Consider the following 56,937-nt stretch of genomic DNA (forward strand, 5'->3'; position numbering starts at 1 on the left):
TGATACTGTGCTTCCGACTCAGCGACATGACCCCTCCAAAGCCGGACAAATACTCCTGGACCACTTGGCGTTTGAACGCCTCATCGTACTTCGTCATGAAAAACACCCCAAAGGTTGGATGTATGTCCAACTTTTGGGGTGCAGTTCACCGTGGTGCTCCTTTTTCCATTCATGCGTAACAAGCTGGACTGCGATTTACTCGGGCTGAATATTCGCCGCCTTGATGATGCGACCCCATTTGGCCGATTCCTGTCCCTGGAATTTCGCCAGTTCGGCAGGCGTGCTGGTGAACACCTCGGTGCCGGTGGACTGGTAGAAGTTGGCAGCGGTATCGCTCTTCGCCGCCTTCACCAGCATCTGGTTGAGCTTGTTGACGACAGCCGCTGGCGTGTTGGCCGGCGCATACGCCGCGAACCAGTAGCTCATCTCGTAACCCTTCACGCCCGATTCGTCGATCGTCGGCACATCCGGAGCCAGCGGGGAACGCGACTTGCCCGACACGCCCAGCGCGCGCAGCTTGCCCGTCTTGACCTGCGGCAGGCCGGTGGCGGTGTCCGTGATCATCATCTGGATCTGGTTGCCCAGCAGGTCGGTGATCGCCAGCGGATTGCTCTTGTACGGCACGTGCAGCAGCTGCACGTGGGCCATCTGCTGGAACAGTTCGCCGGCAATACGCGACGACGAGCTGCCGCTGCCGAAGCTCAGCTTGCCCGGGTCCTTCTTGGCCAGCGCGATGAACTCGCCCACCGTCTTCGCCGGCAATTGCGGGTTGACCACCATGATCTGGCCCCCACGACCCAGCGCCGTAACGGGCGTGTAGTCCTTCACCGGGTCGTACGGCAGCTTCTTGAACAGATGCTCGTTGGCCGCATGCGTGGTGTTGGTGGTGATCAGCACCGTATAGCCATCCGGGCTTGCCTTGGCGACGTCACTGGCCGCGATGAACCCATTTGCGCCCGGCTTGTTGTCCACCACCACCGTGACCTTGGTGTCCAGCGTCACCGCCTGGCCGATGGCACGCGCCAGCTGGTCCGTCGCGCTGCCGGCCGCAAACGGCACGACAAAGCGAATCGGCTTGTCTGGATACTCGGCCCACGCGCTGCCGGCGGGCAAGGCAAGGCACGCGAACGTGGCAAGGGCGGCGATGGCGAGCGGCCTGCGGAATCCGTACATCGTTGTCTCCTGGAATCGTTGATCGTTGTGAGAGTGAAATGGCCCGGCAATCAGGGGGTGCCGCCGGCAAGCCGGGTAGGCAGGGGAATCGTCATGCCCAGCAGCAGGAACGCAAGCGCCTTGCCGTGCGTGTCGAGATTGAGTGCATCGTTGACGCCGCCATCCAGCACGCCGTCGATAACGAAATTCATGGCCTGGATCGACGGCACGACATAGCGCGTGACCGCCCGTGGCCGGCGATGGGCGAACAGCGCGCGCACGGCGTCTTCGGTGACGTGCGCGACCAGGTGGTCGAAGTCGCGTGCGTCATAGGCAATCACGCTGATGTTGGAGCGGTCACCCTTGTCGCCGGTGCGGCCATGGGCAAACTGGTATAGCGGCGCGATGTCGGTCATGGCGTCCTCGGGCATTCGGTCAGGCAATCAAGGTGTGGCCGGGCGATACGGCGTCGCGCGGCACGAGGCACGACATCGCATTGAGCCGTGTGCGCAGCGCGGTGCGCACGCCGCCGCCGCCGGCCGGGCCACAGGTATAGAGCGCATTGACTTCGCGTAGCAGCGCCTGGGCCACCGCCTTGTCCTCGTGCGCCAGCGCGGCGCGCAGACGCACGTCCCGGGCATCGGCCTCGCCCGGTTGCGGCGCGGCCAGCATTGCGCCGCCATCGTCGGCGAATACGCTCAACACGCCGATCAGGTCGAAGCGAATCGGCACATCGTGACCGAGCCCCTGCATCCGCTTCAGAAGGATGTCTGCGGCCAGACGAGCCCGCGCGGCGGCGTTGGGGCCGGCGTAGGAAATCTCGCCCTCCGCGAACCATCCGCCCTGGTAGAACAGGTTAGCCTTGAGCTGATCTGGCCGCGCGTGGCCGCGGATGTTGCGCACCGCCACGCGGTCCGGGCCGATCTGCTCCACGGTCACATTGCCGATGTCGGCCACCACGTCGGGCGTCAGGTAGGCCGAGGGATCATGCACCTCATACAGCAACTGCTCTTTCACCGTGCGCAGGTCCACGCAGCCGCCGGTGTTGGCGGCCTTGAAGATTTCGATGCCGCCATCGGCGTCGAGTCGTGCGATCGGGAAACCCACCGCGTGCAGATCCGGTACGTCCTTCATGCCCGGGTCCGCGAAGTAGCCGCCGCTGACCTGGGCGCCGCACTCCAGCAAGTGGCCGGCCATGGTGGCCGCCGCGAGGCGATCCCAGTCGTCCCACGCCCAGTCGAAATGTGCCATAGCGGGACCGACAGCCAGTGCGGGATCGGCCACGCGTCCACAGACCACCACCTGCGCGCCATCGCGGATCGCCTCGGCAATGCCGCGCGCGCCGATATAGGCGTTGGCGCAGACAAAGCGCGCCTCGGGAAAGGATTCGCCGACGATGCCTCGCAGCAGGGCGCGACCCGCGTCATGCGACAGGTCATCGCCCTCCACCACCGCCACGCGCGGCGCGGGCAGACCCAGTTCGGCCGCCAGCGCGGCAATGCGGCGAGCCGCGGCGCGCGGATTGGCCGCACCAAAGTTGCCGATGATGGGAATGCCGTTGGCCAGGCACAGCCCCAGCACCGGCGTCAGCAATTGGTCCAGCAGTGGCTCGTAGCCGTGCTCGGGGTCGCTGCGGCGCGCCAGCTGCGCCAGCGCCAGCGTGCGCTCGGCCAACGTCTCGAAAATCAGCGCCGCAGGCCCGCCAGCGGCGATCAGCGTACGCACCACGGGCAAGGCGGCGTCGATGCGGTCGCCGGAAAATCCGGCGCCAGATCCGATCAGCAAGGGGACGGTCATGGGCGTTCGCATGGGAGAGATAACGGCAATCTCATTCTAGGTCGCCACGCTCCAGTCAAAAAACGGATTATTTGGATTAATCTATCGACAATCTGGATCAATCAAAGCCGCCCCGCAGGACGGCGCCCCCCCATGATCACGAACCTGTCGGTCAAGCACCTGCGCGCCTTCGTGGCGTTGGCCACGCACCGCAATTTCACACGCGCGGCGCGGGCGTGCCATTTGTCCCAGTCGGCCTTCAGCACGGTGGTGCAGACCCTGGAGGAGCAGGCCGGCATCCGCCTGTTCGAACGCACCACGCGGCACGTGGAGCTGAGCGCGGACGGACGCCGCTTCGAGGAAGTGGCGCGGCGGTTGCTCGCGGATTTCGAGGCGGCCTTCGAGGACTTGCGCGACCACGCGGAACGCCGCAAGGGCCGCGTGGCCATCGCCGCGCTGCCCTCGCTGGCCGGAGGCGACCTGCCGCCATTGCTGGCCGACTTCCACCGCCGCTATCCCGGCATCTCGCTGGAGCTCCACGACCAGCTCGCCGATGGCTGCATCGATATGGTCCGTCGCGGGCAAGCGGATTTCGCGCTGGCGCCAGCCCCGGCACAGGACGCCGACCTGCGCGTCGAAGCGCTCGTGCATGACAACTTCCACCTGGTCTGCCCCGCCGACCACCCGCTGGCCAACCGACGCCGCATCGCGCCACAGGCGCTGGCGGGGTTGCCGTTCATCCAGCTATCGCGGACCAGCAGCGTGCGGCAGCACCTGGATGCGGCGCTGCATCCGCTTAGACTGCATGGGGTGATGGAGGTGGAGCACCTGGCCACCGTGGCGGCGCTGGTGGAGGCGGGGTTGGGTGTGTCCGTGGTGCCGGCGCTGGCCTTGTTCCAGTTTCGCCGCGAGGGGCTGGCGATCCGGCCCATGCAAATGCCATCGCTGGTGCGCGACATCTGCCTGGTGCGGCTGCGCGAGCGAAGCGACTCGGCCGCCGCGGTGGCCATGATCGAATGCGTGCGCGCGCACTTCAAGCCCGCAAAGGGCCGCGCGCCGGCGACGGCATCGTCCTGAGCTTGTCGCCCGGCCTAGAAATGGCCCAGATAGCCGCCGTCGACCGCCAGCACCTGGCCCGTGACGTAGGACGCGGCAGGCGAGGCGAGGAACACGACGGCGCCCGCCACCTCATCCGGCTGGCCCCACCGGCCCAGCGAGGTCCGGTTGCGCAGCCACTCGGCCACGGTCTCGTCGGCGACCATCGACTGGTTGGGTTCGGTGGCGAAGTAGCCCGGTGCCACCGCGTTGACGGTGATGCCCTGCCGCCCCAGGTCGGCTGCCATGGCCCGCGTCAGCGCATCGAGGCCGCCCTTGGTCGCGGGATACAGCACGTCATTGGCGCGCGCCACCTGCCCGGCGATCGAGGTCACGTTGACGATGCGTCCATACTGGCCGCGCTGCATCAGCTGCGCGGCGTGCCGGCACAGCGCATAGGGCGCGACGAGGTTGGTTTCGAGCATCGCGCGCAGGTCGCCGGCATCGAGGTGTGCCATCGAATTCCGGTTACGCGCGCCGGCATTGTTGACGAGAATATCGAGCCGGCCGTGACGCGCCGCGATGCCGGCAAACGCCTCGGTTACTGCGTCCTCGTCGGTGATGTCGAGCGGGATCGCCTCGGCACTGCCGCCACGGGCGACAAGTCGCGTAACGGCGTCGGCAACGCGCTGGCCGTTGCGCGCACAGACCAGCACGTGCGCGGCGGCATCGGCCAGCCCTGCGGCGATCGCCAGGCCAAGGCCCTGCCCGCCACCGGTCACCAGCGCGACGCGGCCTGCGAGGGAAAACGGGGAAGGGGACGCTGCGGTAGGAATTGCCATCCGGCAACTATACCGCAGCGCACCAGCGAGAAAGACGCCCGCCGAAGGTGAGGCGGCCCCTTGGGTGGGCCGCTTGCCAGGTTCGATTGCGCCCGGTGAATCAACTCAGCGGATCAGCTTGCCCGTCGACGAGACGATCGACATTTCCACGAATGACGAGCCCGTATGGCGCGTGGCGCTGTAGCTGATCAGGATGCCGCCGAGGTCGTAGTCGCGCAGGCCTTCCAGCGCGGCGATCAGCTTCTCGCGCGTGGGCTCCGGCCCGGCGCGGCGCAAGCCTTCCACCAGCACCTTGGCCGACATGAAGCCTTCCATGCCCGCGTTGCTGGCCTCCACGTTCTGCGCCTTGGCCATGCTGCGATATTCGCTGGCGATGCTCATCTGGCTGGAGTTCATGCCGGGCACCACCTGCGTGATGATCAGGCCACGGCCGTCGTCCGCCAGTTCCTTGATAAAGGAATCCGCCGCGTTGTTGGAGAGCGTGACGAACTGCGCCTGGCTACCCGCCTTCTTCATTTCCTTGATGATCCTGGCCGCCTCGGAGCCGGACCCGATCACCATCACGGCCTGCGGGCTGGACTTGTTGACGTTGGCCACGCCCTGGCTGATGTCGCCCATCGGCCGGTTGAACGCCGCCGCCGCCGCTGGCTGCACGCCGCGTGCCTGCAGCGCGGTGGTGAAGCCTTCGAACACATCCTGCCCGAAACCGTCGTTGGCGTAGAAGATGGCAATCCGGCTCATGCCGGACGTCGCCAGGTGGTTGATCGCACGCGCCACCTCGTCCTGGTACTTCGCGCGGACGTTGAACACGTAGCGATTGACCGGACGGTGCAGCGTGATGGCACCCGTGAGCGGCGCGATCAGCGGCACCTTCTCCGTCGCGATGATCGGCAGGATGCTTTCGTTCTGCGGCGTGCCGCGCACCATGAACAGCGCGAACACCTTGTCTTCGTGGATGAGCTTGCGCACGTTGTCCGGCGTGCGCTTGGCGTCGAAGCCGTCGTCGTAGGTCACCAGTTCGATGCGGCGGCCGCCGACGCCGCCGTTGGCATTGATCGTCTTCAGGTAGACCTGCGCGCCGGCGATCTGCTCCTTGACGGAACCCGCCACCGGACCGGTGACGCCGGCCGACTGGCCGATGCGGATGGTGCTCTTGCTGATGCCCGGGTCAGCGTGTGCCGCCATCGGCGTGACAAACCCCAGCGTGGCGGCAAGCATGCCCCACGCAAATCGTCTTGCGTTCATTGTTGACCCCTCCAGAAGCGCCCGCGTGACTAGTAATTTTTTTCCGCTGCGTGCCGCGCCAGAGCGTCCGGAAGATGCCCGTGCGACGTTTCGGAAGGTACCTCATCGGAGGTATTTGTTCAAACCATGGCGGGGGAGGGGTGTTGCTGCGGCAGCACACCGTGGCCAGAAGGCTCCGGTTATGGCCTGGTGTGGCCGCAGCAAGGCGCGCGATAGCACGTGCGCCGGAGCGCGCCACAAGGGCGCGTCAGGGAAAAGCAGAACAGGCGGGTCAGTCCTGGCCGATCGCGGCCAACTCCAGCCAGCGCTCAGGGGAACGCCGGCACCGCCGGATCCATGCCGGCAAACCTGGCTTCCGGATGGGCCTTCTGCAGCAGGGCTTCGATCTCCTCGCACCGGCCGCGCGGCACATCCACCATCAGCAGCAGCTTGCCCGCCTCGATGTCCTTCTCGAATCCACGTAATCGGCTGTTGGGGGCCGAGCTGCCGATCATGCTCGATGCCCATGCGCCAAATACCGCGCCGAGCACGGCCAGCACGCCGACCAAACCCCACTGCGGCGTGTCGCTGACAATCGGGAACATCGCAACGACCACCCCCGCCACGATCCCGACGCCACCGCCCACCATCAGCCCCATTTCGGCGGCGTGGACGATGTCCGAGGTCTGGAACAGGTTGGCTTCATGCAATCCGGTCATGTCGGAACCGTCGCGTGCCACGAAGTGGATGTGACTGTTCTCGATGCGAGCCAGCAGCAAGTCGTCCATGGTGCGTTGGGCGCTCGCCAGGTCGGGCAACAACCAGAAGATGCGTTTGCGCATGACTTGTCTCCTCTGTCAGGCCGCCCCGGTATGGGTCATCCGTCTGCGGGACGGGTTAGGTTCTTTCTACTCTGTTCGTGGCACGAGTGCAAGGCGGCGGCGCCGGCAACAGGTTTCAAGCAGACCGCGCGTCACCCCGGCCGGCCGCCATCCCATCAGAATGTGATTGGCAGGCGCACATTGACCTGCAGATCGGGCGTGTCCCGGGTGAGCCCGGCACCGACCGAAACGTTAAGCGTGTAGCGCGGGCTGAACCGGTATGAATAGCCGACCAGCAGCGTGCCCTGCGTGACCCGGACCGAGCCCGGCACCGTCTGGCCGTTCTGCTTGATCGGCCAGATGATGCTCTGGTCGTAGCCAATACTGAACGAGGCATGCTCGTTGAGCGAGAGGCCGATGCCCAGGCTGAAGCCAAAGATGTCTCCCGGCGCGATCTTGCCGAGGTTTTCCTTCTCGCCGTTCAACACGGTGCGGCTGACGTTGTCGCGCGCGAAGTTATGCAGGTAGCTGAAGGTGCCGAAGAACACCGCGGGATCGCTCGGCAGCAGCCACGTGACACCCGGCTGGATCGCCTGGAAGCCGGTGCCGGTAGGCAGCCCCAGCGGCAGCCCCGTGCCCGTGGTATTGCCGACGCAGCGCGTCACGCAATCGGTGACCACCTCGAATGGGTCCTTGCCGGTATTCGACTTGTAGCGCAGCCAGCCGATGAAGAACGGCATCCTCTCGTTGCCGTTGTTGAGTTGGTATCGCAGGGTCGCTTCCACGTCCCCCAGGCCGCTGCCGCTGGAGTTGAAGACGTTGTCGGTCGCGGTCCCCGTGAACACCTCGCGGCTGATGGTGGAGCCCGAGGTGTGCACGTAGGGCACCTTGGCTTCGATCTCCATCCGGTCGGTCAGGCCGTAGCGCATCGTGAACGTGCCGACGTACGAGGTCGTCTTGACCTCGCGCACATCGATCAGCCCGATCAGCACGGCCGGGATGACGGTGAAGCCCACCAGGGCGACGCGGTTGCTGGACGAGTAGCCGTATTGAAATCCCGGCTCGATCACGACCTTGCCTTTCGCGGTCAGCACACCGGGCTGATCGGTGATCGGCGCGATCTCGGGGGGGCGCGTCTCGGCCTGAGGTGGCTTGCCGACTGGCTCCTGCTCGCCGGCCTGCGCCACCGCGGGTTCAACCATTTGCGGGGGCGCGGAGCCCGGCTCGGGCGCGCCCTGCTGGGCGTTCTGCGGGGCGTCCGCGGAATTGGGAGCGTTGGGAGCGTCGGAGGTGCCAGCCGCCACGGCCGGCGCGGATTCTCCGGGTGCGGGTCCGGTGCCTGGCGGGCGCTGGCCGCCGCGCTTTCTGGCCAGCGCCTCGGCGCCGACCACGCTGCGCAGCTCGCGGATCGTGGCTTCCTGCTCGGCCATCGCCCGCTTCATCGATTCAAGTGCCGCGGCCTGCGCGGCGAGTTCTTTCTTCAGTGCATCCAGCCGCGCCGCCGTGGGGCCTTCATCGGGCAGCGACTGGGCCTGCGTCAGCCCACTCAACAACACTAGCGTCGAGCAACCGGCAGCGTGCCGGAATCCATGCAGCGACGTGTTCTTCATGGCGTCTTCCTCCCCCCGGGACGGCGGACTGGTATTGCAGGAGCCCGCAACCTGCTCTACTGCCATGGCACCCTGGCACTACCTCCTTCCGGCCGCATTCAGCAGCGTATTGCTCAATGCGGAAGTCGCCACGGCCGAGCGATACGACTGCAAGGTGTTGACCCCTGCGTCCAGCTTCATCAGGCTTTGAATCGTCTGGCCGTTAAGCGAGTTTTGTATAACTGTCGGTGCCGCATTCACCTGTGCACCCGCGGCGAACGCATTGTTCAGCCCGCTCTGCACCACAAGGGCGCCATTGCCGTTGCCCAGCGCGGGACTATTCGCCAACTGGCCGGCAGCGCCCGCAGCCCCATTGACATTCAACGGGGCCAGCACTGACGACAGCTGGCTTGCCTGCGCCGGTGTGATCTTGCCGATGTCGGGGATCATAACCCTGGTCGCCACGACCAGGTCACCGTTGATATACACGGCGCGTTCGATACCGAACGAAGCCTGCAATCCGCCCACATCGAAACCGCCGCGCAACTCGTCCAGCCGGTCCTCGACGACGGGCTTCCATGCGGCCATACGGCCGACACGACCGCCAGGGGCTGCCGGAGGGATGTCAGCGGCCGCACTTGCGGCAGGCCGTACGACCTCGCTTGCCGGTTGCACGGCGACGACGGCATCCACCGGCATGGCTGTGCTGGCCGTCCCGGTCGACCGGGTCAGCGAGGGATCGAAGCCGCCGCGCATGACAGCAAGACGCTCATGCGCGACCGGCGCCGCACTGGCGACAATGACATTGGGGTCCGGCAGCGTGACGGCACTCACCTGATCGAGGCGGATGGCCGTGGGCACCGCCTCCGTGGCATCGGAACGCAAATCCGCCGGCGCCGGCGCACCGGTCTCCGCTCCGACATCGCCCGCCTGCCGCACGTATGCATCGGTAGCGGGGGTTTCTTTGCCAGCCGGCGCGTTGGACGCTTCGGCCGCTTCGGCCGCTTCGACCGCTTCGGCAGGCACGGTGGCATCGGCATTGGCGGACGGCATCGCCTGCCCGGTCACGCGGGCACGCACTGCCGAGACAACCACGGGGCAGGCGTTCTCGTCGAAGCCACCCCGCAATGCAGCAAGGTCTTCCTGGTCGACCGGCTTCCACCCGGCCATTGTCTCCGTTCCCTCGATCAGGGGGGCCAGGCGTTCATCCGGACCGGCACGAGCGGCTGGCGGCAGCGTCAGACCCGAGACGCCGGCAGCCTCCTCCGTTGACAACTCGCTGCCCCAGGCCGAACCCGCCGCGCAGACCAGTCCAGCGCCCACGAGCATTGCCGTGGCAGCGGACCGGTTTGCAACGCGCGAGGTCCGCGGGGGCCTCAAGGATGTCTTGCGCATTGTTATTCCTTAGAAATCAGGAACGCCATGCGGTGGCATGACGGTGAAAAACAAGCTGTCCCGATTGACTCCCATCCAGTAAGGCCCACTGGGCGATACGCGCCAGTCGGCATATTGATTGAAACGTGCCAGCTCCTCCCGGTTGTGAATCACGAAGAGCAACTGGCTGTCCCAGATGCGTTCGAAGTGCTCGCGCGTCAGGGCGCGTGTGCCCATGGCGGGATCGCCCACCAGCACGCGATTGCCTTGCACCCCCTTGACCACCACGAAGTGGTGATAGCCGTTTTCCACCACCAGCACGATGGCCGGCACCTTTGCCTCTTCCAGCTTGGACAGCGGCAGTTCGTAGCCGTCGGCCAGGAAGCCGCGTGACTCGAGGAACCGCTTCATGTCGAGCAGCGAAAATCCCTCGCGCTGGATCTTGGACTGGTCGCCGTTCACATACATATCCTGGAACACGACCTGCTCACTAACCGGGTAGCCGTACTGATACGTCAGCAGGGTTGCCACGGCGGCGGAGCCGCAACTGAAGTCGTATTGCTGCCGAATCGTGGTCTTGAAGCGCGCCTCCTTGAGGCTCGTTACCTTGACGCTGTAGAGGTGGCCCGTGTTGTCGGGCACTACGGCGCTATCGGCACACGCGATGCGCGCGCCGGCGGATAACAGGATCAACGCCAGCAAGGCCGTCAGCGGTCGCAATCTCATGGCGCGAACTGGACGTTGACGATGGTCCCGGTCTGTATCAGCACGTTGGAGCCCGTGTTCTGAATCACGGTCGGGATGCCGATCGCATTGGAGAACGACGAGGCGGTAATAACGTTGTCTCCGGTCGGGGAATTGATTGCCCGATTGTCGGCAACCGTCCCGTGCAGACGCATGTCGTTTACCACCACTTCAGCGCCCCCTCGGAGCGAATCCAGCTTGTTTTCGCCAACCGGCTTGCCAAGCGAGGCAAAAGCGCCGCCTGCATGGCTGCGTGCCACAGGTTCCTCCTGGGCTGGTTGCGGTGTGGATACAGCCGCGGCGGCCATGACTGGTGGCCCGGAGGGCTGTTGGGGTTCTGCGCGGGCATGCAGGCCCGGCCAGAACAGGATAGCCGTCGACAGGATGCCGACAGTAGTGCGGACCGATCCCATGGTGAGATCTCCTTCAGCGGACGGCGACTGACATGGCTTGCGTTCGGGTAGCCCGCGGTGCGACGTGTCCACCACTGGCCTGGCGCAGCCGCGGATACCCGTACGTGTTGTCTTCTTTGCTACCCGTGTAAGCCCGGCGCGCGGGCGGGCCATCCCACCCGCGCCACGCGCCGGCCTTCCAGGGCCTAGCGGCCGACGCTCAGGTTAGCCTGAACGGTGACAGCCTGTTGCGCCAGCGAGGCCATGCCGGAGTTCTGCACGACGTTCAGGATGCCGGCTGCGCTGACTGCGGTGCCAGACATCGTGTTCGACATGTTGAAGGTACCGGCGTTGAGGTTGTTCTGGCCGCCCGCACCACCCGCACCGCCAACCGCACCGTTGCCTACGCCACCGTTGCCTACGCCACCGGCACCGCCGGTTGCGCCAACCGCACCGTTGCCGGCCGTTGCGCTACCGTTGGTAGCCTGGGTCGACGAGCCGCCGTTGGAGGCGCTGCCGCCAGCACCGCCTGCACCTGCATTGCTGGTTTGCGTGCCGCCAGCACCGCCAGTGGACGTCGAGGCGCCGCCTGTGGCCGCACCGGCCGTGGACGTGCCTGCGCCGCCTGCGCCGCCGGTACCCGAGCCCGCGCCGCCGGTCGCCGACGCCGCGCCGGCACCGCCTGCTGCGCCAGCACCGCCCGTGCCGCTGCCGGCACCGCCCGTACCGCTGCCGGCACCGCCCGTACCTGCACCGCCGGCGCCCGTGGTTGCGGAGCCATTGGCACTATTGCCATCGCCTGCGCTACCCTTGGCGTGTGTGCTGCCACCCACGCCTACGCTCGCGCCCAGCGCGCCGCCGCCGCGGCCCTTGGCCCAGCCACCGTCGCCACCGGAGCCGCCCTTGGCACCAGCCAGCGCGTCGCCACCACTGCCCTTGGCCCACCCGCCGTCGCCGCCTGCACCCAGGCTGGCAGTCAGAGCACCGCCGCCGCGCGACTTGGCGTTGCCGCCATCGCCGCCCCAGCCCACGGCCTTGCCGCCCTTGCCGCCATCACCAGCGTAGGAGCCACCATTGGAGGCTGCGCCGGCGGTCGCGCTGCCATTGGTAGCACTGCCGCCATTTCCGCCATTGCCGCCATTGCCGCCGTTTCCGCCGTAGCCATCGCCACCATAGCCGGCGCCGCCCTTGCCGCCCCTACCACCATTGGCATCGCCCAAGTTCTTCACGGTGTTGCCGATGTCGTGGATACGGATATTGGTCACGCTGCCTTCCAGCTTGCTGATGGCAATTGCCTTGCTGGAGTTGAAGGAGTTCTGGAAAACTTTCGAATAGCTGGAAACCTCGTTCGCCGTTGGGCCGGAGTTCCCTGTTTGGGTGGAATTTGATGTCGCTGTCAGGCTGTTAGCGCCAGTAGTGGACTTTTGATTACAGGACTTGTCACTATCGCCGCAGGGATTCGCCAGTGCGACCCCGCTGAAGCCCAAGGCCAGGACTGCAGCTGTCGCAAGAAGGGTCTTATTCATAAAAAGCTCCCAGGTGGATTTCACAGCGTCTTCGTCTGGGAGCCGGCGATCGGGAGATCGGATAGCGCTCAGGCGACGGTCCGGCGGCTCCGCCAAACCAGTCGCTTCTTCCGCATAATCGGTGCCAGCCGCGCCTCTCCGGGCGACAAGCCGTTGAAATACAAGGGCTGCCCAGCCATCACACGGGAACTTTTCCGCGGGTTTTCTGCGCGTCACGCCGCGGCAGCCTGTGAACCGCAGTAGACATGTCACAGGGCTGTGACACGGGTTCCGGCCTGCTGTCGTGCTCCCCGCTTCACGCCACCAAAATCTGTCGCGTTTTCAAGACGTTAGCATTCGTCACGGAGCAGGCCGGAGGCGCCACACCCGTAACGGCGGTGAAACAGCGATCCTGCCATGCCACATCCACCACGCATTCATCGGCGACGCTGCTTGTCAGGTCAGTCTCTGCGGCGCCATGTTGCGGGTGCAATGACGAAGGCGGGCGCAAGTGCATCCTTGGCGCCGCGAACGCGCGGCGCGGTATGAATCGCGCCGAATTCGTCCCCTTTCTTGCGGACAAAAAAGCGCTCGATGCGGTCTCGCAACAAAATGTTCCGGGCCGGGGTGCACCATGCGCCCCCAACGCGTTTCATGCTAGGCTCTATGTCTGATCTACAGTACATTAGTCCCGTCAAGGACTTGTCAGCGCATTCGCAAGGGAAGCCATGAGTGAAGCCGTCGTTCCCCTGTATCACCAGATTTACGTGGTCCTCCGCCAGCAGATCGTGGAAGGCCGATTTGGCCAGGGCCCGCTGCCGGGCGAGATCGATCTCGCCAAGCAATTCCATGCCTCCCGCGTGACGATGCGTCGCGTGTTTGACCGCCTGGTACAGGAAGGACTGGTGCGCCGCCATCGCGGCCTGGGCACCTTCGTCAATCCCCATCCGGTCAAGCCAGCCGTGTCGGAAGAACGTGCAGCCAGCCTGCTCGGCAACATCATCGACATGGGCGAGAAGACCGCGGTCAAGGTCATCTCGATCGACGAGGTCCACGCCACGCCCGACGTCGCCGAAGCCCTCAATCTGCAGGTGGGCGATCCCGTGATCAAGATTGTCCGCGTGCGCCACTATCGCAACCGTCCGCTGTCGCACATCACTGCGTACCTGCCCGCGGACCTGGGCCGCCCGCTGTCCCGCAAGGACCTGGAGGAAAAGCCCATGCTCCGTCTGCTGGAAGCCGCAGGCGTGGAACTGGGCCGCGCGACGCAGGTGCTGACCGCGCGCCTGGCCGATGTTGTCGTGGCTCCGCTGCTCGACGTGCCGGTTGGCGGTGCCCTGCTGGCGGTGCGCCGCGTGGTGCTGGACAAGGCCGGCCGCCCGGTGCAGTTCCTGATGGGTCAGTATCGGCCGGACCGCTACGAGTACCGCATGGAACTGTCCCCGATGGGCGGCGACAGCGCCAACGTGTGGGTGGAAAACGAAACGCGCACGGGCCTGCGCGACTAGGGTCGGACTGCCCCTCCCGGTCGATCCGGGCGATACTGCGCACTCCTGATCACACTTGTCGAGGAGCCCACGTCATGCCAGTTGTTCGCCCGGGTGCGCACCTGCACGCCCGCAAGCCTGCCCGCGTCCGCGCGCTGATGTCCTGCCTGACCCGAGTGACCGGCGCCGTGGTCCTGTCCCTGGTGTCCCTGCTGTCCACACCCTCCGGCGCCCACGCCGCGGTGGCGGGCGGCAAGCCGATCCGCATCCTGATCGGCGCGCCCGCCGGCGGGACCACCGACACGCTGGCACGTACCATCGCGCAGGAAATGTCGCAGGCGCTGGATCAACCGGTGTTGGTCGAGAACCGTCCCGGGGCCGGTGGCAACATCGCCGCGGACTTGGTCGCCAAGAGCCCCGCCGATGGCACCACGCTGCTGATGAGTTTCACCAGCCATACGATCAACGCCACGCTCTACAAGAAGCTGCCGTTCGATCCCATCCAGGATTTCACGCCGATCACGCTGGTGGCCACCGTGCCCAGCGTACTGGTGGCCACGCCCAAACTGCCCGCGAACAACATCCCGGAACTGATCCGGCTGGCCAAGTCCGAACCCGGCAAGCTGAACTTCGGCATCGGATCGGTCGGATCGTCGGTCCATCTGGCCGGCGACATGTTCAAGATGATGACGGGCACCTACATCGTCAACATCCCCTACAAGGGCACCACGCCGGCCATCACGGACCTGTTGGCGGGCCAGGTCGACCTGATGTTCGCCAGCACCATCAACGTGGCGCCGCACGTAAAGGCCGGCAAACTCAAGGTGCTGGGCGTGACCAGCCCCACGCCGCTGCCGCAGTTCCCGGGCGCACTGCCGATTGGGGCCACGGTGAAGGGCTTCGAGTCGAGCGCATGGTTCGGCCTGTTCGGCCCGGCCAACCTGCCACCGGAGATCACCCAGGCGCTGTTCCAGGCTGCGCGCCACGGGCTGGAATCGCCCGCCGTGCGCAAGCGGCTGGAAAACGATGGGGCGCAGCCCAGCGCGATGCCGCCTGAAGCGTTTGCCACATTCGTGAAGCAGGACGTCAAGCGCTGGGCGACGGTAGTCAGGTATTCAGGAGCCCAGCCCGAATGACCCTGTCCAGCGGCAACGCCGTCGACCCTGTCCAGCTGCCCGCGACGCTCGCCCAGAAACTCGTGGCACGCGCGGCCGGCGTGGCGCACGTCACGCCGGGCACGGTGGTGATGTGCAAGGTCGATCTGGCGATGTCGCACGATTCCAGCGGCCCGCGGCGCGTGGCGCCGCTGCTGCGCGAGCTCGGCGCGAAGGTCTGGGATCCCTCGCGTTTCGTGGTGGTGACGGACCACTTCGTGCCGGCTGCGGACCCCGATGCCGAGGCGATCGTCCGCTTCACGCGTGACTGGGTGCGCGATGCCGGCATCTCCCATTTCATCGACGGCGAGGGCATCTGCCACGTCGTGCTGCCCGAGCGCGGCCACGTGCTGCCCGGCCGCTTCATCGTGGGCGGCGACAGCCACAGTCCAACCGGCGGTGCATTCGGCGCCTATATGTTCGGCATCGGCGCCACCGAGATGGCGGGCGTGCTGGCCACCGGCGAGATCTGGCTGCGCGTGCCGCAAACCATCCGGCTGGACTGGCAGGGCACGCTGGCCGACGGGGTATGCGCCAAGGACATGATGCTGTTCCTGTGCGCCACGCTGGGACTGGCCGGGGGCCGCTACGAAGCCATCGAATACACGGGCGCCGCAGTCACCGCGCTGCCGATGCAGGAGCGCATGACGCTCACCAACATGAGTGCGGAACTGGGTGCGCAGACGGGGCTCATCGCGCCGGACGCCACCACCATGGCGTGGCTGGCCGATGCCGGCGTGGATGCCGCCACGCTGGCCGCCATCGATCCGCGCCAATGGCGCAGCGATGCCGATGCGCAGGTGCTGGAGACTCACCGCTTCGACGCCGGCACGCTGGCGCCGCAGGTGGCGGCCCCGCACTCGCCCGCCAACAGCGCGCCGGTGGATGCCGCGGCCGGGCAGGCGGTGGACATCGCCTACCTGGGCGCTTGCACAGGCGCCAAGCTGGAAGACCTGCGCATGGCCGCGCGCATGCTGCGCGGGCGCAAGGTGGCCGCTGGCGTGTCGCTGCGTGTGGCGCCCGCCTCCTTGCGCGACCAGCAACAAGCCGCGCGCGAGGGCACGCTCGAAGTGCTCGTCGCCGCTGGCGCCGAACTGCTGCCCAATGCCTGCAACGCGTGCGCGGGCTACGGCGCCTCGCGCTTTCCCGCCGGCAGCCGCGCCATTGCTTCCACTGCGCGCAACTTTGCCGGCCGCATGGGCGATGCTGGCAGCGCGGTGTGGCTGGCGTCTCCGCTAACGGTGGCGGCCAGTGCCGTGACCGGACGGATCACCGATCCCCGCACGCTGTTGGCATGACCCCTGCCCCCGATTTCCGCAATATGCCGGCCGGACGCATCTGGCGATTTGGCGACAACGTCGATACCGATGCGATGGCGCCGGGCGTCTATATGAAAGCCGCGATCGACGTACTGGCGCGCCATTGCCTGGAGAACCTGCGACCCGAGTTTCCGACCACCGTCCGCCCGGGCGACATCGTCGTCGGCGGCAGCAACTTCGGCATGGGATCATCGCGCGAGCAGGCCGCGCAGGCGCTGCGCCACCTTGGCGTGGCGGCGGTGATCGCGCCATCGTTCGCGGGCCTGTTCTATCGCAACGCGATCAACCTCGGACTTCCGGTACTGGTTTGCGCGCACACGGATGCGCTGGCCGACGGCGCGCGCGCCGTGTTCGACCTAGAGGCCGCGCAGCTACGGTTGCAGGACGGATCGCGCGTGGCGTGCGAGCCCGTGCCCGACTTCCTGCGTGCATTGCTGCGGGCTGGCGGGCTGATCCCGCACCTCAGGATGCGAATGGCCCGGCCCTGAGCGGATCGCCGGAGCGCGGCCACGCGGCGGCAGCCGACATCGGCGGACACGCGGCATCGCGCAGCAGAGACATCGCCTCGTCGTCGCTGGTCTGTGTGAAATCGAGATAGAAAGCGCCCACCGCACCGAAGCTGGCCGGTATGTTCAGGCACACGATCTGGTCCGCCACGGCGCGCAGCGTATCCAGGCCCTCCGCCGAACCTACCGGCACGGCGGCCACCACCCGCGCGGCACCCGCCATGCGCGCGGCGTCCAGCGCGGCGCGCATGGTCGCCCCGGTGGCCACGCCGTCATCCACCACGATCACCTGCCGGCCTGCCATGGCCGTCACCGGACGACCCTGACGATAGCGTTGCTGCCGCCTGCAGATCTCGTTGAGTTGCCGGCCGCGCTCCGCATCGAAGGCGCCGGACTCCACGGCGCGGCGCGTCCAGGAATCGTCATTGGCCACGGTATGTGGTCCGCGGCCGTCCGCATCGCCCTCCACCACCGCACCCAACGCCAGTTCCGGATAGCCCGGCGCGCCGATCTTGCGCACCAGCAGCACATCGAGCGTGCCATCGAGCGCGCGCGTCACTTCATAGGCGACGGGTACGCCACCGCGCGGCAGGGCCAGCACCAGCGGCGGGTCACCGTCGTGCGATCGCGCAAATCCGAGTTCGACCAGACGGCGGCCGAGAAACTGGCCGGCCTCGCGGCGGTCGGCAAAACAAGGCGGCAGGCTCATGGTGCGCTCCCGCAGACGAATGCAGGGAAGGGACGGGACCGTCGGGGCCACTGGCGTGGCGCGGGTCCACAGCCACTATAGTCCTGTCGCGGCGGGGTGGCGGTGCTTTGTCGGCAACGTCGCGCGTCGCCCACATGGCCCTGAGGAATATGGGGTCATTGTTGCGTATTCGACCCTATGAGGGCGATAGGCCACGGCGATTGATGGCCAATCTGAAACAGTGTTTTCTGGCTTGCCCCGCTGTTTGGATCGGCTTGCTTGAGTAGGATGACTGCGTGGCGGAGATCCCCGCCCACCGACCCTTCCGGAGCCCAAGAGGCCCCGCCATCGACTGAGTGAGTGTTACCGTGAATCCGCAACATATCTCCCGCACCAACGACGAGGCCGCCGACCACGAACTGGACCTCGATATTCCCTTCGGCTCGCTCGACGCCGCCGCCATGGCAGAACTGCCGTACACCTTCAGCCAATCCGGCACCTGCACGCGCTACTACAACGAGTTTTTCGGCTGACTTTTCGACTGCCCCGGGCGGGCGCCGCCATCCGTCTCAGCGGCGCGCATGGCGCACCGCCGGGCGGGTACGGCAAACCATGAAGTATTGCGAACTCAGCCACCACGGCAGCTGAGGCAGCGGGCTGTTGCAGGCGAATTCGACTGCAAAGCGAGTACACACATGGGCGCGCAGCTTGCGGAAATCGAAACCCTTGTGTGTTTGCCTGGGGTTGTCGGGCCGTGTCACCGGCAGCCCGAGCAGCGCCCGTAGCGCCTCGACCGGCGTATGGTCCATGCGCAGCGAACGGTTGCTGACCATGCCGTCCAGCAGCTTGGGCACGATCGCCATGCCGTACATGACGGGTACCGATATCACCAGCGAGCCACCGGGCCGCAAGATGCGGGCGCTATCGTTCAGGAACGCGGCGATCTCGTTCGGGTACAGGTGTTCGCAGACCTCGAAGGCCGTCAGCACGTCGACGGAGGCATTGGCCAGCTCCGACATGCTGGAGACGTGGCGGATCTCTGGATAGTCGGGCGCCTTGCCCGGATCCAGCCCAGCCAATGTCAGGTCCGGGCGCGCCTCGCCCAGCCAGTGCAGGAATAGTCCCGGGCCCGCGCCAACATCCACGACGGTGCCGCCCTGGGGGCAGCGTGCAGCCACCATGTCCAAACCCAGCGCAATGCGGCTGCGATGCGCAAACCGCGCCAGCGGACTGGACGCATCGGGGCATTGCCTGGCGTCGTCGATAGACATGGCGCCGCGTCTCCGGGAGGTGGCGGTGACGCGCATTGTCGCGAGCCGGGAGCCCGGCATCTGTGCGATTTTCCACATTGCGGCACGGCGCGGCCGATGAGGCCACCGTGTGCGGAAATTTCCAAGGCGGCCGGCCGCATGCCGGCCACCTCGGCGCCCTTCAGTACGTCTTGTAGGGCAAAAACTTGCCGGACATTTCGATGCGCACGCGGTCCCCGTTGGGATCGGGTTCGCGCTGCAGGTCCATGCGGAAGTCGATGGCGCTCATGATACCGTCGCCGAACTCTTCGTGGATCAATGCCTTGAACGTGGTGCCATATACGCTGATCAGCTCGTAGAAGCGGTAGATCAGCGGGTCAGTGGGCACTTGCGTCGGCAGGGACCCCTTGTATGGCACGGTGCGCAGCCAGGGCTCGGCCTCCGCGGGCAGGTCGAAGATCTCCATCACGGCGCGCGCGCCGGCTTCGTCAAACACCATCTGGCCGAGGCACGCGGCCGTCGTCCATTCCTTGCTCTTGCCGACCCGCTCTGCCACCTGGGCCCACGAGATGCCTCGCCTCACCTTGGCTTCGATAATGAGGTCGGTCACGTCACTGCGGTTCATGGTCTCTCCGTTCGTCGTTGAATGATCCGGAGAGGACGGCACAGCGGCTCACGGCGACTGCGTGCGTTCCAGGCGAGCCACGGCGTCACCGCCGCCATCGTCGAACCGGGCGCGCGCAAACTGCGGCACCGTCAGCGGACTAAGGCCTTCCAGCGCCTGCAGGACCAGCACGATAAGCATGACCGGCATGACGTCCTCCCTCGGGAATACGGCGAACGGTTTGGCGCAAGCTTCGTGCCATCGGCCAGGCGGTGCTCCGGGCCTGTCCGTGGCACTTCGTGCCGCATCGTGGGGCGTGACGGAAGCGGCTGACCATGATCCGGGCGCGCCCGACGCACCGGCTCGGGGAACGGGGAGCGCTTGCGCGAACATCCATAGCGTACCCGTTTCTGCGAGAACGCTGGCGGCCGGTTTTGCGATGACACGACGCCGGGCCTCCCACCCGGCCACTCGCCGCCCACCCTTCCCGGCCACCATCGCGGGCCACCATCGTTACCCCCTGCCACCACAGTCCGGATATCGGCTTGCAATGGCCCGGACAGCGCCCCTGCCCTGGCAAATCTTTGCGCAAGTCATTTCCGATGTAACGCCACATTACCCGCGACACCGCGCCGGAGGGGCCTGCGCGCGGCGACGTCACTTTCCGTCCAGCCCTTGCTGCACAAGGCCTGGCGGGATCTCTGCGCGGTCAGAAAAATGACCTGCCGCCCGGCGCGAGCGTGAGAGACGGCCTTACAAGTGCAACAACGCGAGCCAGGGCCGCGTCGCTACATTCAAGCCGTGTTCAACGCGAACCGAAACGGAGTCCCACATGAAACGCGCCCTCACCCTGGTCATCCTGCTGGCCACCACCACCGCCCTGCTTTCCGCTTGCATCGTGGTGCCGCCGCGCGGTCCGCACTACCAGCGCTACCACGACCGCTACTAAGCCGAACGCGCGCGCCATCGACAAACAGACATTTCCGATCCAGCCGGATGACAAGGAGAAAACCCATGAAACGCCAACTGATGCTCGCCGCCGCCATTCTTGCCGCCGGCAGTGCCTTCGGCCTGATCTCGCCGGCCGCCCAGGCCCACGGCTACTACGACAACCCGCCGCCCCCGCCGCGCCACGAAGTCCGCCCGGCCCCGCGCCCGGGCCAGGCGTGGGTGCCTGGCCACTATGATCGCGCACGGTCCGGCTATGCCTGGCGCGGCGGCTACTACCAGGCGGCACGTCCGGGACATCGCTATGTCCCCGACAGATGGGTCCACGGCCCCCACGGCTGGGTCAAGCGCCCCGGCTATTGGGTTCGCTAAAGCAGACCAGATTAGGAGCCGCATGCACTAAGAGGTTGCTTCAAAATGAAGCGAAGCGGCCTCTAAGTCAGTGCACGCTTGCCGCGCTGCCGACGTCACGTCTCGCACTGGCAAGCCGACCGATGGCTGAGAACGGGCCGGACCGCGGGCATGTGGTCCGGCCCGCAGTCATTATCGGGATGGCAACGGCCTCCGACGATGGTCGGTTGCAGAGCGTGCGACCCGGGCGGTACAGCCCGTTTTTTATTCATCCTGATGTGGGATGCCGGTCTCATCCTTTTGAACTAGGCCACGAGACTCCCCTCGAATGGTCGAGCGACTTCCGATGGCACGACAGTCATTTTGTAATGGTTTCATGCGTGCGTCACCAGACACGGTTTTCGTTAATCCCACACCCCCCAACCGGGTGAATTTTCGTTATTTATCCAGCGCGTTTTATTCAAAATGGTTGCAGCCGTGAAACTTTTGCGGAGCCCCTTGTTGCAATACTGAAACTGGCTGGCCACCCCTTGCCAGATGGCGTCACACATACATTGGCAACCATATGCACTATTTCGGTCAGGGATTATGAGTTTCGCTTCATTCCAACTCCCGTCAGCCACAAAGTCGCCTGCTTGCTTTCAGAACCACCAGCCCATAAGATGAATTTAAGCCGATTTAGGAGCGAGATTTTCTTGGGATTGGGTTCGGGTCATACTTCCGGTCGCGCGGACAAGTCCATCCTTACAATGGACATCGACTGACACGGAAGCACGGGGGTTAAGGCTGTATTCGCGGTGCCGTTACCGGTGTCCGCCCTGCCGCAACAAATTCCCTGTACGCAAAACGCCCGCAACTCGCCCGCCAAACGGGGAGTGAAGAACAATGAACGCCTTGCTGATCGAGGAGCATCCGCTGCTCCGGCTCGGGCTTTTGCAGATGCTCGAAACCATCCAGGATTCCGGACACGTATTGGCGCTTGCGCCCGCGGACATCGGACGACTGGAATCACCACACCGCAACGCAGACCTGCTGGTCTTCGGCATGCCGCCAGACGAGGCCGCAGGCTGGGAACAGCTGGAACTGGCGCGTGAGCGCCTGGCACCGCAACGCATCCTGGTGCTCGCGGACATGCTGCCGCTGCACGCGCCCAGCGTGGACGCCGCACGCGGTATCTGTGGCTGCCTGCCCAAGTCCGCATCGCTGGCCGTGATCGAGGCCGCTATCCGGCTGGCGATCTCGAGCGCGCAGGGCCTGATGTTCTCCGGCGAAGGCACGGCGACGCCATCCGCGTCACGCTCGGCGATGCCGGCTACGCCATCGCTGGCCTCCGCGGCGCCATTGCCGCTGTCCGCGGCCATGCCGGCTGAATCGCCGTCGCCTGCGGCCTGTGCCAGCGCCATGCGCGCAGCCGTGGCCGTGCGCGATCTCACCAGCCTGCGCCCCGGCCAGCCGATGGCGCCCTCCGCCATGGTGACGGCCGCGCCCGCTGCCCCGGCCGAAGAGGAGCCGAGCTACGACGAAGCGGAGATGCTCAAGATCACGCCGCGCCAATATGAAGTACTGGTGCTGCTGGCCCGCGGCTATCCCATCAAGACCGTCAGCCGCATGCTCAATATCTCCGTGGCGACCGTGAAGAGCCACGCCTGCACGCTCTACCAGCGACTCAAGGTCCGCAACAAGGGTGAGGCGGTCTACGCCGCCCTGCAACGCGGCGCCACGCTGGAGTGGGTCAGTGGCGATGAACGCATCGCGCGCGATGGCAACACCACCCCGGTCCTCGCCCGGCGTGGCGATTCGCCCTACGAAGGCAGCAGCATCACGCTTTGAATTCAGCCGTCCCGCAGCAGGGCGCCCGCCAGACCGGCCGGCGCCCTGTTGTCGTTTAGGCGTTACCGCGTTGCCGCGTCGGCGCGTTGCTGCATTGCGACGATGCCGCACAGCACGGATGCGTAGCCACGCTGCTGCGTTGCCGCGCCGCATCTGCCTTCCGTGCCCCTGCCGGTGACCGCCATCGCGAGTGTGGGTTAGCAGACAGTACCCCCTATGCGCCCGCCATACAGTCCAATTCATCCGTAACCAACACGTGACTGTCATGGGCGCAAACGACCTGGAAATCCTCGGAAATTCCCCTGCAAACCGCGCGGCAGACGCTCCGGCGCCGCGCGGCCGCAACGGTACCCGGCGGGCGCTGATTACCGGGATCACGGGACAGGACGGGTCCTATCTGTGCGAGTTCCTGCTGGACAAGGGCTATGAGGTCCATGGCATCAAACGCCGCAGCTCGCTGTTCAACACCGAGCGTATCGACCACCTCTACCAGGACCCCCAGGCCAAGGACCGAAGCCTGATCCTGCATCACGGCGACATGACCGATACGGCGAGCCTCGTGCGCGTGGTGCAGCAATCGCAGCCGGACGAGATCTACAACCTCGCGGCACAGAGCCACGTGCAGGTGTCGTTCGAGGAGCCGGAGTACACCGCCAACACCGATGCGGTGGGCACGCTGCGGCTGCTCGAAGCCATGCGGATTCTCGGCATGGAGCACACCACGCGTTTCTACCAGGCATCGACGTCAGAGCTGTACGGCCTGGTGCAGGAGATCCCGCAAAAGGAAACCACGCCGTTTTACCCGCGCAGCCCCTACGCAGCGGCCAAGCTGTATGCGTACTGGATCACAGTGAACTACCGCGAGGCCTACGGGATGTACGCGTGCAACGGCATCCTGTTCAATCACGAAAGCCCGGTGCGCGGCGAGACCTTCGTCACCCGCAAGATCACTCGCGCCATCGCACGCATCGCGCTCGGACTGCAGGACACGCTCTACCTCGGCAACCTGTCCGCGCTGCGTGACTGGGGCCATGCGCGCGACTACGTCGAGATGCAATGGCTGATGCTGCAGCAGACACAGGCGGAGGATTTCGTCATCGCCACCGGCGAACAGCACAGCGTGCGCGAGTTCGTCGAGCGCGCGGCGCTGGAGTTGGGCATCACGGTGAAATTCGAGGGCACTGGCGTGGACGAAGTGGGCGTCATCGCCCATGTGGATAGCAGCCATCGCGAAGTATCGGGCCGCTGCAAGCCGGGCGACGTGATTGTGCGCGTCGATCCGCGCTACTTCCGGCCAACGGAGGTCGAAACACTGCTCGGCGACGCCACGCGCGCACGCGAGCGGCTCGGGTGGACGCCACGCATCAGCTTTGCCGAACTCGTGAGCGAGATGGTCCGTGCGGACTTCGCTTCGGCCCGGCGTGACGCCCTGGTGAAAATGGCAGGTTTCCGTGCGTACAACCATCATGAATAAACCTCTTCCCCGTATCTTCGTCGCCGGACACCGTGGCATGGTGGGCTCGGCCATCACGCGGGCTCTGCGTGCCAGGGGCAACGCCGACATCGTCACGCGCACCCACGCCGAGCTCGACCTGAGCAATCAGCAGCAGGTGCGCGAATTCTTCGCCAGGGAGAAGATCTCGCTGGTCTACCTGGCTGCGGCCCGCGTGGGCGGCATCCATGCGAACGACACCTATCCGGCCGAGTTCATCCAGCAGAACCTGATGATCGCGGCCAATGTCATTCACGAGGCCTGGTGCAGCGGCGTGCAGCAGTTGCTGTTCCTCGGCTCCAGCTGCATCTATCCGAAGCTGGCCCCGCAGCCCATCCACGAGTCGTCATTGCTGAGCGGCGCGCTGGAACCCACCAACGCGCCATACGCCATCGCCAAGATCGCCGGGATGATGCTGTGCGAGAGCTACAACCGCCAGTACGGCACCGACTACCGCTGCGTGATGCCCACCAACCTGTACGGGCCGGGCGACAACTATCACCCTGAAAACAGCCACGTGATTCCCGCCCTGATCCGGCGCTTCCACGAGGCGCGGATCGCCGGTGCGTCAGACGTGTCCATCTGGGGGTCCGGCACGCCGATGCGCGAATTCCTCAACGCGGACGACCTGGCGCAGGCCTGCATGCACGTGATGGCGTTGCCCGCGCTGACGTACCGGACGCACACGACGCCGGCCGGCTTCTTCAACGTCGGCACGGGCGACGAAGTCACCATCCGCCAGCTGGCGACGCTGATCGCGCAAGTGGTCGGCTTTCGCGGCAGCATCTCGTTCGATACCACCCGGCCGGACGGCACGCCGCGCAAGCAGCTGGATTCCACCGCGATCCGCGAGACCGGCTGGAAGCCCGTCATCGGCCTGCAGGCCGGCCTGCAGCTCGCCTACCAGGACGCGCTCGCGTCGGGGCGACTGGCAGCCTGCGGCGAGGCGCACGCCCTGGAAAGTCCCGCCTAGGAGATCATCATGGGTCTGTCGCGCAACTTCGTGTGGGACGTGATGCTGGCCGCGTCGCTGCTGCTGATCGTCGGCTACTGCCATGCGATTTCGTTCGTTGGCTCGCCGCTGCTGCTGATCTCGACGCTCGTCCTCGCGACGGTGGTCATCATGCACTGGTGCCTCCACACGCGGGAGCGTTTTCCTTCGCTGGCGGACGCCTCCGTCCTGCTCTTCGAGATCCTGTTTCTGGTCGTCGCGCCGGCTGTGCAGCGCGCGTACTTCGACCTGGAACTGGTCAACACCTCGACGCTGAACGAAGGCTTCGCCGTCGCGACAAACCTGCTGTGTACGCTGTTCGTGCTGGTCTACGTCGGCACACGATGCTACGGTGCACGCCGCGACCGGCGAAACCGGCGCGGGCCATATGCCGCGTATGCCGCCTACGCCACGCGCCGCGGGCCGCCGCCAGCGGTCGTCGTGCAACACCGCCTGACCACCCCGCGCGCCTTGGTGCTCGTGGGCGTGGCATGCGTGGCCGTGGTGCTGTCGCTGCAGGCGATCGACATCCGCACGCAGTCCGAAATGATCGAAGCGACGCCGCAGTACCTGATCCAGCAGAAGTACCTGTGCTTCCTGCCGGTGCCGATGCTGCTGATGCTGGTCAACGTGAAAGGCCGGCAGCTGTTCCGGCAGCCGCTCTGGCTGCTGCTGGCCGTGTTCTTCCTGGTGTGCGTGTTCGTGTCGCAGAATCCGCTGATCGAGAAACGCAACACCATCGGGCCGGTGTACCTCAGCCTGCTGCTTCTGGCGCTGCCCTGGTTCTCCCGCACGTCGCGCCGTCAGGCCACCACGCTGCTGCTGCTCATCGGTGTATGCTTCCCGCTCGCGTCGGTGTTCACGCACGCGGACCTGGCTTCGTGGAATGTCACCGAGGTCCTCGACCCGTGGCTGTACTTTTCGCACTTCCTGGACCTGCATTACGACGCCTGGGCCAACATCCATACCGTCATCGAGATGGTGAATCGCGACGGCCTGCGGCTCGGCGAGCAGTTGCTCGGCAGCGTGCTCTTCTTCGTGCCGCATTTGCTCTGGGAAGCCAAACCCCATGCGACGGGTATCGAGATCGGCCAGTTCCTGATGGCGTTTCACAAGCTGGACTTCGACAACCTCTCCGCACCGCTGATCGCCGAGGGATATATCGATTTCTCGGTGGCCGGCGTGGCGATTGCCGCCGTCGCCCTCGCCATGCTGACCCGCTTCCTCGACCGGTTGTGCGTCTCGGCAAGCCCTGTCGGCAAGCCCGCCGGCATCTACTTCTCCGTCTTCCTTGTCTTCCTGCTGCGCGGCGCACTGATGATCGCGATCGCCTACGGCACCGCCACCGCGGTGGCCTTCCTGACGATCAACTGGTTCGTGAGCCGGCGGCGCGCACGGCATGCACAAGGCGTGCGCCGTATGCCACGGGGCGCCCCCGCGCGCCAGCCGCTGTAATCCGGGCCGTGGCGGCATGCCGCCACGGTCGCTTCCCTTCTGCGCTTCCCTGCGCGCTTTCCTGTCGCTGATTTGCTTGCCTTATGCGCGTCCTTTAAGCGCGTTCCTTAAGCGCTTTCCTTACGCGCTTTCCCTACGGGATTCCTGGCGCTCTCCTGACTCACCCTCCTCACCAGCACACCTGTCGATCCGCTGACGGCTTCGCGAGCGGTCTACGCATGCGACATGCTTCGGAAAGACTCAGGGACTGCACCGGGGCGTTCCAATCGCGCATTGCTGAAACGCATGACGCGCGGGATCGAGAAGCGGGATTGGCACTTGGGATTGACGCGCAAGGCTGTCGCGCAAGACTGACGATCCGCTGACTGCCTTTTGCCCGTCGACGTGCAAGGCTTGCGCCGGAAAGCCGCCGGGGCGTCGCCCCGCGTCGACAAAGCTCCGGCGCCTCAGCGCGCTGTCATGCGGTGTGCGGCAGCATGCCGCCGCGGCGCAACAGCCCGATGGCCCGTGCGGGCATCATCCACAACGCCGTCGCGGCGTTGGCCACAATCAGCGCCGCCACGATGTGCGCGAAGCTGACCGCATTGGCCAGGTACAGCCCGGCACACACCACGGCGGCGGCCAGGAATTCCAGCAGGCCGATATTGCCAAGGCTGCTGAAGGCTTGCGCGCCCATCAGCACCGGCATGCTCGAAGCGGATGTCACCAGCACGGCAAAGTAGGCGGCGCCAAGCATCGCCATGCCGTTGGAAATCGGATACTCGGAAGCCGTCCATAGCGATACGGCTGCGGCGCCGAACACCGACGCCCCCGCAATCGCCAGCAGCCCATAGGTCACGTAGGCGGCGGCGAGCTTCCGGTAGGTGCGCGTGACCCAGGCCCAATCGCCGGCCAGCATATGGCGATGGATGATCGGCCAGAGCGGCTGGTTGATCATGAAGACCAGACTGTGCAGCAGCATGTTGGCGCGGAAGAGCAGCGCCAGCAGCGCCGCGTCGCGGGACTGCCCCATCTCGTAGCAAAGCAGCACGGTGCCCTGCTGGATGAATGCCAGCGCCAGTTGCGCCAGCACCAGCGACTTCGTGTTCCGGGCCAGGTCCCGGGCAAACGCCTTGCCGGGCAATTCCTGCGGCCGGCCGACGCGCAGCACCACGAAGACGATGTTGATCAGTCGCACGATGATGAAGCCAAGCTGGCTGGCCAGGAACAGCATCGTGACGTTGACATGCCCCTGCGCGTCAGCCGGCGCGTAGGAACTGGCCAGCACGATGAACACCACGTTCAGGACGCTCCCGCCCGCCGTGATCAGGTTGTTGACATGCTGCCGGTGCTGCCCCTGATTGACGGCCTCGCCCACTGACAGCACGGTCAGCATGGCATAGCACGCAAGCGCCGTCGTGAAGAGGTTGAAGTATTTCGCGGAGAACAGATTGATCCCGCTGCCCTCGAGCACCGGCCGCGACAGCAACACCAGCACGATGAGGGCGAGGAATACCGCGGACAGCGCGACGAGCGAGACGGCCAGCACGCCGGACAACAGTGATTTCTTGCGATCGTCGGCGGCAATGGACGTGATCGTCGGCCAGACCCCGATCGCCACGAGCGAGAGCCACGCGGAGATGCCGTAGTAAACCATCAGGGCGCTGAAGTCCTCCACGTCGAGGACTTTCGCGAACAGGGGGATGCTCACCACCTGGAAGGCCATGCTGCACGCCTTCGACACCATCGAGCTCGCCACCGCCAGCCGCAAGGCCCTTGCGCCCTGGTCTGCCCGCACCGCGGCCGCCCCGGCATCCGGCGCGCCGCCACTTGCCGCATTGGCGACGTCTTCGGCCTCGTTGCCAAGCAACTCGCCCTTCAAAGTACTCACGCAAGCCTCCTTCGCCGATATCGGCGGCCCCCGCATTGGCCCGCCCCTCGCACGCATCGGAACGCGGACGGAGCGGAGGGCGCAGTCACTACGCCGCAATGCAGCATACGTCCGCCGCCGACCCGGTTCTGTTCGCTCGCGCACAGGGTTTCCGGACCGGCTGGATTGCGTGCGGGCACGAACATTCGGTCATCAAGCCGGGCCGTAGACTGCTCCTCGACCTCGCAGTCGGCTGCCGCCCTGGCGGCCAGCGGGCGGCTGCCCGGCGGGAACGTGCGCCCACGCGGCGCCAGGATGAAAAGAGAAAGATGAAGATCCTGCTCTATTGCCTCAACTACGCTCCGGAGCTGACCGGCATTGGCAAGTACACGGGCGAGCAAGCCGAATGGCTGGCCGCGCGCGGACACGACGTGCGGGTGATTACCGCACCGCCCTACTATCCCGCATGGCGCGTGGAGGAAGGCTATCGCGCGTGGGGTTACAGCCGGGAGATGCGCAACGGGGTCCGCGTGATGCGCGCGCCCCTCTGGGTACCGGGCCGCCCGTCCGGGCTCAAGCGCGTGGTGCACCTGGCGTCGTTCGCCCTCTCCAGCCTCCCGGTGCTCGTGGCGCAGGCCGCCTGGCGGCCCGACGTCGTCTTCGTGGTGGAACCGCCGCTCTTCTGCAGCCCCGCCGTGCTGGCGTTCGCGCGGCTCACGGGCGCCAACGCGTGGCTCCACATCCATGACTACGAGATCGATGCCGCGTTCGAGCTTGGCCTGCTCAAGGGCCGCATGCTGCGCCGCATGGCGGAGGCGGCAGAGCGGTGGCTGCTGAAGCGCTTCGACCACGTATCGTCCATCTCGATCCCGATGGTGGCGCTGGCCAGGCGCAAGGGTGCCGACGACAAGCGCCTGACACTGGTCACCAACTGGGTGGACCTCGCCGGGCTGGCGCAGCGCAGCGATACCGACTTCCGCCAGCAACTGGGCATCCCCGCGGATGCCATCGTCGCCCTGTACTCCGGCAACATCGGCAACAAGCAGGGCATCGAGATCCTGGCGGACGCGGCGCGCCTGTTGCCGGCGCGCGAGAACCTCCACTTCATTATCTGCGGCGCCGGCGCCGGGCTGGAGGGGCTGCGCGAGCGATGTGCCGGTCTCGCCCGCGTCCATTTCCTGCCGCTGCAGCCCGTGAAGGACTTCCCCTCACTGCTGGCCACCGCGGACTTGCACCTGATGCCGCAGCGCGCCGACGCCGCGGATCTTGTGCTGCCTTCCAAGCTCGCCGCCATGCTTGCCAGCGGGCGCCCGGTAGTCGCCACCGCGCAGGAGGGCACGGAACTCGCGCGGCTGGTGGCGTCCTGCGGCATCGTCGTCGACCCCGGCGACAGCGTCGCGGTGGCCAACGCCATCGCGGAACTGGCCGACGACCCGGAACGCCGGCGGGCCTTGGGCGAGATCGGCAAGGCCTGGGCCGAACGCCATCTCGACCGCGAACCGGTGTTGTTGCGGCTGGAGGAAACCCTGCTGAAACTGGCGGCCCCACGCGAGGCGGCCGCCCGCACCGAGACCGACCTGGCCGGGGAGTAGCCCATCCGGCAGCCCATCCGGCGCGCGCTACCGGGGGGCCCGGCCTGTGTGGGTTGGCGTACGGTGCGCACGGTGGCGCGGCGGCACGATTCTCCGCATATCCCTCGGGAAAAGACGGAAAGGAACCCGACATGATCCAGGACTTGTCGTCATTCAGGATGCCCCCCGGCTTCCGGGGCCGCTCCGCCATCGCCGTGCAGTGCTGGTGGTGTGTCCAGAGCCTGTTCTTCCGGACTTCGCCGCAGTTTGCGAATGGCTTCCGGCGCTGGCTGCTGCGCTGCTTCGGCGCGCGCGTCGGCCGTGGCGTCGTCATCCGGCCAAGCGTCAAGGTGACGTATCCGTGGAAGGTGACCATCGGCGATCACGCATGGATCGGCGACGGCGCCGAGCTGTACAGCCTTGCCGAGATCGTGATTGGCAACAACGCCGTGGTCTCCCAGTACTGCTACCTGTGCGCCGGCGATCACGACTACCAGCGCAGTGACTTCCTGATCCGAGGCAGACCCATTCGGGTCGCGGACGAAGCGTGGGTGGCCAGCCACACCTTCATCGCACCGGGCGTCACCATCGGCGAGGGCGCCGTCATTGGCGCCTGCAGCGCGGTCTTCCGTGACATGCCCGCTGGCATGGTCTGCATGGGCAGCCCGTGCCGGCCGCTGAAGCCCCGTCTCCACGACGTCCCAGGCCGCGAGGCCGCCCGGCAGGCGTCCTATGCCGATGCATCGGCGGCGGGCCGCGAAGAAGTCGCGGAAGACGCGCACGCGATCTAGATCACATGCACCGCGACTGCAGCAAGGGCTGACGACGATGATCGACATCTATCACAACATGCTATGGGCCAAGTACAAGGGCGCCGTGTTCAGCGAGGCCTTCTCTCATGCGCGTGGCATCGGCCGCGATGTGCGCTTCTTCCATATCGCCGCCACGGGCTACGGACGGTCGTCCTTCAGCAGCGTTGATACCAGCTATCACCAGTATCCCTACCAGATCCTGTTCGATGCGCCCTACGACCGCATCCCGCAGTGGAAGATCTCGATCCGGCTGGCGTACGAGGTCTGGCGTTCGAAGAGCCGTCTGATCCTGATCCCTGGCTATCACCGCGTGGAGTTCTGGGCCATGCTGGTGGCCTGCATGCTGCGCGGCAAGCAGCGCGGGGTGTTTTGCGATTCCACCATGCGCGACCAGGCCGATCATCCGATGAAGCGCCGCCTCAAGCGCTTCTTCTTCCGCCACTGCGATGGCATCTTCGTCTACGGGCGACGCAGCGCGGAGTACGTCGTGGCGATGGGCGCCGATCCGGCCCGCATCATCGACCGCTGCCAGGCCGCCGCGCTGCCCCATACCTACCGCGCGGAAGACGCCGCGCGGCATCGCCTCGCCAGCGCGCCATCATCCGCCACGCCGAAGTTCCTGTTCGTCGGGCTGGTCTGCCGCGCCAAGGGCATCGAGGACCTGCTGCGCGCTTTCGCCAGCGTCCGCCGGCTGCATCCGCAGGCAACGCTGGCGCTGGCGGGCCCCGTCGTGGAATCGGAAGGGCTGCCGCAGCTGGCGGAGTCGCTAGGCATTGCAGGCGCCACGACGTTCCTCGGCGCGATGGACATCGAGCAACTCGCGCGGCAATACGCCAGCGCCACCTGCCTCGTGCTGCCAAGCCACACCGAAGCGTGGGGACTGGTCGTCAACGAAGCGCTCAGCTACGGCTGCCCCGTGGTGGTCAGCGATTGCTGCGGCTGCATTCCCGAGCTGGTGCAGGAAGGCGCCACGGGGCTCACCTTCGCCACCCGCAACGCCGGCGACCTCGCCGACAAGCTGTCACTCGCCGTCGGCGCGTTCTCCGATGTGGAAGCCACCATGCGCAACTGCCTGCGCGTGGCGGGCGAGTACACCCCCGCCTGCGCAGGCCGCTCCATCATGGATGGCTGCGTGAAGATTCTCGAAGAAAACCAGGCTTAGCCATGCCCATCGCCTCCGGCCTCAAACGGGAAAATCCAGTGGATACAGGACCCACGCGCACCCACGCACAACAACCGGCCAGCGGCACGGACGCTGCATCCGTGGGCCTGGCAAGGCCCGTGGTCTTTCTCGGACCGCTGCCGCCGCCTCACAACGGCTTTTCGGCCGCCTGCCAGCGCATGCTGGAACTGCTTCGCGAGCGCACGCGCGTCGTGGAGCTCGACGTGGCGAAGCGTGGCACCGGCAGGCGCGCCGCCGTGGCTGCGCTGGGGAACCGTCTGCGCCAGTTCGCGCGGATGGCCGGCCTCTGTGTCCGGGATCGCCCGCACACGCTGTACCTCGGGCTGTCGGGCGGCTTCGGGCAACTGCTGGACGTGCCTTTCGTGGCGCTCGCGCAATGGTTCGGCCTGGATATCTATTTCCACCATCACAGCTTCGCGTACATCAACCGGCCAACCTGGTACTCGCGCCTGATCATGCGGTGCGCGCCGCGAGCGAAACATCTGGTGCTGTGCGAGATGATGCGCACCGAGCTGGCCCGGATCTATCGCCTGCCGTCGCCCAACGTGCAGGTGCTGCCGAACCTCAGCCTGATCGACCTGTCGTCGACGGCGCACCAGCGGGACAGCGTCGGCGAGGCGCTGACGGTCGGCTTTCTGTCGAATATCACCGCCGCCAAGGGCATCTTTACCTTCTTTGCCGTGGTACGGCAGGCGCAGGATCTCGGCATGCCGATTTGCGCGCGCATCGCCGGGCCCGTGGCGGCCGACATCCGCGCCGAGTTCGATGCCGAACTGGCCCGCACGCCGTGCGTCCGCTATCTCGGCCCGGTCAGCGGCACGGACAAGGAGCAGTTCTTCCATGATATCGACGTGCTGCTGTTCCCCACGACGTACCACAACGAAGCCTCGCCGCTGATCGTGCTGGAAGCGCACAGCTATGGCATCCCCGTCGTGGCCCACGATCGCGGCTGCATCGGCTCCATGATCGACGCCCACAGCGGCCTGCTGGTGCCGCGCGATGCGGATTTCGCGGCGCTGGCCATTCCGTATCTGCAGAACCTCGATCTGGCCCGGGAGCGTGCCGGTGCCGAGCGGCAAGCACTGCTGGCGCAGTTCCATATCGATCGCGGCCAGGCGGAAGCCACGCTGGCGCAAACCATCGCGCTGATCAGCCAGAGCCCCACCGTTTGAGCATGACGCCGCGGCACGCGATGCCGCGGCGCCACGTGCGCCGCAACCGTTCAGACGTCGTGTCAGATGTCGTGATAGCGCCGCAGGACAATCCCCGCCTGTTCCAGCGCCATGCCGAGCGCGGCCGGCTCCATCAGCGGGCCGCCCTCCACCTTGCGCCAGGGCTCGGTATAACCGGGATGCACCGAGATCTCGGTGATGCCCTCGGGCAGGATGGCGGGAAGCTGCTGCGCCCAGCCCGGCTCCAGCGCATCCACGCCAACGTAGTAGTCGGTGCTGCGCAGGTTGCCGAAATGCCGCAGGAGCCGCTCATTCAGGAAACCGCGCACGTTGTGCTTCTCGGCGTAGCAATTTTGCGGGCGCCGCACACGGGTGATGCCCGCGCGCACCATCTCTTCGCGGACCACGCGCATGATGGCGGGGTACTTGTGCATATGCCCGTGGCCATCCACGTGGGTGACTTCCACGCCGTGGTCGCGCAGCTCGGCGAGCTGCTCGCGGAACTCGCGCCGGATATCGGCGGCGTCGATCAGGCCGGCCATCGCGCGGGCGCGCTGCATCCGGGGCGGAAAAAACTCCCCGTCCTTGCGACACAGCGTCGACGACTTGCCGGCCGGTCGCCATCCTTCGACGATATTGAAGTGCAGGCCGAACGAGAACCGCTCGCGGTTTTCCCGCGCGAAACGGCAGGCCCTGGCCGTCGCCGGCATGCCCGCAAGGATGGTCGCGCTGGTGAGAAGCCCCGCCTCGAAGCAGGCGACCGTCGCCCGATATGTGTCGTCGTCGTAGCCGAAATCGTCGGCATTGATGATCACGCCTCTCATCCGTTCCTCCCCAAAGCGGTGAAAACGCCCACCGCGCGAAGGCGCGGGCCGTGTGTTACGTACGGTATGCCGCATTCGCCCCCCCTTCGGTGCGATACGCCACGTTGTCCGGAAGCCCTCCGGCATCAATGTGCGAGAGCGCACCGAGGCTGCACTTTCCGGCTCCTAGGATGGCTGTAACGACGGCATGGCGGCCATGCGCCGTCACGTTGCCAACGCGAGGGAGATTGCCGTGAAAACTAATGAATTCCAGACCGCCCGCAGGTCCGAAGCCGGATCGCGCCGCCCGATGGGCGCGACGCTGGCCATGCTGGGCGCCGCGATGCTGCTCTCCGCCTGCGCGGCATCGCCGGGCATGATGTTCAACGCCAACGCGCCCGTGAGCGCCGTCAGCCCCGAAACGAAGCCCGACGTCACGCCGATCACGCTGGATCTGGTCCGCGAGCAGCGCGCCAAGGCCAAGCCCACCAATGCGAACGTGGAAGAGCTCTACGGCAAGCCGGAGCCGTATCGCATCGGTGGCGGCGACATCATCTCGGTCGTGGTGTGGGATCACCCCGAACTCGTGTTTCCGACGCAGACCTACAGCATCGGCGCGGCCTTCGAGATTCCTACGTCGAGCGGTGGATCGAACATGCCTGGCTACGTCGTGAGCCCGGCTGGCGACATCCAGTTTCCCTATGCCGGTGTAATGAAGGTCGCCGGCAAGACCGCCAACGAGGTGCGTGACGAGATGGCCCGCATCCTCTCCCGCGTGGTCCGCGATCCCCAGATGACCGTGCGCGTGCTGGGCTTTCGCAGCCAGCGCGTCTACGTCGACGGCGAAGTGAAGACCCCTGGCATGCTGGCCATCGACGACGCGCCGATGACGCTCGTCGAAGCGCTGAACCGCGCGGGCGGCGTGCTGAACCTGACCGGCGACAACAGCCGCGTCCGCGTCACGCGTGGCGAGCGCAGCTGGTACGTGAACATCCCGGCGCTGCTGGCGAAGGGCGTGGATCCGTCGCAGATCCTGCTGCGCTCGGGCGACATCGTCCGGGTGGAGCAACGCGAGGACAGCAAGATCTTCGTGACTGGCGAGGTGGTCAAGCCGTCGTCGCTGCTCATGCGCAACGGGCGCATGACGCTGAACGAGGCACTGGGCGACGCGGGCGGCGTGAATCCCACGTCGGCCAATGCCGAGCAGATCTTCGTCATCCGCAAGACCGAAGCCGGCAATCCGAAGGTCTACCACCTCGACGGCACCTCGCCGGTGGCGCTAGCCATCGCGGAGAGCTTCGAACTGGAACCGAAGGACGTGGTGTACGTCGATGCACGCGACCTCGTGCGCTGGAGCCGGGTGATGACCCTGCTGATCCAGCCGGTCGTTGGCACGGCCAGCATCGCGCGTCCGTGATGCAACGCGCGCATGGAGCGACGATGGTCCGGACGATCCTGGTGGTCTGCCTCGGTAACCGGTGCAGAAGCCCGATGGCGGCCGATCTCCTGAAGCGCGCGCTGCCAGAGTGCAATGTGGTGTCCGCCGGGCTGGAGCCGCCGGTCGGCGCCACGGCGGACCCCCGGGCGGTGCGGCTGCTGGCGACGGAAGGCGGCGACCTGGCCGCGCACCGCGCGCGCGCCATCGATGCCGCGCTGGTCGCTGGCGCGGATCTCGTGCTGGTGATGGACGACGAGCAGCGCGAAGTCCTGGAAGACATGTTCCCGGCCGCGCGCGGCAAGACATACCGCCTGTGCGAACGCGAACAAACCGATGTACCCGACCCCTACGGGGGATCGCAGAACATGTTCGTCATCGTGCTTGGGTTGATCAAAATGGGTGTTGAATCGTGGTCGGCAAGAATCCTTGCAGCAGAGCCGGCCCACCGCCACGGAGGGGCGTCATGAGCAACGTTCGGAGTTTCCGGGACCACGGGCCCGACACATGGGAAGAAACCGAAAAGCCAATTGACATGACGTCTTACCTGGACGTGCTGATTCGCTACCGGTGGACATTCTTCATCGTCGCCGCATCGATTGTCGGTATTGGCCTGCTCTACGCGTTCCTGGCCAAACCGGTCTACCGCGCGGACATCATGGTGCAGGTGGAGGAGACCAACCCCGGCAACAATGCCAGCAAGCTGGCGGCCAGCATCTCGCCGGTGTTCGACGTCAAGCCGGCAGCAACGGCCGAGATCGAACTCCTGCGCTCGCGCATGGTAGTCGGCAAGGCGGTGGACACGCTGCGGCTCGATATCGAGGCATCGCCGCGATACTTCCCGCTGGTCGGCGCGGCGATCGCCAGCTATAACCCCGAGCTGTCCAAACCCGGCCTGTTCGGCTTTGGCGGCTATGCCTGGGGCGGCGAGTCGATCTCCGTCGCTCGGCTCGACGTGCCCGCGCAGATGGAAGGCCGCCGCATGACGGTGACCGCCACCGGTGACAACAAGTACCGGCTCAGCTTCGCCAGCAGTGACCTCACGGCGGACGGCACGGTGGGATCGCCACTGACCGTGGCCATCACAGGCGGCGACGTCACCATCCTCGTCAGCCGGCTGGACGGCCGGCCCGGCACGCAGTTCACGGTCACCCACATCCCGCGCGCAACGGCCATCTCGCTGCTGCAGGATCAGCTGGCCATCTCCGAGCGCGGCAAGCAAAGCGGTGTGATCGGCGTTGCGCTGGAAGGGGCTTCGCCGGGCAAGACCGCGGCCATCCTCAATGAGATCGGCAACGAGTACGTCGACCAGAACGTTCGCCGCAAGGCGGCCGAGGCCGAGAAATCGGTCAACTTCCTGGAAGGCCAGCTGCCGCAGCTCAAGCAGCAGATGGAAGCCGCGGAGTCCCGTTACAACGCGATGCGTAACCAGCGCGGCACCATCGACCTCAGCGAGGAATCGAAGCTCATCCTGTCGCAGTCGGTCCAGATCCAGACCAAGCTGCAGGAACTGCGCCAGAAGCGGCAGGAGCTGATTGCCCGGTTCACCGGCAATCATCCGACGATCGAGATCCTCGACAACCAGATCGCCGGACTCACCGGGCAGCTCAACGGCGTGACCGGAAAGATCCAGAAGCTGCCGGAAGTCGAGCAGAACGTGGTGCGCCTGATGCGTGACGTCAAGGTCAACACGGAGCTCTACCAGTCGCTGCTCAATGACGTGCAGCAACTCAGGCTCGTCAAGGCCAGCAAGGTGGGCACGGCGCGCCTGGTCGATCCTGCCGAAGTGCCGCTCAAGCCGATCCGGCCGAACCGCCTGCTGATCAGTGGCACCTCGGTGGCGCTAGCACTGGTGATGGCGCTGCTGGTGGTGGCAACGCGGCGCCTGCTCGATGGCGGCGTCACCGACGCCGACGAGATCGAAGCGCAGTGCGGCATGACCGTCTACGCCACCATCCCGATGAGCCCGCAGCAGGCACGCCTCACCCGCAACAAGGAGGGCGGCGGCGACTTGCTGGCCCTGCAGCAGCCGGACGATCCGGCCATCGAGAGCCTGCGCGGCTTCCGCACCGCCTTGCAGTTCGCGCTGCTCAACTCGATGCGCAACCGTGTCGTGGTGGTCACAGGCCCTGCGCCGGACGCCGGCAAGTCGTTCATCTGCGCTAACTTCGCCGTCGTCGCGGCGAGCTCGGGCCGCAAGGTGTTGCTGATCGACGGCGACCTGCGCCGCGGCGTCCTCAACAGTCGGTTCGATGTCACGCGCAAGCCCGGCCTCACCGAGGCACTGACGGGCACGCGCCTGAACGATGTGATCCAGCACGATGTCGCCCCGGGCGTCGACTTCATCCCGACCGGCTCGGTGCCGCCACTCGCGGCCGACTTGCTGCAGAGCCCGGGCATGGACGCGCTATTGAGCGAGGTACGCTCCCGCTATGACCTCATCCTCATCGATACGCCACCCGTGCTGGCGGCTGCGGATGCCGGCATCCTGGCACCCAAGGCAGGCGCCGTGTTCCTGGTGGCGCGCGCCGACAGGACGACGACCGGCGAGCTCAGCGCGGCACGCCGGCTGATCGAGCAGTCCGGCGCGGAGGTCAAGGGCGTGCTGTTCAATGGCCTCAAGGTCGAGGGCCGCTGGTACCGCGCGCACTACCAGTTCGGCAAGTATCGCTACCTGAACCGGTATGGCGCGACTCAGGCCAAACGGGCGTGAAGGATCGCCACGGGGATCGCCACGGCCGCTCGCGTCTCCTCCGGCGAGCGGTGGTGGCCGGTAGTCATCGGTAGTCGTCGTCAAAATGATTCGCCGCCCTCATGGGGCGGCGATTTTTTTGGCTGTTCGATGATTTGGGGGAGGGTCGTCCGGATCGGGAGCATCCGACCGGGATCGACCTTTCTCACGGTGTCCTTAGCAGTACGAAAAATGGCCGAACGACCCCGGTCAGCAATTCACGGTTGGGATTGGTGCGGGCCAGAACCCTGAGGCCCAGGATGGTGCTCAGAGCGAGCCGCGCGATGTCGCCTGGAGGTTGCGAGGTAAGGATTGATCCATCGCGCTGCCCGGCCGCGACACAGTCGCGAACACTTTTTTCCATTCCAGCAAAGACCTCGGTGACAACGTCCCGGAAGTCCTGGTCGTGCGGCGCCACCTCCAACGCCGTGTTCACGACAAAACACCCCTTGTGAAGCCTGTCGGCGAGCACCTCTTCAACGTTTGCATCGAAGTACCGCTCCAACGCGCGTAAGGGCGGGTCATCGCTTCCGAAGATTGCCGAGCAGGTTTCGAGCGTCAGACGGACATACCGATCGAGCACGAGACGGTAGATGGCTCTCTTGTCACCGAACGCGTTGTAGAGGCTTGGCGTAGTCATTCCGGTGTGGTCGGCGAGGTCGCGCATCGATGTCGCCTCATAGCCATTATTCCAGAAACGTTGCATTGCGGCTTCAAGCACCGTGTCTTCGTCAAATTCCCTGGGCCTGGCCATCTCGATCCTTCGGTCAATGGTGAGAGCGAATAACGCAAGTCGCAATTTTATCACGATCGTCAAAAAACCCTTTGCGAGTTTTCTGACGATCGTAATAAAATCCGCCCAGCCGATGCCTGGTCCGACCTCGACCACTGACGGTTGGCGATCGCTGTGCCGCCGCGCAGCGAGCTACCAATCCACCAACCAGAAGCAAACCTGGAGTACACAGATGAGTGAGCATGCCTACGTAGATGGGATTTATCCCTTCCCGGCCGTGATGCAGACGCGGACGATCGAAACCAACGGTACATCCATCCACGTGCGGGTCGGCGGTCATGGTCCGGCGGTCGTCATGCTGCACGGCTTCGGCACAACGGGCGACATGTGGGGGCATCTGGCGAGCGCACTCATCGAAGACCACATGATTGTCGTGCCCGACCTGCGTGGGTTGGGCCGCTCGTCAAAGCCTGATGGCGGCTATGACAAGAAAAATCAGGCGGCAGACGTGGTGGGCGTCCTGGACGCCCTCAGTGTGCGTACGGCCGAATTGGTGACGCACGACATCGGCATCATGGTCGGCTTCGCGGTTGCCGCCACCCACCCCGAGCGCGTGAACCGATGGGTGGCGATCGATGCGCCGCTACCCGGCGTCGGACCCTGGGATCAGATCAAACAAGACCCGGCCATGTGGCACTTTGGCTTCGGTGGCAAGGACATGGAGCGCCTGGTCGCCGGCCGCGAGCGCATCTATCTCGACCGCTTCTGGAACGAACTTTCCCGCGACCCGAAGCGGTTTGATGAAGCGAAGCGCCAGCATTACGCGGCGCTCTATGCGCAACCCGGCGCAATGCGAGCGAGCTTTGCCCAGTTCCTGGCGTTCAGCCAGGATGCAGCCGACAACAGAGCGTTGCTTGCGCAGGGCAAACTTCAGATGCCGGTTCTGGCCTTGGGTGGCGAAGCTACATTCGGCCCGATGATCGGCGCGGTGATTCGGTGTGCCGCCGATAACGTCGAAGACGTGATCATCCCGGATTGCGGGCACTGGATCACGGAGGAGCAGCCGCAGGCAACGACAGACCTGGTCGTCGAGTTCCTGCGTCGCCGTTCGCGCGTTAGCTAGTGCTACGTAGTGCGGGGCCGCGCGTCGCATCCGGCGCGCGCCCCAGTCGCTAACCGATGTACTCCACCAGCGCGACCGCGCCACCGCCGGGCGACTGGTCGGTGCCGGCACCGGGCACCAGGCTGAGGGTGCAGCGCTGCCGCGTGCTGCATCGGAACACGATCCGCTGGTCGGTCTGGCCGCCGGCGGAGAAGGGCTGCATACGCAGCGTGGCCAGCACCGTGGGCGTGCTCTCGCCGGTCTGGATGGTATAGGTGCCCTGCCCCGCAGACCCCGCCGCGCCGGGTGGCACGTCCAGGATCACGCGCATGACGATGGCATTCATCGGCAGCACCACCGTCTGCACGCCATCGGCACTGGCCGGCAGCCTGCCAAACGCGTTCTTGAACGAGATCATCTTCGTCCTGACGGTTGCGGACGCGGCCACGTGCCAGCCTATTTCCGCGTCGGCAAAGACGCCGCCCGTACAGTTGCCCCGGCACCCCTCCAGCGTCACGACCCTGCGGCGACCGAGCTGATTGCCGGGTTCCGAGAACATCAGTGCTTCGTCCGGGTGGGTGTAGTTCAGGAAATCGCAGTTCCGGTAGGTGGCGCGGCCCTGCCCCCATGGCCCTTGCCCGGTCGTGTACTGGTGCCGGCCCATGATCTGGCAGTTGTCGAACACCACCTGCGCGCCTGCCGTGTTGCCCGGCGAAAACACGGCGGAAACCGTGCCCGCGGCAAACGGCTGGTATCCCTGCGAACTGAAGTCACAATCCTTGAAGCCGACGTTGCCTTGCTCCCATTCGCAATGGATCAGCCCGGCATGCCGCGATTTCTGCTCGACGCGCAATCCCTCCGCCTTGAACGAGCACACGCCCTGCGCATGGTTGTTGCCGCGCAGGTTGAAGAGGAAGGTCGGCGCGCCCGGCTCGTACCCGCTGACATCGCAATCGGTCAGCTTGACGTTGCCGCCGCGCTCCAGCGTGATCCAGTTGCTCGACGACCAATACTTACAGTGATCGAACCAGTAGTTCAGGAACTGATCGGACGTGTTGTCGCGGCCCACGTAGAGGAAAGTCTTCCAGGTGCCGGCCCACGCGCAGCGCCAGAACTTCCATTCGCTGTTGCAGTTTTCGCCGATGAGGTTCGCGCCGTATCGCCAGTTGCCAGTGAAGATGCAGTCATCGAACGCATAGTCCTGCGCGCCACCCGCGCTGGCACTGTCGATCAGATCATTGTCCGGTGCCTTGCCATGGAACTGGATGTTGCGAAAGCGCACGACCAGCGCCTTGTCGTGATTCTTCATCAGCGCGCCGGGGCCCTTCGGTTCGTAGAGCAGCACCACCGAGCCGGGCGGCCCGTCCCCTTCGATCGTCAGCCCCTGGGTACGTGCCGTAAACAGCGAGGAATCCAGCAGCGCGCCCGGCCGGGTCAGCTTGTAGGTCCCGGGCGGCAGCACGATCCGCTTGTTGCCGATCATGTTGGGGTTCTCGCCTGCGACCGACTTGCGCGCCAGCGATGCGACGTAGCGCACGGCGCTGGTGAATGCGGCGTCCGACGGGTTGCGGCCGGTCGGGTCCAGCCCTTCGTATTCGGTGATCGAGACCACGCGCTCGGCCGTGGTGTCCGCCGCCGTGCGCGCCATCGCGCTCCGGCTGCCGCCCGACGCCGCCACGGCCGCTCCCGCGCCTGTGATGATGCCCAGCCGCGTCAGGAAACTGCGCCGGAGATTGCTCATGCGATTGCCTCGTGTCAGTCGCGGGCCCGCCGGAATCAGCCCGGCCCCGGGCTCACTGGGTCAACAGGTAGGACCAGAGCGCGGTGCACTCCTGGTCCGACAGCCGGTATTGGGGCATGGACCGCGCCAGCATGACGCCGGCCACATCGACGCTGTCGGCCATGACGCTGCAGAAGGTGTTGCGGTCGTAAGCCGTGGGCGGCCCCCCGCGGCGCGCGCTGAGGCCGAGCAACGAATCCGCGGTCAGCCGTGGCCCGAACGATTCGGTACCACGGGTCACCACGTGGCAATTGGCGCAACGCGACGCCCCGGCCGGTAGTGCCCGCGCCTCACCGCGCAGATGCGCCGCGAGCGCGGCCTCGCCGTAGAACATCGCCCGCCCCTGCTCCACGGCGGGCGATGCGGGTGTGGGCGTCACTTCCGCGGCCGCCGGCAGGCAGGCGGCGGTCAGCGCCAACGCCAGCAACCACCGCGCGCCGCCAATGCCCATCGCGCTCCGCATCAGTGAACGCGCACCACCGCCGCCACGCTCGGCACGCCTGCGGCATTCATCGCGAACAGCATGTAGTAGCCCGGCACCACCACACCCGGATCCGACGGAATCTGGAGCAGGTATTCGCCCGCCGTGCCGACCGTGAAGGTCAGCGGCACGCGGCGCTGCTCGTTGTTCACCGAGTGGGTGGACGACGACATCCGCACGATCGAGAACGCCTTCATGCCGCTCGTCGCACTCACGGAGATCGTCGTGCCGAGAGTGGCATCGGCCGGCGCGGCGGTGATGGACGGCCGGGTGGCGGCCGATCCGTCGGCGTTGAGCAGGTAAGGCGGCGTCAGGATCTCCACGTTGGGGTGGTTGGTGGTGCAATCCCCGCACAGGCCGCCGCCGCCGCTCAGCACGCGCCCATCCGTGAGCAGCAGCGCCACGCTGTGGTACGTGCGCGGCGTCACCATCGCGGCCAGCCGCGAGAACTTCTCGGTGGCCGGATCCCACAGCTCGGCCGTCAGCACGGCGCCATCGTCGGTGAACACCACGGGGTACGTCTGGCCGCCCATCACGACGACCTGGCCATTCGGCAGGACCACGCTGTTGTGGAAGGCGCGCGCATAGGACATGGAACCCACCTTGCGCACGGTTGGCGTGGCGGTCCGGATGTCGATCACGTGCGCGTTGGTCGTGGCAGGCGCGTTCTCGTAGTCGGGTGCGCCCCCCACCGTGAGGATCCTGCCGATGTCGTACATGACGGCATTGCCGTTCATGGCGTCGGTATCGGCCGCACGGTTGCCTGCCGGCGTGACGTTGCCGTTGCCGGTCGTGTCGAACCAGTTCATCTGCTTGCTCGGGCCGGCATGGAACACGCGGCCATTGGCACCGGCAAAGAGCCACGCGTGATTGTCGGAACGATAGATGCCCGCCGCGTCACCGGTCAGGATGTAGTCGTCCCAGATCGCGCTGTTCAGCCGCCAGCCGGTTGCCGACTGCCAGGTCTCGCCGTCCTTGTCGCCGATGTTGCCGCTCCAGGAGCCACCGACGGTGAAGACGCCGCCGTTGCTCAGCGTGACCGCGCCCTGGTAGCCACGTCCGCGCACCATCAGCGCCGCCGCTGTCCACGCATTGGTGGTGGGGTTGTAGATGCTGGTCTTCTGGTTGCTGGAGCCGCCGTTGACCAGGATCCTGCCATCCGGCAGGTTGGCGATGCCAGGGCAGAACATGTCGTGGGCGGTGTTGGTCACCAGTTTTTCGGTGGAGGTGCCATTCGCCGGATTGAAGATCGCGGTGTAGGTCTGTCCGCCATCACCCCCGAAGTTGAAGCGATCGAAGGACGACCACACGAGCACGCGGCCATTCGGCAGGTTGGCCGCTGCCACGGGAACGATCGGCAACGTCTTCGGCGCGGCCCACTTCGATGGCAGCACCGTGGCCTGCGTAATGGTGATGGACCACGTCTGCGCCGCGCTGCCGTTGCAGGTGGCCTGCACGACGGCCTGTCCATTGGTGGCCGAAGCTGGCGCCAGGCACAGGTTGCTGTGCGAGGCCACGAGCGCATAGCCACCGTTCTGCTGCCGCAGCGTGTAGCGCTGGTTGGCCGACCCGCTGCAAGTCCACTGGAGCGCGGGGGCACCGACCGCCGTGCTGGCGTACTGGACATCAAGGCACTTGCCGCTGTGCTGGGCGGCAAGCTGGTACAAGGTGCCGAACGGCGTGAGCGCCCATTGCTGATTGGGTTCGCCGTGGCATGTCCAGATGATCGCCGGCGCGTCGTTCGTCGTCACCGCGCCGGAGATATCCAGGCAAAAATTGGTCCCGCTGAGTTTGACCGCGCTCACCGTCTGCGCCTGCGCGGGTGCGAATGACAGCCACGCCATCAGCAGGCAGGCAGCGATCCATCTCGGCAACCAGGCCAGGCGGGATGCGGTCAGGGGTCGGGGGAGAGGATTCATGATGGCACCCGTGGAGTGGTTGGTGCGGGTCAGTCAGACTGGCCGGGCCCTCAGGCCTTGGCCAGATGTCCCATGACGGCGAGCACTTCTTCCGGCTGGGGCAGCGGAGGGCTGCGCCAGCAGAGTTGTGCGGCCGCGTTGAAGAAGTAGACCTGGGTCGAGTGGCGGTCGAGATTCTCTGCCGGCGCACGGCCGGCGAGTGCCGTCCTGAGCTTTTCGACATCGCCGGCCGGCACGGCGCCGCGCCACGACGGGCCGGCGCCCATGCGCTGCAGCCACTCATGCAAGGCTTTCGGTGTATCGGAGAGCGGATCGATACTGAGCGACACCAGCCGCAACGGATAACGGCCACGCAAGCGCGGCAGCCCCTCTTGCACCGCGCCAAACATCGCGCCTTGCAGCGGGCAGACCGAGCTGCAGCCCGTGAACATGGTCTGCAGCGCCGTGACGTTGCCCTGCAGCATGTCCGCCAGACGGCGGCGTTGTCCTGTCTGATCGACCACCCACGCGTCCGGCGCGGGCAGCAGCGGTTCGACCGGTCCTGTACCGAGGTGCGCGTACAGGTCGTGCGACGTGACGGCCAGCAAGCTGGCGGAGATGCTGCGCAGCCATGCGCGGCGTGTCCAAGTCATTGCTACGTCTCCTGGGCTTGGATCATGGCGTGGTGACTTCCGGGCATCGGCGCGGGTCGACAAGGCGACAGCCGGTGCTGGATGACCGGATCATCTTGCGATGCCCGGTGCCGGCCATCGGTGCGCTATCGCACGTAGCGGGCACGCGGGTGGGCATGCGGGATGCTGGAGGACCGGCGTTCCACGGCTTGGTGGGCAAACACACGGATGGGCGGTGAAAGCCCGTTGAAGGCAACGGGCGGGCGTCCTTATACTCGGCGCAACGCATCCGACCGGGCACAGCAAGGAGAAACCGTGGACTCCCAAGACCAGCATTGCGCGACGGCATCGCCTCGCATTGCCGTCATCATCGCCACCAAGGGACGTCCCCAGGCGGCGACCCGCGTGCTCCGCCTCCTGGAAGCACAGACGCTGCCTCCAGACATCGTCGTGGTCTCGGCCAGTTCGCAACAGGATGTCGAGGCGCCGTTCGAGACGACCTTGCCCATCGAGTACGTGTTCGGCACAGCGGGACTGCCGGCGCAGCGCAACCGGGGCATGGTCCGCGTGATGCCGGCGTTCGATGTCGTGGTCTTCTTCGACGACGACTTCGTGCCCGCGCCCGACTGGCTGGCACGTTGCGCCGAAGTGTTCAGCGCCTGGCCCGACGTGGTCGGCCTCACCGGCGACGTCATCCGCGATGGCGTGCGGGGCGACGCGATCGACTGGGACGAAGCCATCGCGCTGGTTGGCGACAATCTGGTGGACGCGGACGACACGGCAATCACCGCCACCTCGCCGCTCGAAAAGCTCTACGGTTGCAACATGGCATACCGCACCGCCGCCATTGGCAGCCTGTGCTTCGACGAGCGCCTCGTGCTGTATGGCTGGCTGGAGGATATGGACTTTTCCCGCGCCATGAACCGCAAGGGGCGGCTGGTGAAGGCCCTGGCCGCCCGTGGCGTCCACCTGGGCCTGCGATCCGGCGGACGCGCCTCCGGCGTGCGCTTCGGCTTTTCGCAGATCGTCAATGCCTGGTATCTGCATGGCAAGGGTGCGCTGACCGCGCGCGAGGCCTGGAGCAACACGCTGCGCGCGCTGCTGGTCAATGGCGCCAAGGCGTTCTTCCCCGAGCCGCATATCGATCGACGTGGACGGCTGGCGGGCAATTTCATCGGCCTGCGGGAACTGTTGTCCGGGCGCTGCCGTCCAGAACGAGGCGCGGACCTCTAAGAGGCACTGGGGCACCGGCTTGCCGGCGCCCAGCCTCTCCATCCCTTCAGCCTTTCGATTTCGCCACCGGCCCGCGGCGGGCTGCGGCCGGGATGCGCAACTTGACGGGCGATGCCTTGGGCCGCACGACGCGGGCCAGGCGGACGGGCTGGAGGACGGGCTGAGGAACGGGTTCGCGGACGGGTGTGCGGGCCTGTTCGCTGGCGGGCGCCGCCACAGGCCGCGACGGCGCCCGTGCCTGAACCTGGGCCTGAACCTGGCTGAGGTGTTCCAGCAGATGATCGGCGAAGGCCTCCCTGCTGACCTCCAGGAATAGCGAGTGATCGAGCATCGGCAGGATGCGCAGGTTGACCAGCGGCAGGTCGTCGAGCCCTTCCATCTGCTTGCCTAGCCCCAGCCTTGCCTCATGCAGACCCACGTCGCTGGCGCCGTAGAGGAAATCCGTCCGCACGCCCCGGCGATCGAGCTCGCGCACGGCGGCGCGCGCGAAGGCGGCCACCGTGGCGTGGTCTTCGCCATCGCGCGATGGCCCCGCGGCCTGCGCGCCGCTTTCGCGCACGCGATACCAGATCCGGCGGGCCATCGCAGTGATCAGCCGCCGCGCCCCGATCTGCCCGCTGCAGAGACGGCGCCAGTTCTCCCACTTCCCCATCGCAGCCAGATACACGCGGGCCGAGCGCAACTGGTCCGTGGCCGCGGCGTCGTCCGCCGCATCCCAGCGGAACTTGACGAGATTCGCCAGCACCAGTCCGTTGACGCAATGATTGGCCAGCGCCGCATGCAGGCTCAGGAAGGCGCCCGAGCAGACGCCGGCCAGCACGATGCGCCGGAATCCGCGCGCGCGCATCCACTCGACCGCGGCGCTGACATCTTGCCTGGGCGTCCGCGCATAGATGGCCGACAGGTTCATCTGCCGCCACGCGCCGGGGCTGTCGCCCAGCGCCGAGACATCGAGCCGCAGCGCAGCCATGCCTTGCCGCGCCAGACGCCGGGACAGGTCGACGAACATCCGGCCATCGCCCGCGTGATGGTTGCCGCCGGTGTTCGGGAAGATCACGGCGGTGGTGGCGGGGGTCCGTCTGCCGCTGCCGGCGCCCGGTGTGCTTAGGACGCCGAACAGCCGCCCGTTGTCGATCCACACTGATTGCTCGATGACGCCGTCCGCGTCGAAGCTGGCTTCCACGCCGACGTGACGTGCCGCCATCGCGTGTGCCGGCGGAAGCGGAGACCGTGTTGGCGCAGATCGCGATTGCAATCGGGCATACGATGTTGCCGAAGTTGGCGAGGTTGGCGACAGGGCGTTCACCCAGCCGATGACCCGCGCCCACGCGTCCGGGGGCACTGCGGCGTATTCGGCCGACTGCATCAGCAACGGATACTCGGCGAAATCTTCCACCTCGACCTGTGCCCCGGCCGCCTTGTACTGGCGGGCCAGTGCGGCCACGGGCGAGGCGGGGTCCGGCCAGGCGTCAAGCCACAGCATGCGCGGCGCGGGAGCCTCCGTCAGCGCATCGAGCCGCAAACCCTGGATGGCGGCGACCGTGGCGGCGTCGATCCGGAAACTGAGCACGTCTTGCGCGCCGGGTGGCGCCGGTGGGGGGACCAGCTCGGGGATCGCGCTGTTGCGCCAGCCGGCATGCAGGGCGCGGAGTTCGCGCAGGTAGCCCCGGCCGTCCACGACCGGCGCCAGCATGACGAGGCCCGCAACCGCCGGCCCGCCGCTGTCCGCCATGCCGTTTCCAATTCTTGCGGCCGCCAGTGCGGCCAGCAAGGCACCGAGCCGCAGCCCGCACAACACCACGCGCCCGACGCCCGTCTGCGCCCGCAGCAACGCGGCGGCGGCCGTGATGCTCGCGACCGCGCGCGGGATGAAGTCAGGTTCGTCACCGGTGTCGGCGGCGTCGCCCGTGCCTTCGTAGTCGAATCGCAGCACGGGAACGCCTGCGGCCGCCAGATCGTCGGCAAGATGGCGCCACGCGCGATGCGTCCACATCGCCTCGTGCCCTTGTGGCGCGCAGAGTACGACGCCAATGTCCGCAGTCGTCCCCGTGTCGGCGTGCAACCAGCCGACACAGCCCCCGAAAACCAACCGCTTCATGTCCATCTCCTGTGCGGCTACCGGTCGGACCCGACGCCGGCGTACGCAGAAACAGGTACGCCGGTGTCGGGGGAATCGCCGGTTACGCCTTCTTGTCTTCTACAACTGCCGTATGGCCAATCTGCTTGACCTCCGGTGCGGCGACCGGCATTCCGAGATAGGGATTCATGCTGCCGAAATCGGCACGATTGCTGCGCTTGGGCGTCACGCCATTGAGAATGCCGCCCAGCAGGCGGGCATCGGCACGCGCCAGGCGCTTGAGGGTGTCCTCGACCTGCGTGGGCAGCGTGGATTCGGCGCGCAGCACCAGCAACGTCGAGCCGGCGAGGTTGGCCACCAGCGTGGCATCCGCCACGGCCATCACCGGCGACGTATCGATCAGGACGAGGTCGAAGCGCTCGGCGCAGGCTCGCAGGCATTCCGCCAGTGCGGGGCGCATCAGCAGTTCCGACGGGTTGGCGGGTGGCGTGCCTGCCGGCAGCATCGACAGGCCGTTGACGACGGTCAGCCGCACCGCTTCCGGCAGCACGGCGCGGCCGGCAAGCACTTCGGCCAGGCCGGGTCCGGGCGGCTGGTCGAACCAGCTGGCCACGCGGCCGCGACGCAGGTCGGCATCGATCAGCAATACGCGCTGGCCCGCCTCGGCAAACAGCACCGCCAGGTTGACCGATGCAAACGTCTTGCCGGCGCCGGCGGTGGGGCTGGTGACCGCCACCACGTTGTCACGGGTGCCGCGCAGCGAGAAATGCAGCGCGGCACGCACGCTGCGCAGGCCCTCGACGGCGACGGAATGCGGGGCGTTGCGCGCCAGCAGGAACTGGTCGTGCAGGCCGAGCCGCACCAGCCGCTCCGTCCCCTCGTCTTCGAGCAGCGAGATCTCCGCCAGGTCGCGCCCCGGCTGCGGGCGTTCGAGCCGCGCCAGCAGCGAGGGCGCCACACCCACCGCGGCATCCGTGCGCGTCTTGGAATCCAGCAGGCGATCCAGTTCCGCCTGCTCGCGGCTGTAGGCGATGTCGCCGAGCATCGGCAGGCCGAGGCTCTCTTCAGCATCGTTGGCGTTGGCGACCGTCGGCTTCATGCGCTGGCGGACCGACACGAACCCCATCGCCAGGCAGATCCCGAGCAGGCCGCCGCCAGCCGTCAGCGGCAGCCGGCCCATGCCGACCGGCGTGACCGGCGTCAGCGCGCTATCGATCACGCGCGTCTGGTGGGTACGGTCGAGCTGCGCCAGCGAGAGGTGCTCAAGCTTGTTGCGCAGCGTCATGTACATGTCCTCGGCCACCTTGACGTCGCGCGTCAGGGCCACGGATTCGCGCTCCGAAATGGACAGGTTCTGCAGGCGCGTGTCCATGTCGCGACGTTCGCGCGCCAGTTGCTGGATCTGGTTGTCGATCGTGCGCACCTCGTTGGACTCTTCGGTGAACCGCTGCAGCATCTTGGTCCGCTCCAGCCGCAGCAACGCGATCTGGCGCTGGTAGTCCATGCTGCCGTTCAGGAAGGACTGGGCGTCCTGGCTGGGCTGCATGGAACCAGCCCGCGAGCGGTAGCGCGTCAGCGCCGCCTCGGCGCGTTCCAGCTCGCTCCTGACGCGCGGCATCTCGCCGGTCAGGAAGGCAAGCGTGGCCGCCGCCTCGTCGCGCCGGCGCGCGGCCTGCCCGTTGATGTACGAATCGGCGATGCCGTTGATCAGCGCGGCCACCACGGCGCGGTCGGCGTTCTGCCACGCAATGCGCACGGTGCTGGCATCGTTGCCATCGCTGTCGATGCGCAGCTCGCGCGCCACGGTGTCGATGGTTTGCGCCGTTTCATGCCGCGTGACGGTGAAGCGCGTGCCCGGATTCGCGTCGATGCGCGCCACCTGGAAGGTCACGCCCTCGGCCTGCACGATCTCGCCCACATTGCCCTCGAGCACGGTCGCATCCCTGAGGCGCAGCCGGTAGGTGTTGGTGGGCAACACCTCGAGCGTCATCGGCACATTGAGCAGGTGCTCGGGCACATTGAAGGTGCGCACGTCGAGCTGCTCGCCGCCCCAGGCATAGCCGAGCTGCGCGGGCCACGGCCCGATCCGCTTGCCGGGCTCGGCAAAATGCGCGGCCACTCCGCCGACCAGCGGCGCGCGCAACGGTTCGACCGAAATGTCGAGACGCAGGCGCTCCACCACCGGCCCGACGACGGCGCGGCTCCTGAGCATGCCGACATCGAACGGCGCGGTCTGCTGCGCGGCGGCCGGCTCATCCTTCGGATAGACCTGTACCAGCGTGTGCGCGCGATAGACGTAGGGCCTGGAGATGGCGGCCGCCCCGGCGATGATCGCGCCGACGAGCCCCGCTGCAAGAATCCAGCCCGCGTGGTCCAGCAACGCCCGCACTTGCGCGCCACGCCTCCGCGACACTCCCCCCGGCGCCGGCATGGTGCCGGCAGATGACATTGTGCTCACGAATCGCTCCCTGACTGCTTGGCGCGTCAGCCCTGGTGCCCGCCCGACCCAGGGCCGGCACCCGTGGGCTATTTGCGCCCGTAGTTATCCTCGAATCTCACGATGTCGTCCTCGCCCAGATAGGCGCCGGACTGCACCTCGATGATCTCCAGCGGCGTCTTGCCCGGATTTTCGAGCCGGTGCAGGGTGCCGATGGGGATGTAAGTCGACTGGTTCTCCGAAAGGATGCTGACCGATTCTCCGCAGGTCACGCGCGCCGTGCCGCGCACCACCACCCAGTGTTCGGCGCGGTGATAGTGCATCTGCAGCGAGAGGCTCGCGCCCGGCTCCACCACGATGCGCTTGACCTGGAAGCGCTCGCCATGATCGATCGAGTCGTAGCAGCCCCAGGGCCGATGCACCTTGCGATGGTTGACGACCTCCGCGCCATGCTCGGTGCGCAGGCGCTGCACCACGTTCTTGACGTCCTGTACGTGGGCCTTGTCGACGACGAGCACCGCATCCGCCGTCTCCACCACCACCACGTCCTGGACCCCCACGCAGGCGATCAGGCGGCCTTCGGAGTGGGCCAGGCACGAGGAGGCGCCGTCGAACAGCACGCGGCCGCGCGCGGCATTGCCGGACGCGTCCTTCGACGCGATGTCCCAGATGGCGGCCCACGATCCCACATCCGACCAGCCGGCATCGAGCGGCACCAGCATGCCGGGAATGTCCGGCAAGGTTTCCAGCTTCTCCATCACCGCGTAGTCGATCGAATCGGACGGACAGGCGTCGAATGCTTCCTTCTCGATGCGGAACAGCTCACCGTTGGTGCCGCTGCCCTCGCCGGCCTCATACGCCGCACGGCACTGGCGGTACATCTCGGGCTGGAGCTCGCTCATGGCCCTGAGCCAGACCGATGCCAGCACCACGAAGATGCCGCTGTTCCACCAGTACTCGCCGGAGTCCACGTAGTGCCTGGCCAGCTCCAGATGCGGCTTTTCGACGAAGCGTTCGAGCGCGAACGCGCCGGGATTCACGGGCACCGCGGCGCGGATGTAGCCAAACCCTGTCTCGGGCGCGGTCGGCCGCACACCCAGCGTGACGATGGCGCCGCGTTCGGCATGCATGACGGCGGTTGCCGAGGCCTGCCGGAAGGCTTCCGTATCGAGCACGCTGTGGTCCGCCGGCGACACCACCAGCACGGCATCGGCGCACTCGCCGGCACCGGCGACGGCATGCAGCGCGGCAATCGTGAGCGCCGGCGCGGTGTTGCGGCCACACGGCTCGGACACGATGCGCGCACGCTTGCCCTTGCGCTTGAGCATGTCCGCCACCATGAAGCGGTGTTCCTCGCCGCAGACCACGATTTGCGGCGGCTCGATGCCTGCCGGCCGCTCCGCGCGCACGGCGATGCCTTCCAGGCGGTACGCGGTGGCCTCCAGCAGGGTGTCTTCGGCCACTACGTTGAGCAATTGCTTGGGATACTGCTCGCGCGACAGGGGCCACAGACGCGTACCCGCGCCGCCCGCCAGGATCACCGGCTGCACCGCCGGCCGCAGGAGGGGGCGCACCACAGGCGCTTCGACGAGCGTCTGCAACGTGCTGGATGGCAGGGTCTTTTCACGGCTCCGGGTTCTCATCATTTCTCCTGCCTGCATCGTGCGCGGGTCATTGCCGCGGGTGGTTACGCATCCTGGCCGGTGCCCCGCACGGTACGCAGAATCGGGTACGCATGACGATCCCGGGCATGCGTCCAGGGGATGCGGCCCAGTGTAGGAACACAGCCAGATGGGTATCTGTTCGATTCCACACGCACCCCGGGCGGTCCCGCGCCCGCACATCGCCGCGCGGACTTTGTTGGACAACGTACCGATTCGCCCACGCCCTGGCGTTGGAATACGGGTGGCCGCGCATGCGCCTGCCGCGCCGGAAGCGATCCGGCTGGCATCCGATTCTTGCGGAGGAACGACATGGAGCGCAGTTCTGCAACCCTCTTGGAGACGCCCTCCGGCGACGGCCAGCCGGACGCCGTCACCACCGCTGCCGTTGGCACGCAGGCGCGGGCCGCCGGCATGACGCGCCCGGGTGGCCTGCATGGCGAGGACGCGATCTGGCAGGAAACCAACTGCTATATGGATCTCTGGATCGAATTGCTGTACGGCTGGGGGCTGGACCCGCGCGCGGCGCTGGCGTTCACGGTCACCCAGGATTTCGAAGGCGATCACTTCACGTTCTTCAAGTATCCGCAAGCCGACCTGGAGCAGCTCTACGGCACGGTCGTCCAGGAAATGGCGATCTACGACACGCTGGAGGCACACATCGCCGGGCAGGTGGACCGTGGCCACGCCGTGCTGGTGGAGGTGGACAGCTTCTACCTGCCGGATACTCGCGCCACGGCCTACCGCCGCAGCCATGTGAAGACCACCATCGCCATCGATCGCATCGACACGGCGGCGCGGCGGCTGTGCTACTACCACAGCCTCGGCTACCACACCGCCGAGGGCGAGGATTACCGTGGCCTGCTGCGGCTGGACCCCGCGCTGCGCGACAACGGGGACATCCTGTTTCCGTATGCAGAGTGCGCCAAGCGGATCCGGCCGCCGCTGCAGGGCCGCGCGCTGGCCAACGCCGTGGCCGGGCAGATGCGCCGGCATCTGGGCCGGCGCCCACTGCGCAATCCCGTCTCGCGGTGGCGCGATGAGTTTCATGATCAGGTCGGCAATGTGCTGGCGCGCGGCGACGCCTATTTCCATCACTATGGATTCAACCTGCCACGGCAGCTCGGCGCCAATTTCGAGATGCTCCATCACTGCCTGACATGGCTGGGCGAGCATGGCTACCGGGTGCCCGCGCCAGTGATCGGCGCGGCCACGGCCATCGCATCGGAGAGCAAGGTGCTGCAGTTCCGGCTGGCCCGTGCGGTGGCACGTCGCCGGCATGACCCGTGCACGGCGTGCCTGGACATGCTGGAGTCCGCCTATGACCGGACCATCGACGGCCTGCTGATGTCGTTCGGCAGCACCGACCCCGCCGAAGCCTGAGCGGCCGTGCGGAGCGGGGCACCGGTGGCGCCCGCGCCGCCACGGTCGGTTCAGGCGTGGGTCAGGGTCAGGGCCGGCAGCAAGCGGTCGTACTCGCGCTTAACGAGCTTGTAGCATTCGCACGAGTGCTTTTCCAGGCCGCAGCGGTCGAGCACGGTGATGTGCCCGCGGCTGTGGTGGATCAGGCCGAGGTCTTCCAGCTTGCCTGCCGCCTCGGTCACGCCCTCGCGGCGCACGCCCAGCATGTTGGCGATAACCTGCTGCGTGATTACCAGCTCGTTGGAGCTCATGCGGTCGATGGCCAGCAGCAGCCAGCGGCACAGTTGCTTGTTGAGCGAGTGGTGACGGTTGCAGGCCGCCGTCTGTGCGATTTGCGTCAGCACGGCCTGCACGTACAGCAGCGTCACGCGTTGCAGCGCGGGCAGGTGGGTCAGCTCCGCACGCAGCGCACGAGCCGGGATGCGGTAGGCAAAGCCAGGGCTGCGCACTTCCACGCGGCTCGGCATGGTGTCCCCGCCGGTGACGACGGGAATGCCCACCAGTCCTTCATTGCCGACGGCGGCGAATTCCACCGTGGCGCCATCCTCGAGCAGGGAGAGCAGCGAGACCACCGACGTGGTCGGAAAATAAACGTGGACGATGCGCTGGCCGGAATCGGTCAGCAGTTCGCCGGCACGCAGTCGCACGAGTTCGAAGTGGCGCGACAGCGCCTCCCATTCGTGGCGCGGCAGTGCATTGAGCAGGTGATTGATGTGCAGGTCCGACCGATGCGTAATCATGGTGATTTCCCTCCCACTGACCCGGGAGCGACATCGGTAGCGGTCCGCACGGTAAGCCCGTGCAGGCCTGTGACCCGATTTCGCCGCTCCACCCGTTGTCGACTGATGGCGATCTCCGGCAACCTCGCGGTTGCCACCCGTTTTACCCCCGGTGCGCCAGCCCCGGTTCGTTGTCTCGTTGTTGACTGTATTAAGGGCCATACGGGTCGGAACCGTCAGTAGGCAGACGGTTGGTGCGGCGGTCATGCTTTGGTAGGTTGGATGGAGATAAGCGGCGGAGAGCGTGGGGTGGAGACCGGCTGGGAAGCGGGCCGCGGAAGGACCCGCCGGCACCCGTCCAGCCGCCCGGCACATGGCTCGGGCGGAGAAGGTGGAGACAATCGATTCAGGCGTCGTAGGGGACGGGCCGGTCGGCGTTCAGGGCTGAGATCTCGCCCGAAGGGATGGCTCCCGCCGCGCCCGGCGCGGGCGTCTCATGCATCAGGCGGATACGGCGCGATTCTCCCGGCCCCAGGTGGAACCAGTCCTGCGCGGGACGGAAAGCATGATCCTCAATATGCACCCAGCGCGCGAAGCGCTCCGTGCTGACAGTCAGCCACCACTCACCCTCCACGCATTCCACCGCGCCTCTCAACCCTGGCGGGTGCAGCGCGGCCGCGCGCCGGTCGGGCAGATAGGCAGCCTGGCTCAGCAACGCGGTGCTGCCGTCCGTGGCGGTCTCCGCATCGTGCAGCGTTGCCAGCACCACATCGTGCGCGGGCGGGCCGAAGCGATACGCGTAGGTAAAGTCGAAGAAGTGCTCGAGCAGGTCCGCCGCCGCCAGGCGACGCACCTCGCGCGGGGCCAGCGTGAGCGTCAGCGTCCCCTGCGCCGCCACGGCCGCGCCGTCACGCAGGCAGCGCAGCGTCAGCGCGACGGTGCGCGCGCGCCCGGTTTCGTTGATCAGGTGGACATGCAGGCCGTTCAGGCCCTCGTCCGTCATCAGCACCTGCAGCGGCTGCCACACCTGCCGCAACGCATGCCACGCGGATTTCGGACGCGCCTTCGCGTCGACGATGCCCCAGCCAGCGCCCGGCAACAGGTCCTGCAGCTGCCAGACGAGGCCGCCCGCGCAGGTCGACCCGGCGCGGCGCCATTCGGTGAAGACCTCGGTCATGATCTCGGCCACCACCGCGCGCGACAGCGTCAGGTAGCGGGCCGGCTGCTCGTAGCGCAGGCGCGGCGGGTCCACCTCGTACAGCGCGCGCAGATAGAAATCGCGGATGTCCTCGAAATCCCACGCCGCGCCGGCATCGCGTGGCACCCGGGCCTTCCAGCGCGGATCGTGCAGCGGCTGCGCCAGCCCTGCCTCGGCCAGCGTGCGCGCGCATGGCACGTTGGCAAACGCCAGGCATTCGGCGGCAAAGCGCACGTTGGCCAGCCGCGCATCGGCCAGCGGCCGTTGATAAGCGCCCACGCCGTAGTAGTGCGTGACGCCGGTATCGGGCTGGAACGGCCACGCGCCCTCGCTGGGGGAATTGCGTACGTAGATCACGTCGGGCCGGTGCTCGGCCACCAGCCCCGGGATCAGGGTATCGAACAGCGGCTGGCGCCATGCGCTGCGCGGCGCGCCCATCATGGCGGCCTGCTGCTCGGACTCGCTGCCGCCGCACAGCACGGCCAGGCTGGCGTGCGCGCGCGTGGAGGCCAGCCATTGCGCCACTTCGCGCGCGGCGTCATCCATCAGTGCCGGGCTGGCGCTGGTATCGCTGCCATAGTCGAAGTTGGCGAACATGAAGTCCTGCCAGACCATTAGGCCGAGCGCATCGCACTGGCGGTAGAAGGCCTCGCCGGGATAGCAGGTCACGCCGCTGACGCGGACCATGTTGGCGCCGGCATCGCGTGCCAGTTGCAGCCATTGCGCCACGGCCTCGTCGCTGTCGGCGAGCCCCGGCAGATCATGGCTGGAAACGCAGGCCCCGCGGCAGAACACGCGTTCGCCGTTGACGCGCAGCGCGAACGATCCGGGCTCGCCGTCGCGGTCTTCCGTGATCGTGCGGAAACCCGTTTGCCCGCAGTCGATGGCATGGCCGATCACGGTGGCCTGAATGCGGTACAACGCGGGATCGCCGTGCGTGTGCGGCCACCATCGCTGCGCATCGGGCACGCGCAGCGCACCGGCCAGCGTGTGGGTATCCACGCGGCGCAGCTCGCCGTGCCATGCGCGATGATCGGGCCCCACGGCGCACACCTCGCCAATCGCGGGTGCCGGCCCCGGGAAGTGCAATTGCAGCGACACCACACCGTCGCGGCCATCGAGATGACCGGCAAGCTCCGCGCGCACGCCATGCGTGATGTCAGGGCCTTCCGGATCGAGCAATTCGATATCGCGCCATGGGCCGACCGCATGCACGGGCGGACACCAGCCCGGCATGTGGCCGAGCAGCGTGGTGCGCACCGCGCGCAGCGCGGGGGGCACGATCATGCGCGGCTTCCAGCGCACCGGTCCGCGCTGCGTGCGCAGCCACGGATGCAACGCGCGGAAGCAGAGATAGAGCGTGTTTTCCGCGCCAGCCAGGTCGACCAGCACCTGATGCGCGGCGAACATGTGGTGCGTCGTCAGCACCATCACGCCGTTGAGCCAGACTTCGGCCAGCGTGGCCAGCCCGTTGAAGCG

General features: G+C 66.6%; 49 protein-coding genes (1 of these 49 only partly in view). 21 read left to right on the forward strand and 28 right to left on the reverse strand.

Annotated features, from left to right (window positions below; all coding sequences use genetic code 11):
* Positions 1-195: 195 nt before the first annotated feature.
* Genes AC1DOX_RS24315 through AC1DOX_RS24325 form a run of 3 tightly spaced genes read right to left on the reverse strand, consistent with a single transcriptional unit; the run spans position 196 to position 2,949 of the window.
* Positions 196-1,173 (reverse strand): Bug family tripartite tricarboxylate transporter substrate binding protein, encoded by a 978-nt coding sequence (locus AC1DOX_RS24315; protein WP_092139313.1) that lies wholly within the window; start codon positions 1,171-1,173, stop codon positions 196-198.
* Positions 1,174-1,223: 50 nt separating this feature from the next.
* Positions 1,224-1,568 carry an AtuA-related protein gene (locus AC1DOX_RS24320; protein WP_441624551.1) on the reverse strand — a complete coding sequence of 115 codons (345 nt, stop codon included), beginning with the start codon at positions 1,566-1,568 and terminating at the stop codon, positions 1,224-1,226.
* A gap of 19 nt (positions 1,569-1,587) precedes the next feature.
* Positions 1,588-2,949, reverse strand: coding sequence for an acyclic terpene utilization AtuA family protein (locus AC1DOX_RS24325; RefSeq protein ID WP_441624550.1), 1,362 nt, complete (start codon positions 2,947-2,949; stop codon positions 1,588-1,590).
* A gap of 132 nt (positions 2,950-3,081) precedes the next feature.
* Here AC1DOX_RS24325 and AC1DOX_RS24330 point away from each other — a divergent pair, with 132 nt between their 5' ends.
* A complete protein-coding gene (locus AC1DOX_RS24330) occupies positions 3,082-4,005 on the forward strand; it encodes a LysR family transcriptional regulator (RefSeq protein WP_092139317.1) in 924 nt (307 codons plus the stop codon).
* A 14-nt stretch (positions 4,006-4,019) separates the two neighbouring features.
* Here AC1DOX_RS24330 and AC1DOX_RS24335 read toward each other — a convergent pair whose 3' ends face one another.
* The 9 genes from AC1DOX_RS24335 to AC1DOX_RS24375 all read right to left on the reverse strand — a co-directional run bounded on the left by AC1DOX_RS24335 (position 4,020) and on the right by AC1DOX_RS24375 (position 13,110).
* Positions 4,020-4,805, reverse strand: a complete 786-nt coding sequence (locus AC1DOX_RS24335) for an SDR family oxidoreductase (protein WP_441624549.1) — start codon at positions 4,803-4,805, stop codon at positions 4,020-4,022.
* 105 nt (positions 4,806-4,910) lie between these two features.
* Positions 4,911-6,050 (reverse strand): ABC transporter substrate-binding protein, encoded by a 1,140-nt coding sequence (locus AC1DOX_RS24340; protein WP_441624548.1) that lies wholly within the window; start codon positions 6,048-6,050, stop codon positions 4,911-4,913.
* A gap of 308 nt (positions 6,051-6,358) precedes the next feature.
* A complete protein-coding gene (locus AC1DOX_RS24345; RefSeq protein ID WP_092139323.1) occupies positions 6,359-6,871 on the reverse strand; it encodes a DUF1269 domain-containing protein in 513 nt (170 codons plus the stop codon).
* Between the two features lie 155 nt (positions 6,872-7,026).
* The gene (locus tag AC1DOX_RS24350) at positions 7,027-8,460 is read right to left on the reverse strand and encodes a coiled-coil domain-containing protein (RefSeq protein WP_441624547.1); all 1,434 of its coding nucleotides are present in this window, start codon (positions 8,458-8,460) and stop codon (positions 7,027-7,029) included.
* 78 nt (positions 8,461-8,538) lie between these two features.
* The gene (locus AC1DOX_RS24355; RefSeq protein WP_441624546.1) at positions 8,539-9,762 is read right to left on the reverse strand and encodes a hypothetical protein; all 1,224 of its coding nucleotides are present in this window, start codon (positions 9,760-9,762) and stop codon (positions 8,539-8,541) included.
* 81 nt (positions 9,763-9,843) lie between these two features.
* Positions 9,844-10,539, reverse strand: coding sequence for a C39 family peptidase (locus AC1DOX_RS24360; protein WP_441624545.1), 696 nt, complete (start codon positions 10,537-10,539; stop codon positions 9,844-9,846).
* Complete coding sequence (locus tag AC1DOX_RS24365) at positions 10,536-10,970, reverse strand: hypothetical protein (RefSeq protein ID WP_441624544.1); 435 nt, start codon at positions 10,968-10,970, stop codon at positions 10,536-10,538. Before AC1DOX_RS24365 ends, AC1DOX_RS24360 begins: the two co-directional genes overlap by 4 nt.
* 185 nt (positions 10,971-11,155) lie before the next feature.
* On the reverse strand, positions 11,156-12,214 hold the full coding sequence (locus AC1DOX_RS24370) for a hypothetical protein (protein WP_477101535.1): 1,059 nt from the start codon (positions 12,212-12,214) through the stop codon (positions 11,156-11,158).
* Positions 12,215-12,915: 701 nt separating this feature from the next.
* The gene (locus tag AC1DOX_RS24375) at positions 12,916-13,110 is read right to left on the reverse strand and encodes a hypothetical protein (protein ID WP_441621967.1); all 195 of its coding nucleotides are present in this window, start codon (positions 13,108-13,110) and stop codon (positions 12,916-12,918) included.
* Positions 13,111-13,182: 72 nt separating this feature from the next.
* On the opposite strand from AC1DOX_RS24375, the gene AC1DOX_RS24380 reads away from it, so the two are divergent.
* The 4 genes from AC1DOX_RS24380 to AC1DOX_RS24395 all read left to right on the forward strand — a co-directional run bounded on the left by AC1DOX_RS24380 (position 13,183) and on the right by AC1DOX_RS24395 (position 16,902).
* Positions 13,183-13,962 carry a GntR family transcriptional regulator gene (locus tag AC1DOX_RS24380; protein ID WP_441621969.1) on the forward strand — a complete coding sequence of 260 codons (780 nt, stop codon included), beginning with the start codon at positions 13,183-13,185 and terminating at the stop codon, positions 13,960-13,962.
* Positions 13,963-14,036: 74 nt separating this feature from the next.
* Positions 14,037-15,077, forward strand: coding sequence for a tripartite tricarboxylate transporter substrate binding protein (locus AC1DOX_RS24385; RefSeq protein WP_477114069.1), 1,041 nt, complete (start codon positions 14,037-14,039; stop codon positions 15,075-15,077).
* Positions 15,074-16,393: a 3-isopropylmalate dehydratase large subunit gene (locus tag AC1DOX_RS24390; protein WP_092139339.1), complete on the forward strand. Its 1,320-nt coding sequence runs from the start codon at positions 15,074-15,076 to the stop codon at positions 16,391-16,393. The genes AC1DOX_RS24385 and AC1DOX_RS24390 overlap by 4 nt, the downstream gene beginning before the upstream one ends.
* Positions 16,390-16,902: a LeuD/DmdB family oxidoreductase small subunit gene (locus AC1DOX_RS24395; protein WP_441621974.1), complete on the forward strand. Its 513-nt coding sequence runs from the start codon at positions 16,390-16,392 to the stop codon at positions 16,900-16,902. The genes AC1DOX_RS24390 and AC1DOX_RS24395 overlap by 4 nt, the downstream gene beginning before the upstream one ends.
* On the opposite strand, the gene AC1DOX_RS24400 is transcribed toward AC1DOX_RS24395, so the two are convergent.
* On the reverse strand, positions 16,877-17,629 hold the full coding sequence (locus tag AC1DOX_RS24400) for a phosphoribosyltransferase (RefSeq protein ID WP_441621976.1): 753 nt from the start codon (positions 17,627-17,629) through the stop codon (positions 16,877-16,879). The two genes, AC1DOX_RS24395 and AC1DOX_RS24400, sit on opposite strands and share 26 nt — an antisense overlap.
* A 347-nt stretch (positions 17,630-17,976) precedes the next feature.
* Here AC1DOX_RS24400 and AC1DOX_RS24405 point away from each other — a divergent pair, with 347 nt between their 5' ends.
* The gene (locus AC1DOX_RS24405; RefSeq protein ID WP_441621978.1) at positions 17,977-18,141 is read left to right on the forward strand and encodes a hypothetical protein; all 165 of its coding nucleotides are present in this window, start codon (positions 17,977-17,979) and stop codon (positions 18,139-18,141) included.
* A gap of 36 nt (positions 18,142-18,177) precedes the next feature.
* Here AC1DOX_RS24405 and AC1DOX_RS24410 read toward each other — a convergent pair whose 3' ends face one another.
* The 3 genes from AC1DOX_RS24410 to AC1DOX_RS24420 form a co-directional block, all read right to left on the reverse strand.
* Positions 18,178-18,879, reverse strand: coding sequence for a class I SAM-dependent methyltransferase (locus AC1DOX_RS24410; protein ID WP_441621980.1), 702 nt, complete (start codon positions 18,877-18,879; stop codon positions 18,178-18,180).
* A gap of 160 nt (positions 18,880-19,039) precedes the next feature.
* Complete coding sequence (gene cynS / locus AC1DOX_RS24415; RefSeq protein WP_092139345.1) at positions 19,040-19,483, reverse strand: cyanase; 444 nt, start codon at positions 19,481-19,483, stop codon at positions 19,040-19,042.
* 48 nt (positions 19,484-19,531) lie between these two features.
* On the reverse strand, positions 19,532-19,672 hold the full coding sequence (locus AC1DOX_RS24420) for a hypothetical protein (RefSeq protein ID WP_176861019.1): 141 nt from the start codon (positions 19,670-19,672) through the stop codon (positions 19,532-19,534).
* An 804-nt stretch (positions 19,673-20,476) separates the two neighbouring features.
* On the opposite strand from AC1DOX_RS24420, the gene AC1DOX_RS24425 reads away from it, so the two are divergent.
* The 5 genes from AC1DOX_RS24425 (at position 20,477) to AC1DOX_RS24445 (ending at position 26,529) form a co-directional block, all read left to right on the forward strand.
* Positions 20,477-20,782 (forward strand): hypothetical protein, encoded by a 306-nt coding sequence (locus AC1DOX_RS24425; protein WP_441621982.1) that lies wholly within the window; start codon positions 20,477-20,479, stop codon positions 20,780-20,782.
* 864 nt (positions 20,783-21,646) lie between these two features.
* On the forward strand, positions 21,647-22,591 hold the full coding sequence (locus tag AC1DOX_RS24430) for a helix-turn-helix transcriptional regulator (RefSeq protein ID WP_441621984.1): 945 nt from the start codon (positions 21,647-21,649) through the stop codon (positions 22,589-22,591).
* A 265-nt stretch (positions 22,592-22,856) separates the two neighbouring features.
* Positions 22,857-24,065: a GDP-mannose 4,6-dehydratase gene (gene gmd / locus AC1DOX_RS24435; protein WP_441621986.1), complete on the forward strand. Its 1,209-nt coding sequence runs from the start codon at positions 22,857-22,859 to the stop codon at positions 24,063-24,065.
* Positions 24,058-25,056, forward strand: a complete 999-nt coding sequence (locus AC1DOX_RS24440; protein WP_441621988.1) for a GDP-L-fucose synthase family protein — start codon at positions 24,058-24,060, stop codon at positions 25,054-25,056. The genes gmd and AC1DOX_RS24440 overlap by 8 nt, the downstream gene beginning before the upstream one ends.
* A gap of 9 nt (positions 25,057-25,065) precedes the next feature.
* Positions 25,066-26,529: a hypothetical protein gene (locus AC1DOX_RS24445; protein WP_441621990.1), complete on the forward strand. Its 1,464-nt coding sequence runs from the start codon at positions 25,066-25,068 to the stop codon at positions 26,527-26,529.
* Positions 26,530-26,986: 457 nt separating this feature from the next.
* Here AC1DOX_RS24445 and AC1DOX_RS24450 read toward each other — a convergent pair whose 3' ends face one another.
* Complete coding sequence (locus AC1DOX_RS24450) at positions 26,987-28,399, reverse strand: polysaccharide biosynthesis protein (RefSeq protein ID WP_441621992.1); 1,413 nt, start codon at positions 28,397-28,399, stop codon at positions 26,987-26,989.
* Positions 28,400-28,707: 308 nt separating this feature from the next.
* Between AC1DOX_RS24450 and AC1DOX_RS24455 the strand changes: the two genes are divergently transcribed.
* The 4 genes from AC1DOX_RS24455 to AC1DOX_RS24470 all read left to right on the forward strand — a co-directional run bounded on the left by AC1DOX_RS24455 (position 28,708) and on the right by AC1DOX_RS24470 (position 33,116).
* Complete coding sequence (locus AC1DOX_RS24455) at positions 28,708-29,970, forward strand: glycosyltransferase WbuB (RefSeq protein WP_441621994.1); 1,263 nt, start codon at positions 28,708-28,710, stop codon at positions 29,968-29,970.
* A gap of 131 nt (positions 29,971-30,101) precedes the next feature.
* Positions 30,102-30,740 carry a putative colanic acid biosynthesis acetyltransferase gene (locus AC1DOX_RS24460; protein ID WP_441621996.1) on the forward strand — a complete coding sequence of 213 codons (639 nt, stop codon included), beginning with the start codon at positions 30,102-30,104 and terminating at the stop codon, positions 30,738-30,740.
* Positions 30,741-30,777: 37 nt separating this feature from the next.
* Positions 30,778-31,923 carry a glycosyltransferase gene (locus tag AC1DOX_RS24465; RefSeq protein ID WP_441621998.1) on the forward strand — a complete coding sequence of 382 codons (1,146 nt, stop codon included), beginning with the start codon at positions 30,778-30,780 and terminating at the stop codon, positions 31,921-31,923.
* 38 nt (positions 31,924-31,961) lie between these two features.
* Positions 31,962-33,116 carry a glycosyltransferase family 4 protein gene (locus AC1DOX_RS24470; RefSeq protein ID WP_441622000.1) on the forward strand — a complete coding sequence of 385 codons (1,155 nt, stop codon included), beginning with the start codon at positions 31,962-31,964 and terminating at the stop codon, positions 33,114-33,116.
* Between the two features lie 62 nt (positions 33,117-33,178).
* On the opposite strand, the gene AC1DOX_RS24475 is transcribed toward AC1DOX_RS24470, so the two are convergent.
* Positions 33,179-33,940 carry a ChbG/HpnK family deacetylase gene (locus AC1DOX_RS24475; RefSeq protein ID WP_441622002.1) on the reverse strand — a complete coding sequence of 254 codons (762 nt, stop codon included), beginning with the start codon at positions 33,938-33,940 and terminating at the stop codon, positions 33,179-33,181.
* Positions 33,941-34,229: 289 nt separating this feature from the next.
* On the opposite strand from AC1DOX_RS24475, the gene AC1DOX_RS24480 reads away from it, so the two are divergent.
* The 3 genes from AC1DOX_RS24480 to AC1DOX_RS24490 are packed head-to-tail and all read left to right on the forward strand — an operon-like array spanning position 34,230 to position 38,067.
* Positions 34,230-35,336, forward strand: a complete 1,107-nt coding sequence (locus tag AC1DOX_RS24480; protein WP_477101541.1) for a polysaccharide biosynthesis/export family protein — start codon at positions 34,230-34,232, stop codon at positions 35,334-35,336.
* Positions 35,337-35,359: 23 nt separating this feature from the next.
* Positions 35,360-35,824 (forward strand): low molecular weight protein-tyrosine-phosphatase, encoded by a 465-nt coding sequence (locus tag AC1DOX_RS24485; RefSeq protein ID WP_092139367.1) that lies wholly within the window; start codon positions 35,360-35,362, stop codon positions 35,822-35,824.
* Positions 35,821-38,067, forward strand: a complete 2,247-nt coding sequence (locus AC1DOX_RS24490; protein WP_441622004.1) for a polysaccharide biosynthesis tyrosine autokinase — start codon at positions 35,821-35,823, stop codon at positions 38,065-38,067. The genes AC1DOX_RS24485 and AC1DOX_RS24490 overlap by 4 nt, the downstream gene beginning before the upstream one ends.
* Positions 38,068-38,251: 184 nt before the next feature.
* Here AC1DOX_RS24490 and AC1DOX_RS24495 read toward each other — a convergent pair whose 3' ends face one another.
* On the reverse strand, positions 38,252-38,974 hold the full coding sequence (locus tag AC1DOX_RS24495) for a TetR/AcrR family transcriptional regulator (RefSeq protein WP_441622006.1): 723 nt from the start codon (positions 38,972-38,974) through the stop codon (positions 38,252-38,254).
* A gap of 76 nt (positions 38,975-39,050) precedes the next feature.
* Here AC1DOX_RS24495 and AC1DOX_RS24500 point away from each other — a divergent pair, with 76 nt between their 5' ends.
* Complete coding sequence (locus tag AC1DOX_RS24500; protein ID WP_441622008.1) at positions 39,051-39,941, forward strand: alpha/beta fold hydrolase; 891 nt, start codon at positions 39,051-39,053, stop codon at positions 39,939-39,941.
* A gap of 49 nt (positions 39,942-39,990) precedes the next feature.
* On the opposite strand, the gene AC1DOX_RS24505 is transcribed toward AC1DOX_RS24500, so the two are convergent.
* Genes AC1DOX_RS24505 through AC1DOX_RS24520 form a run of 4 tightly spaced genes read right to left on the reverse strand, consistent with a single transcriptional unit; the run spans position 39,991 to position 44,732 of the window.
* Positions 39,991-41,661 (reverse strand): hypothetical protein, encoded by a 1,671-nt coding sequence (locus tag AC1DOX_RS24505; RefSeq protein ID WP_441622010.1) that lies wholly within the window; start codon positions 41,659-41,661, stop codon positions 39,991-39,993.
* Positions 41,662-41,713: 52 nt separating this feature from the next.
* Positions 41,714-42,163 carry a c-type cytochrome gene (locus tag AC1DOX_RS24510; protein ID WP_441622012.1) on the reverse strand — a complete coding sequence of 150 codons (450 nt, stop codon included), beginning with the start codon at positions 42,161-42,163 and terminating at the stop codon, positions 41,714-41,716.
* Positions 42,163-44,100 carry an RICIN domain-containing protein gene (locus AC1DOX_RS24515; RefSeq protein ID WP_477101538.1) on the reverse strand — a complete coding sequence of 646 codons (1,938 nt, stop codon included), beginning with the start codon at positions 44,098-44,100 and terminating at the stop codon, positions 42,163-42,165. The genes AC1DOX_RS24510 and AC1DOX_RS24515 overlap by 1 nt, the downstream gene beginning before the upstream one ends.
* Positions 44,101-44,150: 50 nt before the next feature.
* On the reverse strand, positions 44,151-44,732 hold the full coding sequence (locus tag AC1DOX_RS24520) for an SCO family protein (RefSeq protein WP_441622016.1): 582 nt from the start codon (positions 44,730-44,732) through the stop codon (positions 44,151-44,153).
* 294 nt (positions 44,733-45,026) lie between these two features.
* Here AC1DOX_RS24520 and AC1DOX_RS24525 point away from each other — a divergent pair, with 294 nt between their 5' ends.
* Positions 45,027-45,944, forward strand: a complete 918-nt coding sequence (locus tag AC1DOX_RS24525; protein WP_441622018.1) for a glycosyltransferase family 2 protein — start codon at positions 45,027-45,029, stop codon at positions 45,942-45,944.
* 46 nt (positions 45,945-45,990) lie between these two features.
* On the opposite strand, the gene AC1DOX_RS24530 is transcribed toward AC1DOX_RS24525, so the two are convergent.
* The 3 genes from AC1DOX_RS24530 to AC1DOX_RS24540 all read right to left on the reverse strand — a co-directional run bounded on the left by AC1DOX_RS24530 (position 45,991) and on the right by AC1DOX_RS24540 (position 52,101).
* Positions 45,991-48,042 (reverse strand): serine aminopeptidase domain-containing protein, encoded by a 2,052-nt coding sequence (locus tag AC1DOX_RS24530; protein ID WP_441622020.1) that lies wholly within the window; start codon positions 48,040-48,042, stop codon positions 45,991-45,993.
* An 82-nt stretch (positions 48,043-48,124) separates the two neighbouring features.
* Positions 48,125-50,470 carry a polysaccharide biosynthesis tyrosine autokinase gene (locus AC1DOX_RS24535; protein WP_441622063.1) on the reverse strand — a complete coding sequence of 782 codons (2,346 nt, stop codon included), beginning with the start codon at positions 50,468-50,470 and terminating at the stop codon, positions 48,125-48,127.
* 77 nt (positions 50,471-50,547) lie between these two features.
* The gene (locus AC1DOX_RS24540) at positions 50,548-52,101 is read right to left on the reverse strand and encodes a mannose-1-phosphate guanylyltransferase/mannose-6-phosphate isomerase (protein ID WP_441622022.1); all 1,554 of its coding nucleotides are present in this window, start codon (positions 52,099-52,101) and stop codon (positions 50,548-50,550) included.
* A gap of 330 nt (positions 52,102-52,431) precedes the next feature.
* Here AC1DOX_RS24540 and AC1DOX_RS24545 point away from each other — a divergent pair, with 330 nt between their 5' ends.
* The gene (locus AC1DOX_RS24545) at positions 52,432-53,502 is read left to right on the forward strand and encodes a DUF1839 family protein (RefSeq protein WP_441622024.1); all 1,071 of its coding nucleotides are present in this window, start codon (positions 52,432-52,434) and stop codon (positions 53,500-53,502) included.
* Positions 53,503-53,552: 50 nt separating this feature from the next.
* Here the strand turns inward: AC1DOX_RS24545 and AC1DOX_RS24550 are convergent, their stop codons facing one another.
* Positions 53,553-54,281: a Crp/Fnr family transcriptional regulator gene (locus AC1DOX_RS24550; protein WP_441622026.1), complete on the reverse strand. Its 729-nt coding sequence runs from the start codon at positions 54,279-54,281 to the stop codon at positions 53,553-53,555.
* A 385-nt stretch (positions 54,282-54,666) separates the two neighbouring features.
* Positions 54,667-56,937, reverse strand: partial view of a glycosyl hydrolase 2 galactose-binding domain-containing protein gene (locus AC1DOX_RS24555; RefSeq protein ID WP_441622028.1) — the 3' portion only. Its footprint extends 291 nt past the window's final position; only the last 2,271 of its 2,562 coding nucleotides appear in the window; the start codon falls outside the window, past its right edge; its stop codon occupies positions 54,667-54,669.

The organism is Cupriavidus sp. 01L415 (assembly GCF_056400065.1).

Excerpts from the sequence above, each read along its gene's own strand:
- AC1DOX_RS24440 (WP_441621988.1), top strand. The coding sequence starts at position 24,058 with ATGAATAAACCTCTTCCCCGTATCTTCGTCGCCGGACACCGTGGCATG.
- AC1DOX_RS24475 (WP_441622002.1), bottom strand. The coding sequence starts at position 33,940 with ATGAGAGGCGTGATCATCAATGCCGACGATTTCGGCTACGACGACGAC.
- AC1DOX_RS24360 (WP_441624545.1), bottom strand. The coding sequence starts at position 10,539 with ATGAGATTGCGACCGCTGACGGCCTTGCTGGCGTTGATCCTGTTATCC.
- AC1DOX_RS24420 (WP_176861019.1), bottom strand. The coding sequence starts at position 19,672 with ATGCCGGTCATGCTTATCGTGCTGGTCCTGCAGGCGCTGGAAGGCCTT.
- AC1DOX_RS24330 (WP_092139317.1), top strand. The coding sequence starts at position 3,082 with ATGATCACGAACCTGTCGGTCAAGCACCTGCGCGCCTTCGTGGCGTTG.
- AC1DOX_RS24485 (WP_092139367.1), top strand. The coding sequence starts at position 35,360 with ATGGTCCGGACGATCCTGGTGGTCTGCCTCGGTAACCGGTGCAGAAGC.
- AC1DOX_RS24345 (WP_092139323.1), bottom strand. The coding sequence starts at position 6,871 with ATGCGCAAACGCATCTTCTGGTTGTTGCCCGACCTGGCGAGCGCCCAA.
- AC1DOX_RS24480 (WP_477101541.1), top strand. The coding sequence starts at position 34,230 with ATGGGCGCGACGCTGGCCATGCTGGGCGCCGCGATGCTGCTCTCCGCC.
- AC1DOX_RS24540 (WP_441622022.1), bottom strand. The coding sequence starts at position 52,101 with ATGAGAACCCGGAGCCGTGAAAAGACCCTGCCATCCAGCACGTTGCAG.
- AC1DOX_RS24430 (WP_441621984.1), top strand. The coding sequence starts at position 21,647 with ATGAACGCCTTGCTGATCGAGGAGCATCCGCTGCTCCGGCTCGGGCTT.
- AC1DOX_RS24335 (WP_441624549.1), bottom strand. The coding sequence starts at position 4,805 with ATGGCAATTCCTACCGCAGCGTCCCCTTCCCCGTTTTCCCTCGCAGGC.
- AC1DOX_RS24535 (WP_441622063.1), bottom strand. The coding sequence starts at position 50,470 with ATGTCATCTGCCGGCACCATGCCGGCGCCGGGGGGAGTGTCGCGGAGG.
- AC1DOX_RS24350 (WP_441624547.1), bottom strand. The coding sequence starts at position 8,460 with ATGAAGAACACGTCGCTGCATGGATTCCGGCACGCTGCCGGTTGCTCG.
- AC1DOX_RS24510 (WP_441622012.1), bottom strand. The coding sequence starts at position 42,163 with ATGCGGAGCGCGATGGGCATTGGCGGCGCGCGGTGGTTGCTGGCGTTG.
- AC1DOX_RS24500 (WP_441622008.1), top strand. The coding sequence starts at position 39,051 with ATGAGTGAGCATGCCTACGTAGATGGGATTTATCCCTTCCCGGCCGTG.
- AC1DOX_RS24490 (WP_441622004.1), top strand. The coding sequence starts at position 35,821 with ATGAGCAACGTTCGGAGTTTCCGGGACCACGGGCCCGACACATGGGAA.
- AC1DOX_RS24530 (WP_441622020.1), bottom strand. The coding sequence starts at position 48,042 with ATGAAGCGGTTGGTTTTCGGGGGCTGTGTCGGCTGGTTGCACGCCGAC.
- gmd (WP_441621986.1), top strand. The coding sequence starts at position 22,857 with ATGGGCGCAAACGACCTGGAAATCCTCGGAAATTCCCCTGCAAACCGC.
- AC1DOX_RS24390 (WP_092139339.1), top strand. The coding sequence starts at position 15,074 with ATGACCCTGTCCAGCGGCAACGCCGTCGACCCTGTCCAGCTGCCCGCG.
- AC1DOX_RS24395 (WP_441621974.1), top strand. The coding sequence starts at position 16,390 with ATGACCCCTGCCCCCGATTTCCGCAATATGCCGGCCGGACGCATCTGG.
- AC1DOX_RS24545 (WP_441622024.1), top strand. The coding sequence starts at position 52,432 with ATGGAGCGCAGTTCTGCAACCCTCTTGGAGACGCCCTCCGGCGACGGC.
- AC1DOX_RS24445 (WP_441621990.1), top strand. The coding sequence starts at position 25,066 with ATGGGTCTGTCGCGCAACTTCGTGTGGGACGTGATGCTGGCCGCGTCG.
- AC1DOX_RS24505 (WP_441622010.1), bottom strand. The coding sequence starts at position 41,661 with ATGAGCAATCTCCGGCGCAGTTTCCTGACGCGGCTGGGCATCATCACA.
- AC1DOX_RS24515 (WP_477101538.1), bottom strand. The coding sequence starts at position 44,100 with ATGAATCCTCTCCCCCGACCCCTGACCGCATCCCGCCTGGCCTGGTTG.
- AC1DOX_RS24375 (WP_441621967.1), bottom strand. The coding sequence starts at position 13,110 with ATGAAACGCGTTGGGGGCGCATGGTGCACCCCGGCCCGGAACATTTTG.
- AC1DOX_RS24400 (WP_441621976.1), bottom strand. The coding sequence starts at position 17,629 with ATGAGCCTGCCGCCTTGTTTTGCCGACCGCCGCGAGGCCGGCCAGTTT.
- cynS (WP_092139345.1), bottom strand. The coding sequence starts at position 19,483 with ATGAACCGCAGTGACGTGACCGACCTCATTATCGAAGCCAAGGTGAGG.
- AC1DOX_RS24465 (WP_441621998.1), top strand. The coding sequence starts at position 30,778 with ATGATCGACATCTATCACAACATGCTATGGGCCAAGTACAAGGGCGCC.
- AC1DOX_RS24410 (WP_441621980.1), bottom strand. The coding sequence starts at position 18,879 with ATGTCTATCGACGACGCCAGGCAATGCCCCGATGCGTCCAGTCCGCTG.
- AC1DOX_RS24460 (WP_441621996.1), top strand. The coding sequence starts at position 30,102 with ATGATCCAGGACTTGTCGTCATTCAGGATGCCCCCCGGCTTCCGGGGC.
- AC1DOX_RS24380 (WP_441621969.1), top strand. The coding sequence starts at position 13,183 with ATGAGTGAAGCCGTCGTTCCCCTGTATCACCAGATTTACGTGGTCCTC.
- AC1DOX_RS24320 (WP_441624551.1), bottom strand. The coding sequence starts at position 1,568 with ATGACCGACATCGCGCCGCTATACCAGTTTGCCCATGGCCGCACCGGC.
- AC1DOX_RS24365 (WP_441624544.1), bottom strand. The coding sequence starts at position 10,970 with ATGGGATCGGTCCGCACTACTGTCGGCATCCTGTCGACGGCTATCCTG.
- AC1DOX_RS24385 (WP_477114069.1), top strand. The coding sequence starts at position 14,037 with ATGCCAGTTGTTCGCCCGGGTGCGCACCTGCACGCCCGCAAGCCTGCC.
- AC1DOX_RS24425 (WP_441621982.1), top strand. The coding sequence starts at position 20,477 with ATGAAACGCCAACTGATGCTCGCCGCCGCCATTCTTGCCGCCGGCAGT.
- AC1DOX_RS24550 (WP_441622026.1), bottom strand. The coding sequence starts at position 54,281 with ATGATTACGCATCGGTCGGACCTGCACATCAATCACCTGCTCAATGCA.
- AC1DOX_RS24340 (WP_441624548.1), bottom strand. The coding sequence starts at position 6,050 with ATGAACGCAAGACGATTTGCGTGGGGCATGCTTGCCGCCACGCTGGGG.
- AC1DOX_RS24455 (WP_441621994.1), top strand. The coding sequence starts at position 28,708 with ATGAAGATCCTGCTCTATTGCCTCAACTACGCTCCGGAGCTGACCGGC.
- AC1DOX_RS24315 (WP_092139313.1), bottom strand. The coding sequence starts at position 1,173 with ATGTACGGATTCCGCAGGCCGCTCGCCATCGCCGCCCTTGCCACGTTC.
- AC1DOX_RS24325 (WP_441624550.1), bottom strand. The coding sequence starts at position 2,949 with ATGACCGTCCCCTTGCTGATCGGATCTGGCGCCGGATTTTCCGGCGAC.
- AC1DOX_RS24520 (WP_441622016.1), bottom strand. The coding sequence starts at position 44,732 with ATGACTTGGACACGCCGCGCATGGCTGCGCAGCATCTCCGCCAGCTTG.